The organism is Zooshikella harenae, from assembly GCF_018837975.1.
In the GTDB taxonomy this organism is placed as follows: Bacteria; Pseudomonadota; Gammaproteobacteria; order Pseudomonadales; family Zooshikellaceae; genus Zooshikella; species Zooshikella harenae.
This window is the reverse complement of the sequence record NZ_JAGSOY010000025.1, coordinates 1-57,671: the sequence shown is the minus strand read 5'-3', so window position 1 is coordinate 57,671 and position 57,671 is coordinate 1. Positions and strand designations below refer to the sequence as shown.

The 57,671-nt window shown below is 39.2% G+C and carries 53 protein-coding genes, 3 tRNA genes and 1 pseudogene (1 of these 57 running past the window's edge); 20 read left to right on the top strand and 37 right to left on the bottom strand.

Annotated features, from left to right (window positions below):
- Together KCG35_RS12220 and hppD are read right to left on the bottom strand one after the other, a co-directional pair.
- Positions 1–317: the start of a homogentisate 1,2-dioxygenase gene (locus KCG35_RS12220; protein ID WP_215819979.1), read on the bottom strand. 814 nt of this gene lie to the left of the window's left edge; the window shows 317 of its 1,131 coding nt (coding positions 1–317); it begins with the start codon at positions 315–317; its stop codon lies off the left edge, out of view.
- Entirely contained in the window at positions 310–1,398 is a 1,089-nt protein-coding gene (gene hppD, locus KCG35_RS12215; RefSeq protein WP_215819978.1) for a 4-hydroxyphenylpyruvate dioxygenase, read from the bottom strand. Before hppD ends, KCG35_RS12220 begins: the two co-directional genes overlap by 8 nt.
- 602 nt (positions 1,399–2,000) lie before the next feature.
- Between hppD and KCG35_RS12210 the strand changes: the two genes are divergently transcribed.
- The 5 genes from KCG35_RS12210 to KCG35_RS12190 all read left to right on the top strand — a co-directional run bounded on the left by KCG35_RS12210 (position 2,001) and on the right by KCG35_RS12190 (position 6,518).
- A complete protein-coding gene (locus KCG35_RS12210) occupies positions 2,001–2,693 on the top strand; it encodes an alpha/beta fold hydrolase (RefSeq protein ID WP_215819977.1) in 693 nt (230 codons plus the stop codon).
- Positions 2,694–2,771: 78 nt separating this feature from the next.
- Positions 2,772–3,197 carry a GFA family protein gene (locus KCG35_RS12205; RefSeq protein WP_215819976.1) on the top strand — a complete coding sequence of 142 codons (426 nt, stop codon included), beginning with the start codon at positions 2,772–2,774 and terminating at the stop codon, positions 3,195–3,197.
- Positions 3,198–3,304: 107 nt separating this feature from the next.
- Positions 3,305–4,243: an AraC family transcriptional regulator gene (locus KCG35_RS12200; RefSeq protein WP_215819975.1), complete on the top strand. Its 939-nt coding sequence runs from the start codon at positions 3,305–3,307 to the stop codon at positions 4,241–4,243.
- Positions 4,244–4,697: 454 nt separating this feature from the next.
- On the top strand, positions 4,698–6,134 hold the full coding sequence (locus tag KCG35_RS12195) for a MurL-like N-terminal domain-containing (RefSeq protein WP_215819974.1): 1,437 nt from the start codon (positions 4,698–4,700) through the stop codon (positions 6,132–6,134).
- A gap of 132 nt (positions 6,135–6,266) precedes the next feature.
- A complete protein-coding gene (locus tag KCG35_RS12190; RefSeq protein ID WP_230409166.1) occupies positions 6,267–6,518 on the top strand; it encodes a DUF6868 family protein in 252 nt (83 codons plus the stop codon).
- A gap of 71 nt (positions 6,519–6,589) precedes the next feature.
- Here KCG35_RS12190 and KCG35_RS12185 read toward each other — a convergent pair whose 3' ends face one another.
- The 10 genes and pseudogenes from KCG35_RS12185 to phhA all read right to left on the bottom strand — a co-directional run bounded on the left by KCG35_RS12185 (position 6,590) and on the right by phhA (position 19,171).
- A complete protein-coding gene (locus tag KCG35_RS12185) occupies positions 6,590–7,477 on the bottom strand; it encodes a siderophore-interacting protein (RefSeq protein WP_215819973.1) in 888 nt (295 codons plus the stop codon).
- Between the two features lie 225 nt (positions 7,478–7,702).
- Positions 7,703–8,731 carry a lipin/Ned1/Smp2 family protein gene (locus KCG35_RS12180; protein ID WP_215819972.1) on the bottom strand — a complete coding sequence of 343 codons (1,029 nt, stop codon included), beginning with the start codon at positions 8,729–8,731 and terminating at the stop codon, positions 7,703–7,705.
- Positions 8,732–8,828: 97 nt separating this feature from the next.
- On the bottom strand, positions 8,829–11,558 hold the full coding sequence (locus tag KCG35_RS12175) for a glycosyl hydrolase (RefSeq protein ID WP_215819971.1): 2,730 nt from the start codon (positions 11,556–11,558) through the stop codon (positions 8,829–8,831).
- Between the two features lie 69 nt (positions 11,559–11,627).
- Positions 11,628–11,981: pseudogene (locus tag KCG35_RS12170) on the bottom strand (glycoside hydrolase family 16 protein); the annotation flags it as partial.
- 150 nt (positions 11,982–12,131) lie between these two features.
- Positions 12,132–13,520 (bottom strand): RICIN domain-containing protein, encoded by a 1,389-nt coding sequence (locus KCG35_RS12165; protein ID WP_215819969.1) that lies wholly within the window; start codon positions 13,518–13,520, stop codon positions 12,132–12,134.
- Positions 13,521–14,184: 664 nt separating this feature from the next.
- Positions 14,185–15,042, bottom strand: a complete 858-nt coding sequence (locus tag KCG35_RS12160) for a DMT family transporter (RefSeq protein WP_215819968.1) — start codon at positions 15,040–15,042, stop codon at positions 14,185–14,187.
- Positions 15,042–15,767 (bottom strand): hypothetical protein, encoded by a 726-nt coding sequence (locus KCG35_RS12155; protein ID WP_215819967.1) that lies wholly within the window; start codon positions 15,765–15,767, stop codon positions 15,042–15,044. Before KCG35_RS12155 ends, KCG35_RS12160 begins: the two co-directional genes overlap by 1 nt.
- Positions 15,768–16,038: 271 nt before the next feature.
- Complete coding sequence (tyrR, locus tag KCG35_RS12150; RefSeq protein ID WP_215819966.1) at positions 16,039–17,595, bottom strand: transcriptional regulator TyrR; 1,557 nt, start codon at positions 17,593–17,595, stop codon at positions 16,039–16,041.
- Between the two features lie 283 nt (positions 17,596–17,878).
- Positions 17,879–18,217 (bottom strand): 4a-hydroxytetrahydrobiopterin dehydratase, encoded by a 339-nt coding sequence (locus KCG35_RS12145; RefSeq protein ID WP_215819965.1) that lies wholly within the window; start codon positions 18,215–18,217, stop codon positions 17,879–17,881.
- A gap of 150 nt (positions 18,218–18,367) precedes the next feature.
- Complete coding sequence (gene phhA, locus KCG35_RS12140; protein ID WP_215819964.1) at positions 18,368–19,171, bottom strand: phenylalanine 4-monooxygenase; 804 nt, start codon at positions 19,169–19,171, stop codon at positions 18,368–18,370.
- Positions 19,172–19,797: 626 nt separating this feature from the next.
- Here phhA and KCG35_RS12135 point away from each other — a divergent pair.
- Positions 19,798–21,318: an aldehyde dehydrogenase family protein gene (locus tag KCG35_RS12135; RefSeq protein WP_215819999.1), complete on the top strand. Its 1,521-nt coding sequence runs from the start codon at positions 19,798–19,800 to the stop codon at positions 21,316–21,318.
- A 90-nt stretch (positions 21,319–21,408) separates the two neighbouring features.
- Here the strand turns inward: KCG35_RS12135 and KCG35_RS12130 are convergent, their stop codons facing one another.
- Positions 21,409–23,136 carry a M14 family metallopeptidase gene (locus tag KCG35_RS12130; protein ID WP_215819963.1) on the bottom strand — a complete coding sequence of 576 codons (1,728 nt, stop codon included), beginning with the start codon at positions 23,134–23,136 and terminating at the stop codon, positions 21,409–21,411.
- 161 nt (positions 23,137–23,297) lie between these two features.
- Positions 23,298–23,807 (bottom strand): hypothetical protein, encoded by a 510-nt coding sequence (locus KCG35_RS12125; protein WP_215819962.1) that lies wholly within the window; start codon positions 23,805–23,807, stop codon positions 23,298–23,300.
- Between the two features lie 291 nt (positions 23,808–24,098).
- Here KCG35_RS12125 and KCG35_RS12120 point away from each other — a divergent pair, with 291 nt between their 5' ends.
- Positions 24,099–24,536, top strand: a complete 438-nt coding sequence (locus KCG35_RS12120) for a hypothetical protein (RefSeq protein WP_215819961.1) — start codon at positions 24,099–24,101, stop codon at positions 24,534–24,536.
- 67 nt (positions 24,537–24,603) lie between these two features.
- On the opposite strand, the gene KCG35_RS12115 is transcribed toward KCG35_RS12120, so the two are convergent.
- From KCG35_RS12115 to KCG35_RS12105, 3 genes are all read right to left on the bottom strand, one after another.
- A complete protein-coding gene (locus KCG35_RS12115; RefSeq protein ID WP_215819960.1) occupies positions 24,604–25,005 on the bottom strand; it encodes a carboxymuconolactone decarboxylase family protein in 402 nt (133 codons plus the stop codon).
- A gap of 557 nt (positions 25,006–25,562) precedes the next feature.
- Entirely contained in the window at positions 25,563–26,015 is a 453-nt protein-coding gene (locus KCG35_RS12110) for a MarR family winged helix-turn-helix transcriptional regulator (RefSeq protein ID WP_215819959.1), read from the bottom strand.
- A 56-nt stretch (positions 26,016–26,071) separates the two neighbouring features.
- On the bottom strand, positions 26,072–26,689 hold the full coding sequence (locus tag KCG35_RS12105; RefSeq protein WP_215819958.1) for a cysteine hydrolase family protein: 618 nt from the start codon (positions 26,687–26,689) through the stop codon (positions 26,072–26,074).
- Positions 26,690–26,832: 143 nt separating this feature from the next.
- Between KCG35_RS12105 and KCG35_RS26835 the strand changes: the two genes are divergently transcribed.
- Positions 26,833–26,961 carry a DUF134 domain-containing protein gene (locus KCG35_RS26835; protein ID WP_215819998.1) on the top strand — a complete coding sequence of 43 codons (129 nt, stop codon included), beginning with the start codon at positions 26,833–26,835 and terminating at the stop codon, positions 26,959–26,961.
- Between the two features lie 373 nt (positions 26,962–27,334).
- On the opposite strand, the gene arsB is transcribed toward KCG35_RS26835, so the two are convergent.
- From arsB to KCG35_RS12080, 4 genes are all read right to left on the bottom strand, one after another.
- Entirely contained in the window at positions 27,335–28,369 is a 1,035-nt protein-coding gene (gene arsB / locus KCG35_RS12095) for an ACR3 family arsenite efflux transporter (RefSeq protein ID WP_215819957.1), read from the bottom strand.
- A gap of 3 nt (positions 28,370–28,372) precedes the next feature.
- Positions 28,373–28,846, bottom strand: coding sequence for an arsenate reductase ArsC (locus KCG35_RS12090; RefSeq protein WP_215819956.1), 474 nt, complete (start codon positions 28,844–28,846; stop codon positions 28,373–28,375).
- Positions 28,847–28,874: 28 nt separating this feature from the next.
- On the bottom strand, positions 28,875–29,207 hold the full coding sequence (locus KCG35_RS12085) for a metalloregulator ArsR/SmtB family transcription factor (protein WP_230409164.1): 333 nt from the start codon (positions 29,205–29,207) through the stop codon (positions 28,875–28,877).
- Between the two features lie 121 nt (positions 29,208–29,328).
- Positions 29,329–31,116, bottom strand: a complete 1,788-nt coding sequence (locus KCG35_RS12080) for a sensor domain-containing protein (RefSeq protein WP_215819955.1) — start codon at positions 31,114–31,116, stop codon at positions 29,329–29,331.
- Between the two features lie 223 nt (positions 31,117–31,339).
- Between KCG35_RS12080 and KCG35_RS12075 the strand changes: the two genes are divergently transcribed.
- The 3 genes from KCG35_RS12075 to KCG35_RS12065 are packed head-to-tail and all read left to right on the top strand — an operon-like array spanning position 31,340 to position 36,041.
- A complete protein-coding gene (locus tag KCG35_RS12075) occupies positions 31,340–32,569 on the top strand; it encodes an MksB family condensin complex protein (protein WP_215819954.1) in 1,230 nt (409 codons plus the stop codon).
- Positions 32,562–33,212, top strand: a complete 651-nt coding sequence (locus KCG35_RS12070) for a chromosome partition protein MukE (RefSeq protein ID WP_215819953.1) — start codon at positions 32,562–32,564, stop codon at positions 33,210–33,212. The genes KCG35_RS12075 and KCG35_RS12070 overlap by 8 nt, the downstream gene beginning before the upstream one ends.
- A gap of 6 nt (positions 33,213–33,218) precedes the next feature.
- Positions 33,219–36,041 (top strand): Mks condensin complex protein MksF, encoded by a 2,823-nt coding sequence (locus KCG35_RS12065; RefSeq protein WP_215819952.1) that lies wholly within the window; start codon positions 33,219–33,221, stop codon positions 36,039–36,041.
- 768 nt (positions 36,042–36,809) lie between these two features.
- Here KCG35_RS12065 and KCG35_RS12060 read toward each other — a convergent pair.
- The 10 genes from KCG35_RS12060 to KCG35_RS12015 form a co-directional block, all read right to left on the bottom strand.
- Positions 36,810–36,886 (bottom strand) — tRNA-Arg (locus KCG35_RS12060).
- A 164-nt stretch (positions 36,887–37,050) separates the two neighbouring features.
- Positions 37,051–37,127 (bottom strand) — tRNA-Arg (locus KCG35_RS12055).
- A 176-nt stretch (positions 37,128–37,303) separates the two neighbouring features.
- Positions 37,304–37,394 (bottom strand) — tRNA-Ser (locus KCG35_RS12050).
- 63 nt (positions 37,395–37,457) lie between these two features.
- On the bottom strand, positions 37,458–37,652 hold the full coding sequence (csrA, locus tag KCG35_RS12045; protein ID WP_027709340.1) for a carbon storage regulator CsrA: 195 nt from the start codon (positions 37,650–37,652) through the stop codon (positions 37,458–37,460).
- Between the two features lie 264 nt (positions 37,653–37,916).
- Positions 37,917–39,152, bottom strand: coding sequence for an aspartate kinase (locus KCG35_RS12040; protein WP_215819996.1), 1,236 nt, complete (start codon positions 39,150–39,152; stop codon positions 37,917–37,919).
- A gap of 217 nt (positions 39,153–39,369) precedes the next feature.
- Positions 39,370–41,973 (bottom strand): alanine--tRNA ligase, encoded by a 2,604-nt coding sequence (alaS, locus tag KCG35_RS12035; protein ID WP_215819951.1) that lies wholly within the window; start codon positions 41,971–41,973, stop codon positions 39,370–39,372.
- Between the two features lie 283 nt (positions 41,974–42,256).
- Complete coding sequence (locus KCG35_RS12030) at positions 42,257–43,141, bottom strand: NAD(P)-dependent oxidoreductase (RefSeq protein ID WP_215819950.1); 885 nt, start codon at positions 43,139–43,141, stop codon at positions 42,257–42,259.
- 411 nt (positions 43,142–43,552) lie between these two features.
- A complete protein-coding gene (locus tag KCG35_RS12025; RefSeq protein ID WP_215819949.1) occupies positions 43,553–43,960 on the bottom strand; it encodes a PilZ domain-containing protein in 408 nt (135 codons plus the stop codon).
- A gap of 139 nt (positions 43,961–44,099) precedes the next feature.
- Entirely contained in the window at positions 44,100–44,882 is a 783-nt protein-coding gene (locus KCG35_RS12020; protein ID WP_215819948.1) for a hypothetical protein, read from the bottom strand.
- A 332-nt stretch (positions 44,883–45,214) separates the two neighbouring features.
- Positions 45,215–46,108 carry a gluconeogenesis factor YvcK family protein gene (locus KCG35_RS12015; RefSeq protein WP_215819947.1) on the bottom strand — a complete coding sequence of 298 codons (894 nt, stop codon included), beginning with the start codon at positions 46,106–46,108 and terminating at the stop codon, positions 45,215–45,217.
- 274 nt (positions 46,109–46,382) lie between these two features.
- On the opposite strand from KCG35_RS12015, the gene KCG35_RS12010 reads away from it, so the two are divergent.
- The 5 genes from KCG35_RS12010 to KCG35_RS11990 all read left to right on the top strand — a co-directional run bounded on the left by KCG35_RS12010 (position 46,383) and on the right by KCG35_RS11990 (position 50,294).
- Entirely contained in the window at positions 46,383–46,763 is a 381-nt protein-coding gene (locus KCG35_RS12010) for an STAS domain-containing protein (protein WP_215819946.1), read from the top strand.
- A gap of 293 nt (positions 46,764–47,056) precedes the next feature.
- On the top strand, positions 47,057–47,212 hold the full coding sequence (locus tag KCG35_RS12005) for a hypothetical protein (RefSeq protein ID WP_215819945.1): 156 nt from the start codon (positions 47,057–47,059) through the stop codon (positions 47,210–47,212).
- A complete protein-coding gene (locus KCG35_RS12000; RefSeq protein ID WP_215819944.1) occupies positions 47,209–48,774 on the top strand; it encodes a SpoIIE family protein phosphatase in 1,566 nt (521 codons plus the stop codon). The genes KCG35_RS12005 and KCG35_RS12000 overlap by 4 nt, the downstream gene beginning before the upstream one ends.
- Before the next feature lie 140 nt (positions 48,775–48,914).
- The gene (locus KCG35_RS11995) at positions 48,915–49,652 is read left to right on the top strand and encodes a helix-turn-helix domain-containing protein (RefSeq protein WP_215819943.1); all 738 of its coding nucleotides are present in this window, start codon (positions 48,915–48,917) and stop codon (positions 49,650–49,652) included.
- Between the two features lie 81 nt (positions 49,653–49,733).
- Positions 49,734–50,294: an SLOG cluster 4 domain-containing protein gene (locus tag KCG35_RS11990; RefSeq protein ID WP_215819942.1), complete on the top strand. Its 561-nt coding sequence runs from the start codon at positions 49,734–49,736 to the stop codon at positions 50,292–50,294.
- A 142-nt stretch (positions 50,295–50,436) separates the two neighbouring features.
- Here the strand turns inward: KCG35_RS11990 and KCG35_RS11985 are convergent, their stop codons facing one another.
- The 3 genes from KCG35_RS11985 to KCG35_RS11975 are packed head-to-tail and all read right to left on the bottom strand — an operon-like array spanning position 50,437 to position 52,630.
- Positions 50,437–51,159: an SDR family NAD(P)-dependent oxidoreductase gene (locus tag KCG35_RS11985; protein WP_215819941.1), complete on the bottom strand. Its 723-nt coding sequence runs from the start codon at positions 51,157–51,159 to the stop codon at positions 50,437–50,439.
- Entirely contained in the window at positions 51,156–52,073 is a 918-nt protein-coding gene (gene pyrF, locus KCG35_RS11980; RefSeq protein ID WP_215819940.1) for an orotidine-5'-phosphate decarboxylase, read from the bottom strand. Before pyrF ends, KCG35_RS11985 begins: the two co-directional genes overlap by 4 nt.
- Positions 52,010–52,630 (bottom strand): GTP cyclohydrolase II, encoded by a 621-nt coding sequence (locus KCG35_RS11975; protein WP_215819939.1) that lies wholly within the window; start codon positions 52,628–52,630, stop codon positions 52,010–52,012. The genes pyrF and KCG35_RS11975 overlap by 64 nt, the downstream gene beginning before the upstream one ends.
- Before the next feature lie 453 nt (positions 52,631–53,083).
- On the opposite strand from KCG35_RS11975, the gene KCG35_RS11970 reads away from it, so the two are divergent.
- From KCG35_RS11970 to KCG35_RS11960, 3 genes are all read left to right on the top strand, one after another.
- Complete coding sequence (locus KCG35_RS11970) at positions 53,084–53,644, top strand: cache domain-containing protein (protein WP_215819938.1); 561 nt, start codon at positions 53,084–53,086, stop codon at positions 53,642–53,644.
- Positions 53,644–54,252, top strand: coding sequence for an ABC transporter substrate-binding protein (locus KCG35_RS11965; protein WP_215819937.1), 609 nt, complete (start codon positions 53,644–53,646; stop codon positions 54,250–54,252). The genes KCG35_RS11970 and KCG35_RS11965 overlap by 1 nt, the downstream gene beginning before the upstream one ends.
- 87 nt (positions 54,253–54,339) lie before the next feature.
- The gene (locus tag KCG35_RS11960) at positions 54,340–54,699 is read left to right on the top strand and encodes a hypothetical protein (protein WP_215819936.1); all 360 of its coding nucleotides are present in this window, start codon (positions 54,340–54,342) and stop codon (positions 54,697–54,699) included.
- A gap of 7 nt (positions 54,700–54,706) precedes the next feature.
- On the opposite strand, the gene KCG35_RS11955 is transcribed toward KCG35_RS11960, so the two are convergent.
- Both KCG35_RS11955 and KCG35_RS11950 read right to left on the bottom strand, forming a co-directional pair.
- Positions 54,707–55,522 (bottom strand): zinc metalloprotease, encoded by an 816-nt coding sequence (locus tag KCG35_RS11955; RefSeq protein ID WP_215819935.1) that lies wholly within the window; start codon positions 55,520–55,522, stop codon positions 54,707–54,709.
- Positions 55,523–55,679: 157 nt separating this feature from the next.
- Positions 55,680–56,378, bottom strand: coding sequence for a tRNA-uridine aminocarboxypropyltransferase (locus KCG35_RS11950; RefSeq protein WP_215819934.1), 699 nt, complete (start codon positions 56,376–56,378; stop codon positions 55,680–55,682).
- Positions 56,379–56,696: 318 nt separating this feature from the next.
- Between KCG35_RS11950 and KCG35_RS11945 the strand changes: the two genes are divergently transcribed.
- Positions 56,697–57,131, top strand: coding sequence for an OsmC family protein (locus KCG35_RS11945; RefSeq protein ID WP_215819933.1), 435 nt, complete (start codon positions 56,697–56,699; stop codon positions 57,129–57,131).
- A 53-nt stretch (positions 57,132–57,184) separates the two neighbouring features.
- On the opposite strand, the gene KCG35_RS11940 is transcribed toward KCG35_RS11945, so the two are convergent.
- Entirely contained in the window at positions 57,185–57,616 is a 432-nt protein-coding gene (locus KCG35_RS11940; protein ID WP_215819932.1) for a carboxymuconolactone decarboxylase family protein, read from the bottom strand.
- Positions 57,617–57,671: the final 55 nt, after the last annotated feature.

The following is a 57,671-nucleotide window of genomic DNA, read 5'->3' as shown; positions in this document are numbered from 1 at the left end:
TTACGCACTAAATGCTCCATTGGGTGCTCACACTTCCAAATACGATATTGGCAATGGGCATTATGCAACAAGACAGGTGTTTCCCATGGTGACACTGGTAACGCGTTCAGTTTATTACAATCAAAGGCTCGTGGACGTAACGGCCCTTCCCAATGACTCCAACCAGTAGGCGCATGACGATGATGCATATGTGAGGCTGGACCAAAAAAACCACTACGCCCCAGCTCTCGTTCATAAATGCCTTCCTCAGGGAAATCAGCATGTGCCTGGCGAGAGACGCGGCCTTGTTGGCGAGGGTAGCTAATCCATTTACGCATTAGCCAATACTCCTCTACGAATTTGATCTTCTTCTATAGACTCAAATAACGCCTTGAAATTTCCTTCACCAAATCCTTCATTTCCTTTACGTTGAATAATTTCAAAGAAAACTGGACCAATAACGGTATTAGTGAATATCTGTAATAAAATCCCGTCTCTCTCTGGAGCACCATCAATTAAAATTCGAAAATATCGTAAATCATCAATATTTTCTTCATGACCTTTAATTCGATCACTTATCTTTTCGTAATACGTATCAGGTGTAAACATAAATTCAACACCTCGTTCACGTAGTTTTTTAACCGTCTCATAAATATCATGCGTATAAAGTGCGATATGTTGTATTCCTTCGCCTTTATACTCACGAATAAACTCCTCAATTTGGGACTTTTCATCAGAAGACTCATTAATAGGAATTCTAATTTTTCCACAAGGCGCTGTCATCGCTTTACTGACAAGCCCCGTTAACTTACCTTCAATATCAAAATAGCGAATTTCTTTAAAGTTCCCAATTTTTTCGTAAAAGTCGGCCCATACTTTCATATTACCGCGCTTGACGTTATGAGTTAAATGATCAATTTCTGTCAACCCCATATCACATTCTTTTAATTTATTTTCCCAATTTTCGTAGAAAACAAAATCAATATCATAAATTGACTGATCACCATAACGATCAACAAAATAAAGTGTACTTTCACCAATGCCATAAACTGCAGGTATATTAAGCTCCATGGGCCCGACTCTACCTGTAAAAAGTTTAGCGCCATTGGCAACAGCATGTTTTACTGCATGAGCTGCATCTTTAACTCGAAATGCCATGCCACAAACACTAGGGCCATGGCAATGACTAAACTGCTCTGCCTGTGAATTGGGCTCAGCATTAACAATAAAATTAATATCACCTTGACGATATAACCAAACCTGCTTAGATCTATGCTTAGCTATTTCAACAAAACCAAGTTGAATAAATAAATTTTTTAAGGCATTAATACCAACAATGTCTGGTGCTGTATACTCAACAAACTCAAAGCCATCAGTACCTAGTGGATTCATCACTTTATCAGCTTCAGGCATATTCATTGCCCCCTCCTTAGTCACTTTCATTTCTATTATTAATTTACAATGTTTAAAATACGTCTTAACTTTTTTCTTTTTTTCACCTCAAAAGAGGTACTTTCTGACGGTTACATTTTTTATTTATACTCTGCTTTCTTCAATAACAGTCCATTTCACAAACACATAGCCAATATACTCTTTAACAGCTATATAACGTTATACCACTAACCCTCCCCTTATTTATTACCAAATAGTAGCTACACCAACGAAGGGCTGCCTCACTAAGATAAGAATTTTTTGCTGGAAGTTGCACTGCTAGGAAGGAATTAACCGCATGAGTTCTGTCTGACAAAGCTGTAAACATATTGATACAGATCAATTTATTTAAGTGGAAGCAGAAAAGCTCCCTATTCTACTGGAAACTTATCACTACAAACCTGGAACAACTATGTTACACCTAACTATATGACTAATTATTCACGATTATTTTCAATAAAGCGTACATAGTAGACGTCATTGAATGTTTATAAATACAACCCATGTAGCTATCAAGGTCCAGTGACATAAAAAAATACTTATTACAAAATAGTGCTTCAACGCAACCTACATCATCAAGGTAATACATCATGAGTAAAACGGTTTTCTTTCTACCGGGTACTATGTGCGATCAACGACTATGGTCAAAGGTCTGGCCTCGCCTTAAAGCCGATTACAACCCAATACATATCCCTCTTCCTGAGGCTCAAAATATTAATAACATGCTAAAAACAATAATTGAAAAGCTCCCCCTAAAAAACATAAATCTCGTTGGATTCTCGTTAGGAGGTTACATCGCATCAGCTTTAGCCATTAACTACCCTGAAAGGATGAGAAGACTCATGGTCATAGCAAACTCACCTGGTGCTCTTCCAAAATCTGAAATACTCATCAGAAATAAAAGTCTTAACTGGCTAAAAAATAACGACTATCAAGGAATTCCGCTTGCAAAAATAAAAAAATATTTACACGCTAAAAACCAAGACAACCAAAATATCATTAAAATAATAACTGCAATGGACTTAGCGCTAGGCAAAACAGTACTCATTAACCAGCTCAGCAATACAACCTTACGTGATGGCCTGTCAGAGCCATTAGGACAAATTGATTTACCTATCCTATTTTGTGCAGGCGAAGAAGATAACTTAGTCAATCGCACCACATTAAAAGCACTTACCACTAAAAACAAGAATCTACAGTTTTTTGAAGTTAAAAATTCAGGTCATATGCTACCTTTAGAACAGCCTGATAGATTAGTTGAAATAATTCATCACTGGATATAATATTTTCTAAACATTTATCCGTTATACCCATCATTATAAATACCCGTTTCATGGTACTAAGTGCACAAGGAGAAAGTGATGTCAACAACTGTGAGTTGTGATGGAAAGTGTTTATGTGGTGTAGTTAAAATTCATGCTACCAATGTACAGCCTCATGTCGGAGCTTGTCATTGTGGCATGTGCAGAAAATGGTCTGGAGGACCACTACTAGCAGTAGAGTGTGGTTCACAACTCACTATAGAGGGCAAAGAAAATATTACAGCATTTAGTTCATCGGACTGGGCAGAAAGAGGTTTTTGTAAACACTGTGGCACTCACATTTTCTACCACTTAAAAGGTACAGAAGACTACATTATTCCTGCAGGATTTTTTGATCAGCCTACTCACTTTAAATTCAACCACCAGATATTTATTGATAAGAAGCCTGACTATTACACGTTTGCCAATGAAACAGAAAACATGACTGAGGCTGAAGTGTACGCGAAATACATGCCTGCAGAATAATTATTTAAGGTCTTTTGTTTCCTTTGAACTGTGTATATAAAATATATCCATTGTTAAGGGTATATTTTATATAATTGAACTCCTATGATTAGCCAGTACTCATACCTATGGAACAAAAGACGATAACACAACATACCGCCCTCGAATATAAAAGGCGTGTATGTCTTGCCATGAACTATATCAGTCAAAATTTGGACCAAGAACTTTCCTTAGAAGAAATTGCCCAACAAGCTTCTTTTTCGATGTTTCACTTTCACCGTATATTTAAAGCCGTTGTGGGTGAAACGATAGCCGAATTTACCCGCCGAATCAGACTGGAAGTAGCAGCAAACCACCTGTTATACAAACCCAATGACAGTATTACAACCATCGCATTACACTACGCTTTCTCCAGTTCACAAAATTTTTCAAAGGCGTTTAGACAACACTTTAAGATGACCCCTTCTGCCTACCGCAAGCAAAAACGCAAGTTTGGAAACAACCCTAGCAATAAGGAAAACGTCCTATCACTGAAAGCAACGTATGCTATGACACCTTCACTGAGTGATTTACCCAAGATAAATAGGAGCATCGAAGTGAAAGCCGAAATCAAGACGCTACCTGAATACCATGTTGCTTACGTTAGAAAAATTGGACCTTATGGTCCTGATACGTGTGAAAAGGCTTTTAACGAATTATGTCAATGGGCTGCCCCCAAGGGACTTCTTAATACAGGCATAGTTTTAGGTGTGTACTGGGATAACCCAGAGGTCACCCCCCCAGAAAAGTGTCGTGTGGATGCATGCATAACCCTTCCACCTGGTGCTACACTTGAAGATCCCATTGCCACTCAGACGCTTCAGGGAGGACCATTTGCAGTATGCCACTTTGAAGTGAAGCCAGACCAATTCCAACAAGCCTGGGACAACGCCTTCACCTGGTTGGTTGACAATGGTTATGAGTGTGGCGAGCAACCCTGTTATGAAATCTATTATAACAATGCCTCAGACTACCCAGAAGGGAAATGGATATTTGATATATGCATTCCTTTACTCGTAAAACCTTAAACAATTAACCCGTTGTAAAACTAAACATTCTTAGCTATTGAGTCAGTTACAACCAAGGATGGAAGTAACTACTGACGAATAGCAAACGACTCATTCTCTATTTCCTCTAAAACATTCCAGTACCGCATAAAAGCTTCACTTCAGGATGTGCTAATAATCCTGTGGTAGTATTTGCATATTCATTTATCCGCAACAAATGTTTATCAATAGCATGATGAACCATCTCTCTGGATTAGCATAAACTTAACGTAGTTGTCCCCTAGAAATGATTGGCGAAGGCTATCTCAATAACAAACATATTCTCTTTAACATTATGTTTTTCAACACCCTTTTACTATGTATACTGTTTAGCAAGGGGCAAAAGGCCGTATAGATACAAAGTTACGGTAAAAACAAATAATGGGAAGTTGAGTCGAGCCCCAACTAACATACTGTTTAAATAAGGAACAGATTTATGCAGATGTCCACTACCCGGTTATCTGCCTTGAAAAGGCCTTTAAAAAAAGTTCGTAACCTCTTCAAAGATCCTTTACCTCGAAACAAAGAGCTAATATTCGAAGATTACGAGTTGAAGTTCCCTGACATTATTTTCACTTACCGGGTAGGTAATCAACACTACGATAGCTGGGTACGTTTCGACTTACCTATACATCAACTGTCAAACTTAAACCGAGAAAGTCATCATTCCTTATTTGTTAATCTTGGCTTAGCTTTTGCCGCTGGATACTTCATCTTAAGTGATTTTGCAACTGTCCGTTGCGCTTGTGCAGCACTCAATCCCCAAGAATGTGCATTACTTGAACAACGCATGATCGCAGCCCTAGCTGAATTTCGATTCCTACAAGGACTTGATCCATCTCGACCTGTCACCGTTCTGTCATCAGGGAACATTCCATTAGAGCCAATACCCTTCCCTCATGCAGAGGAAAAAGCATTAATGCTAAATGGTGGAGGTAAAGATTCCTGTGTATCAGCCGAACTGTTAAAGGGTATTGGTCTTCCATTTGCGTGGTTAAGTGCACATCCCAACCCAATTCGTTTAAGAGTGATTGACCGTTCAGGCAACCCAGAAAAATATGCTTTTGACTTTTGTTTAAGCGAGCAAGCAAAAACTGATGCTGTATATCCCTGGGGGGCAGAACCCTATTTACAAGTGATCACAGCAGCAAGTCTTATTATTAGTTATCTAACAGGCTTCAAATACCTTGTAACAGGTGCTGAGCATTCTGCTGATGATTCCAACCTCGTTTATAAAGGTGTTGAGGTAAATCACCAAAGTGGTAAGACATCAACATTTGAAAACTTTTTTAATACGTTTATTCAACACTCAGTATTACAAGAAGCTAAATTATTCAGTATCGCTCGCCCATTCACCGACTTTCGACTAGGAGAAATGTTCAGCCATTTCCCTCAGTATTTTGATGCTTTTTTTAGCTGTAATATGGGCATGGGAAAAAATAAGTGGTGTAATAATTGTCATAAATGTGCCTTTACTTACATGGCTTTATACCCTTTCTTTGAACAACAAACATTAATCAATATATTTGGCCAGGACCTGTTTAAACTTCCCACGATCCGTAAGTATATGGTAGAGCTGACTACAGCAACGATTAAACCATGGGAATGTGTAGGTACACTGGATGAGTGCAAGCTAGCATTACGTTATTGCTTGAAAAAATCCCCTCATATGGAATTTAACGAGTGGCCCAGACGCCGCGATTTAGAAAACGCTTGTCGTGATATACAAGAGCAAGTTGTTCATGAACTAGTGATGTCTACATTTTATACACCACATAATATACCAGGTCCTATCGAACAACCATTACGTGATCTTGCTTCGGCACTACGTAAAAAAAGCATTCAACGCTGGCCAGAAATTATTCAATCGTAACTTATTCCACCAGTCACACAATATGGTGCCTGGTGGTCAACCTACTCATACCTATACACCACTTATACTAATGGGTACTTATCAAATACACTTGTAGAGGTAAGCCATTCACATATTAAATAGGAGAATATTATGGATATGCCAAATATTGCCATAGTCACAAGTTTTTTAGGTTGGTGCTCAATCATCAATATAGGCATATTACTAATCTCCACGCTTTCAATTATTATAATGAAAGAGCGTATCACAGCACTTCATAATAAGCTTTTTGGTGTAAAACAAACTAATTTGTTATCAACTTATTTTCAGTACTTAGCCTGTTATAAGTTAGCAACGATTATTTTAAATATTGTTCCTTATATTGCCTTAAAAATAATTGTTTAAACACTCACTTATTAGCCTATAAAAATATAGTTAAATCAGCAATTTTTACGGCGTCCGTATGTTATCTGTGTTTAATACGATTCATCCATCACTTTATGCCGCTCTGCATGATACCCTTCTTCATCATAACCATAGCGCCAGTAAGGTACGGCATAAAGGCTTTTTTTGTTTAACCCATATTTTTCTTTTAAATAGTCACGAATAGCAATGACAGCCGCATTTTCTCCAGCAACCCAGGCAGATATCGAGGATGCATTAACAGGTTTTGGTACATGTTGAATCGCCTCTAACTGAAGCGAGGTTGTTCCAGCTGGTTGATGCTCACTATACAGCCAGTGAACCTTAAGGCCTTTAGCTGCAGTAGTTAATATTTGTTTTTCTGCTTGATTTTTTACTTCAATAAAAACATGTCCTTGTGCATGCTCTGGAAGCATTTCGAGTATCGCCGAAATAGCGGGTAATGCTGTCATATCACCACTAATAATGTGCCAATCTGCGGGAGTTAGTAAAGGATCAGGGCCTCCAGGACCTGCAATACCAATTTTATCTCCCACTCTTGCATTTAATGCCCAGCCTGATGCAGGACTCTTTTCACCATGCAGAACAAAGTCAATTGTTAGCTGATTTAGCTGAGGATCATAGTGTCGAACACTATAGGTACGGGTAATTGGTTTTTCTTCTTTTGGAGGCCAGATTACCCCTGAAGGACCTAACGTAGGTAATACAGGTTGTTGCTGATGGGGTAGAGGAAAAAACACTTTAATATGGGCTCCACCTCGCCCAACGGGAAAATTTTTTAACGAATCACCCGTTAACGTAATACGCTGCATATACGGCGAGATTCGCATCGTTTTAATAACAGATAATAACTGTGGTGAATTACGCTTTTTTTTCGCAGGCGCTACCTTTTCTACGGCTTTTTCACGAGGGTTTAAACTTCCCAATGCAGACAACCTCATTCACGATGGTTTACACAAGCTTTTCTCTAATGGTCCATGTGCAAAATAAATAGGGAAGAAACTGTTACCCTACTTTACGCATGGTCCACTTTAGATAGATGCTGACATAACCATACTAAAACAAATGAGAATTATTCGCAACTAAAGCTTTGCCACCCATATAGCATCAGCAAGCTTAACCCTACAAAGCCAAAGCCGCTAATCAGCTTGCTGATCATAAAACAACTACTTAAGCTGCTTACATTTTGCTTCTGGCATCGAAGCAACGACTGATGTGAAATGGTATACGTAATCATCACCCACCACTTGAGTACCATCATTGCCAGCATTCTCTCCCAAAATGTAAGTTTCTGCTTTTGGAATACCAGCCTCTTCATAAGCATCAATATCTGATTGCGCATTACCATAAGCACGCACAATTTTTAGGTTTCTCTCTTTTTGTAATCTCTTTAAATATTTGGTTTTAAATGCCTTATGTCCCTGTCCAGCTTTAGTCAGTTCACCATTTTCATTAGTGTGTAAATGCCAGTCTGGTTGTTGCATGGTATGCTGTAGCCAATCTCGGCTATCTTTTGCTAACCAATAAGGCCGAGCTGATAAGAAAATAAGTTGATAGCCTTTTTCTCGGTATGCTTGCAGGGTTTCTTTCGCATAATAAAACGGCGTAGCGGTTTTAATACCTATATAATCTCCCACTTGCTCTGCATCCGAAATGGTCAGTGTACCATCCAAATCAAATACAATGGCTTCATGCTTAGGTTGACGTACGCTAAGAAAGCCATCTACTGTCGTACCATCACCTTCCACAACCATTCTTATTACATAATCACCTGCTTTCTGACCGGGAATCTTAACATGAATTTTTCCATCATTATTTGTTGTATACTGACCTAAATATGTCCATTGTTCCATGCCTGTACCAAATAGATAAGCATGAATATCCTCATCTTCCAGATCTTTATGCCATACCCGATCATAATCAAATTTAGCTGTTATCGTTGTAGATTTACCAGGATTTGCAACCGCATCGTGAACCATATGAAAAGGTTTAAACCAGTGAGTTAAAATTTGGCTATATTGGTGACGAAATGCTTTAATGGGTGAACTTTTTAGTTTAGGTGCTAATGACGCGATATCATAAGCTGAACAACCATCATAAATCACTGGTGGTACTTGATCACTTTGCTGAGTTGCCATCAAGTTGGAAACATGAACCACCGAGGCAAATATCGCTAACTTCACTGTTAATTTCATAGCACTTTTATCTCAGACAACTTGACAGAGAAAATCCAAAAGCCTTCACCCCAATCCTATAACAGCTACTTAAACAAAATTGGGGTGAAGTAAACAATTAATCAATAACAATAATACCTTCATTATTGTCAGGTGTATGTCGACTAATCGTTATACGCTGCCAAGAGGTATCCTTTGCCAGTGGATTAGCGATAGTGAAAAAATAGCGAATTACATCATTGGGCTTTAAATCATTAATTCGCAAAATCCATTGTCCCTGTTGATTTTGCTGCATACGCACGTTTTGTTGTGGCTGCTGATTTATTTGATAATGGACATCAACCCATTTGGCTTTTTTTACAAAAAACCGTGCTGCAGACTGGCTGATTAGCTGAACACCATAGGGTTTATTGGTGGGCGGGATGGACGGTGTATCAGGTGTATCAGGTGTATCAGGTGTATCAGGTGTATCACCACCAGGATCACCTGATCCATCACATAATCCCATCACAGTTTGTTGCCGTATTTCATTATTTTGAAACGTGACCATATGCTGAGGTTTTACGGAAAATGTTATACCATCATTAAAAGAAACCTGCTTTTCTTTACACGTTGCGTTATAAGCCACATAACTTCGATTACCAGCACGTTGAAACACCGCAGCTGAAGGCCAACTACCTATAACGTTTGTATCAACCAGCCCTAAGTCGTTCAACGCCGATAACCAATGATAAGTATGTGCTTTGGTTTCACCACTTTCAACACGGTAGTGATCAGCTTTTGCATTAAATTTTGCTAAAAACGTATTAGCATCACGGAAAGCCTGAGCCATCCAAATAATATCCTCCCAATCATCAGCACTTCCACCATTACCTTCTTCACCACCATTAAATGTTAATAGTGTTTGGTAATTTCGCGCTAATGCATCAGGGTGGTGACCTAAATAAAGCGACCCACCATGAAAAGGTAAAAAATTTATGCCATGAATGGATTCTGGCTCTGCAGTCCACCACGTTGCATAAACACTGCCTGCCCCCCAAACAATAGCCGCAATATCAGGTTCGTATTTATTGGGGAAATTTTCTTGGTCAACATCAAACCAATATTGATGAATTGCTTCTTGTTCTGTCGTATAAATATAAATGCCTAAATCACGAATGGTTTTATTTTGAGTTGCTTCTCCCCACAAGATAAGCCCTGTTGCAAAGTTCATATCTTCAGACGAAGACTCTTGGTTATTTCCATGTGCAAAATTACCATGGCCTGATGCCCAGCTATGTCCTGCATAAGGATCAAAATTACGCATAAAGGGAAAGTCAGGATCTTTTCGGTCAGGATTCGCCGCATCACGAATCAGCATTTTTATTAAACCACCCCATGCTTGATCTTTCGCCCAGTCCTGATCATAACGTGCAATAGCGGCCGCAACTTGAATAAAATAGCCCCAGTGAAAATGGTGGTCATTCAGCTCTTTGTCTGAACCAAAGCTTGCTGGATATCCTACCAGGGTATGCCAATCTGCATGATAATGAAATAATGGCGTGTTATTATCACTTCCATCAAACCATTGCGCTAACTGAGCTTTAAGCATCGTGATAATTTCATTGCGTAAAGCAGTGTTTTTTAACTGCTCAGTAATTGGTAATAAATGGGCTAGCTTAGCCATATCCTTACCACCAAAATAAGTATCTGGCCGAAAACCAGACTGTTTTATTTTGGTAACTGCCGTCTGCAAATAATTCAACAATCGTTGTTTATCAATATTTTTTGCTAACGGTAAACCTGGCAATACGCCATGAAAGTATGATGTTGTCGTAAATTCATTTCCTGTTAAGGTTTTCATGACACCACGTGGAGATGTATAGGTACCTGATAAGAAATCATTTTCGCTGTGTTTCCACTGATGAGGATATAACGCCATAATTGTGTGCTCATCTGCTCCACGATTTTCTATGGCTTCAGTTATAAAATGATAAGTGGCCTTTAACGTTCCTTCTTCTTCATTAAACTTCCAACTAACTTGAGTATCTTTGACGACATTAAAAGCATAACGTGCATATTGGTTAAGTGTACTCTCATCCGCTTTAGGCAAAACTCCAACAGAAAAATAACCGTGAGTACCTGCCAAAGTGACTTTGGCTTCCTTACCTTGTAACACCCACTGAGTATCACTGGGTGCAAACAAGCCATAATGGTGTCCATTGAGGGTTAAACCAATTTTATCTCCCTGCCGATACCAAACATTTAAATTGTTATCATAATCATTCAGTGCAATACGTGCATCACCTCCTTTTGCCTGTGCAAATATATAAGGAATACCATGTCCTGCTGTCGTAATTAGCTGCTTATTTCCTTGTTGCCATAGCGCTGATACCGTCCAATCCGAATAATCATTGATTTTTGTTTCTTGTGCCTGCAACCCATTCACACTAATCAATAAATCACGCTTATCCCAGCCTTCTCCCTTATAATATAAATACTCATAGTGTTTACCTTTATTGGCAACCGTTGCCTGCGTTGGATAACTTACCCCTAAACCATCAGGCTCAGCAGCAATAGCCAATGGATGTGGGTACATACGCTCCGAAAAAGGCTGCTTACCTTGAAAATCCCACATCATAGAAGACCACCACCGATTAGTCGGCACTGGACGTGTTAAAGTATCTGCAATATAGCGCTGTCCTTTAGGCTTTGTTGCGCCAGAATAATCATTTGTGACCTTCCATTTACCTGGAGCAGGTTCAAGGACTGGTTTTGCGAATACATTATTACCTAACATCAGCACACTACAACTGATGAGTAAAGAAAGTAATCGTTTCTGAGTTGTTAGCCTATGAGGTTTCATCATTTTACATTCTCGCAATGATCAATATTAATCACCCTTAATATGGGAATTTACTTCCTAAAAGTATCCAAGCTATTTGCAGTCCACTTTTTGTTGGTATACTCGCACATAGTCCACGTCCATAGTAACAGGCTTGCTAAAAATACTATCATCAATACCGTTGGTGCCCCCCCAATCACCACCAAAAGCAATATTTAAAATCAAATGAAAGCGCTCATCAAAAGGCCAATATCCAATACCTTTACCATTATTTTCATAGGTACCGTATTTTTTATCATTAATATAAAAATCAATTTGTTGTTGAGTCCATTCAATTGCATAAATTTGTTCTTTTTCTTCAACCTGATCATGATGCGCATCAACAGAAAAATTATTTCCTCGCATGTGATTTCTTAACTCAGTGTGCACTGCTCCATGCACAATATTAGGTTGATAACCTACTCGACTTTGGCCATTTAGAAGCTAAGGCATTGCAGGTAAAGCAATACAGTTAGTGTTTATAACCTGAATTAACTCATGTCTAATGAAAACCATGATATGAATTAATTCTAACCTGTTGTTTCTAATAGCTTATTTTTAGCTGTCATGTGTATTGAATGATGGCCAAAGTCGAGAACCTACATACTCCATAATATCTATCTCACCACTGTTCGGCCAACCACCATTTTTCCTGTCTGTAGGTAACATCCAAATAGCAGGCCAAGTACCACGACCAGCTGGCAGCTTGGCTTTTACTTCAACACGTCCATAAGTCCAATCACCTTTTCCTCGTGTCACTAGTCGAGCTGATGTATAGTTATTAGCTTGGAAGGGTTCTTTGCGCAATTGAATAACAAGATGACTGCCATTTACATAGGCATTTTCTTTACGAGACGTATAATGTTGCAGCTCATTATTTCCCCAGCCACTCCCTCCGGTATCATATCCCCATTTATTAACATCTGGCTTACCCTGATAATTAAACTCATCCTGCCAAACCAGTTGACGACAATTATTAGGCGGCGTAGGCTGGTCCCCGTTTTTAACTTGTTCCAATTCCCATAATTGATTGGCCTGGGAAGATGCCGTCCATTGTTGTATATTTGCGCCATTATGAATAGCCCAATCGGTAACATCTAACACCTTACCGCTGGCTTTATTACGAATCAAAAAGTTATCTGATCCATCCTGTTGGATAAGAGAAAAAAGTTGTGCTGTATTTCCATTTTCATGCCACTGCTGAATATTCACCCCATCACCAACCTCGGCATTGGCTACATCGAGCATTAAACCACTGTGTACCGATTTTATTTTATAATAACCACCACCTTGATGTAGAAATTTCCATTGCTGATTTTTTCCACCTCCATATGTCCACTGCTGAATATTGGCAGCACCTTCCATTGAATGTTCTGATACATCCAACACTTTACTACTATGTTTCGAAGTTATTTTATATACACCTTCCATTGGAACATTCACAGCACCTTTTGGAATGATTTCCCAGCGTTGATTATTTCCCCCGTGCCAACCCCACTGGATTACATTTCCTCCATCACTACGACTCCATTGGTCTACATCTATCACTTTTCCCGTTAATTTACTCTCAATTTTATATGTTCCATCATCAAGTTCTTTTAAAATAAAATTCTGTGCTGCTGTATTATTATCCTTCCACTGCTGCACATTATTTCCATTGTCAACCCCTGCATTAGCTATATCCAACACTTGTTGACTCAAGGCATTGACCAATTTGTATTGCTGTTCACCTACTGGTAGAATTTTCCAGTATTGATTCATACCAGATGTAAATTTCCCCTGGCTCACATTGGCACCTTGAAACTCACCATGATCAGCTACTTCAAGTGCTTTACCTGAATGCTTATTGATAATTTGGTACAGTCCTTCAAAGTGTGTTGCAGAAAAGCTCATCCCTGAAAACAAACATATCCCACTGAGTAAAATCGAGTAGTTGAATAATTTCATAGCAATATAGCTCAGAATTTGGGTTTAATATTCAATTCCTTGTGAACAGTGTCCTACAATAAAACCTGTTCACAACATATTTAGTTCAATCTATTCAGCTTAATGAAGTTTCAAAAAAAAACTTATAAACACATAACAATGCATCATCAAACTGTTATATTTATAACAAACTGTGAACCATACATATTCAGGGTAACTGCATATGAAATTGTTTGTGCTGAATATAGATTGTACCCATACTGTGTATGAATTAATTTGTCCCTCCCTCAGTAGAAAACTTCCAGTATCTATTTCACAAAAAAATTCAAATATATACCCTTCACAAATCATTTTTAGGGTTTGTTGTCCGCGTTCTTGAACAGCAAGGATGGTGTAAATGCAGTTTATGCAAGAGCATTTAACTGCCACCCCAGTCACTTATTAATATAAGCTCCGGGGGCTTCATCGCTTGACGACCTCCCCTAAAAACCCTTAGTTATGGGTATCTTTCTGTTACACCTAAATCATTATTAAATGAACAGCTGTCGTATTTAAATATGCACTAATGGAAAACAAAGGCTGGATAACATACGTTGAGCTATTTGTCGTAAGCAAGTCTTCAGGTAAGATTACAGTGTATTAGGAAAGTACATGACCATTATCTCAGCAACAGTATACTTAACAATTATGAACGAATCACCCAGAAAACCCCTACCAATATAAATGGTGTAGCAATTAAGTGAATATAAGTTAACCCTTTACCTAATAGTGCAAATGATAATAATGCCGCCAATAATGGTGTACTTAAACGTACAATAGCAGCTGTGGATGGACCTGCGAGCTGGCATGCATATTTATAAGCCATGCCAGCAGAAATAGTTGAAAATAATACTAAAGCAAACAATAAACCTGCTTGCTGGGGAGTAGGTGCTTGTAGTTCAGGAAAGGGTAAACTCAAACTAAGTAAGAAAGTAAAGCCCAGTAAATAAGCCCAAAAGTTAACACTTGATGCATCAACCATTTTTGATGCACTCATTAACGAAAAAACAGCCATAGTAATGGCTGCTCCTAAAGCACATAACAAACCAACCATTACATGACTATTGCTATTAAAAACCGACAGTTCAGTCGCAGCAGAACCTACAATCACTAACGTTGAACCTATAAATGCTGCTATGGCTCCCAATAACTTATTAAGTGAAGGCTTAATTCCTTTAAAACGTTCAAATCCCATTATAAAGACAGGAGTAGTACTTACAATCAATGCTACATCAACCATATCTGCCAACAAAAAAGCAGTGGTCGCCAAAGTATAATAACAACAAAGTGCAGCACCACAACCAATGGCTCGTTTTGTTAAAGTCAGCGTATGCGACGTTAAATATAAAATAATGCCTGTAATGAGCAACGACAATAGGAAGCGATAAAACAGGATATCATCTAACGTCAAATTATTAAGATAATTAATCCATACGCCTGTTGCTCCCCACATCAGACTTGAAAACAGTGAAAAAATAGCGCCTAGCGTTATTTCATTACGCATTAACTTGCCATTTTTTGTTGATGTCGATTATTAATATTAATTACTTGAGATTCTTTATATAACTCATCCCAATATAGTACATGCGCATCAATTTCATTCGTCATAAAACACATAAGTGTCACATAGCGTTTTTTACCCTCAAGCTCTTGCTCAAGCGGGGTAAAGGTATCACGAAAATGTTCCAACTCAAGATGTTCATGAATATCCCACCAAGGAGATTTTTCAATACCATAAAAGGTCTTTAGTGCTTTCTTAACATAAGTATTTCGAATTGATGCAAATAATTCTCTGGCAGATAAAGCAGCAACAGATTCAACAAAGTTAGTATCACTTGTGCCAAATACATTTAAGAAATGTGATTTATATTTTCGAGTGGCATGGCTCTCAGGATCACGAGGATGGGTCGAATCACCTAATTGTTCAATAAAACGTTGATACATTAGTGTATGGTTTTCTTTCATTTCAACCAATACATGGTGGGCCAGTGCTTGAACAGTATGAGAAACATAAGGGTGTGAGGCATCACCACTCTTAAGAATACACAAACCAAACCACTCATGAAATATATTACGCCAGTATTCATACTGCATAAAAATATAACGTAAATCAGCAATGGCTATCACACCACCCGCCAAGTCTCTAAAAAATTGACTATCAGCTAAAGCCTTATTAGAGTAAGTGACAATTGCATCAGCCATATCATCTACTATACATGTATTTTTCATAACTATCCCTGTTATTTGTATTAAACACTCTTTGCTATGGATATAACCACCAGCCTATACAATAAGTCATTAAGAGCTATTGTATAGGGAAAAAGCAAAATGACTGTCTATAGTGCACTCCACTTTTGCAGAAAATATTAGCATGAACCTAATCAAGGATATATGATACTTTAGTATATGTATTTAGCGAATTATTTTAATCATTGCTTAACATTGTCATTATTTTATCAATTAAAACAATATCACCTTCAGCGCTATTCATGAATAGCGATTACCGACTATGTTTTGTAATTCCATAATCACGTAATTTTCTGGCAATAGCCGTGTGTGACACACCTAGCTTTTTTGCCAACTGACGTGAGCTTGGGTATGCAGGATACAAATGCGAGAGTAATTGCTTTTCAAATTTTTTGACGGACTCATCCAATGTTCCTTCAAAGGAAGTACTTAAGTAACCAACTCGGTCAGCATACGAAGGTAGTTGCATATGCTCTGGGCGAATTTCACCTTTTTCCAAAACAGTAATGGCACGTAAAATAGCATGTTCTAGCTGTCTAATGTTACCTGGCCAAGGGTATTGTTGCATTAAATTAACAGACGCTTTTGATAGTTTAGGTGGCACTTTACTTTGCTGATTGGCATAACGCCGGATAAACATCTCTGCAAGAGGAAGAATATCCTTTTTTCGTTCTCTCAATGGTGGTAAATGCAGAATTAGCACATTTAACCGATAAAATAAATCTTCTCTAAATTTACCATCCTGACACAATAAAGGTAGATTTTTTTGTGTACTACAAATGACCCTCACATTAACTTTAACTTCTTTATCATCCCCTACACGTCTAAATGTACCATCCTGTAAAAATCGCAAAAACTTTATCTGCAGATGAGAAGACATTTCACCTATTTCATCGAGAAAAATAGTTCCTCCATCAGCTTGTTCCAAAATCCCATGTTTAATAATAGGCTGTTCTTCACTTACAATTCGCTCTCCGTAGCCAAATAGCTCAGTTTCAGCAACATTATCAGGTAATGACGCACAATTTAAAACTAAAAAGGGTTTTTCAGCTCTCACACTAAAGCTATGACATGCACGCGCAAGCAACTCCTTACCTGTGCCTGTTTCACCTAAAATCTGCAGCGGAGCATCCATTCCTGCAAATTTCTTAGCTTGTTTTATAACGCGCTTCATTTCCGTATCAACGGCTAATATCTCAGAAAACAGTGAGGACTCTACCTGTTGCAAAGCGTGAATTTGCTTACCTAACCGATCTGCTGACTTCAAACAAATGACAGCTCCCACCAAGGTTTGATCTTGCTGTTGATTAGGTACATGTACTGGCAAAATATCAGCCAAATACGCCTCTCCCTGTACTTTTATGGGAGTACTCATCGGCCAATGTTCAGTTTGTTGAACCCATCGATTTAAATTAAACCCTTGTAACCACTGATTGATTGGCATTTGACGAACTTCCTCTAAGTTTCCTCCTAATACCCGTAATCCCGATTCATTAACAATAATAACACCTCCTTTGGTGTCAACAGAAAAGACCGGGTCAGGTAATGTTTGTAGCAACGTTGATAGTTCGTAATGTTCCCGTTCACTTGGCATAAATTGTATAGTCCGTACATCTGTTACACCCTTAATATGCCGTATTTCAGGTAATAACTTTTGCAGCTCGGCAAATGCCAAATCAGGCAGGTTTAAATAGATAATTCCTACTAAATCAACTTCAATGCCACGTAAACTGATTTCGTGTAGCGCCAAAATATTTAACACTTCTTGCGCAATACCCAAACGATCTTCGCACAATATTTCCAGACGCATTTCCCTTACCACTTTATGTTATTATTGATTATTCATTGCCTGTGTTATCATATTACACGTGCCTTACAAAGACCATTTTTAAAGCTGAAGACAATGAAATGGTTAACAAGTACATAAGAAAAATACTATATACCTAGTAGCATAAAGCTTGAGGGTATCGAAAGATAGATAAACAGGGAGGAAGTGTGAGGCTTATAAAGGCATATCGACTGTGAATAATCCACACAGTGGGCTATTCACAGAAAACTGTTAAGTAGAAGCTGCACGTTAAGTGTATCACATATTAAGACAGTATCTCATCCGTCTTTGCTGCCATGATAAAATCATTTTTATGTAAACCTTTAATCTTATGAGTCCACCAGGTAACAGTTACTTGCCCCCACTCTGTCAATATACTTGGATGGTGGAATACCTCTTCAGCAATCTCCCCTACACGGTTAGTAAATGCCAACGCTTCTTTGAAGTTTTTAAACGTGAAAACTCGCTCTAACTGCATAATGTCATCACGTATCTCTATATTCCAATCTGGAATTTCAGCTAACAAGCTTGGTAACTCTTCCTCGGTTACCTTTGGTGCTCCTACTTGGCAAGCTTCACACTTTAAAGATGACAAATCACTCATAAAGCAATTACCCTTATTTTTTGATTAATATTTACTCATTACGAATTTTGTGTTTCAGTGATATCAGTTACACTGACTACAGATTACGTATAAATAATGACTTCTTGTGTTTATGTTTACAGTTCCACTACCCTATGATCTAGTAAAACCTTAACAGGCTTGCTGAGGAACTTTCGGTGGATACTTAGCAGGCAGCAGTCCCATTGCTTTCGCTTTAGTTACATAAGACATGATATCTAAATGACAAATATCGTAAAGCTGCTCTACACATTCTAAATAAAAGTAAATTGGTTGCATAATATCTATGCGATAGGGTGTTCTTAATACTTCTAATATATCAAATGGCTTACGTTCTGGTTTCTCACTGTCTATAGCATACTGTGTTTCTCCTGGAGAGGATAAGACACCACCGCCATAAATACGCCACTCATTTTGCAAGTGTAATAAACCAAATTCAACAGTAAACCAATATAAACGCGCTAGATAAACTCTATCTTGTTTACTGGCTTTATACCCTAATTGGCCATAAAGATGTGTAAATTGTGCAAATGCAGGGTTCGTTAACAGTGGGCAGTGCCCAAAAATTTCATGGAATATATCAGGCTCTTGCAAGTAATCTAACTCATCCCACGTTCTAATAAAGGTAGCTACCGGAAACTGCTTATTTGCAAGTAAGCTAAAAAACCTGTCGAATGAAATCAATGCAGGTACACGAGCAACTCGCCAGCCTGTTTCCTGCATTAAAACATCATTAATTTCTGCTAATTGAGGAATACGATCAGTTGGTAGTTGCAATTTCACCAAGCCCGCTAAATATTCATCGCAGGCTTTTCCCTGAATGCAGCTCAACTGGCGGTTAATTAACTGAGACCAAATTGCATTTTCATCATCACTATAAACAATAAAACCATCTGGTCCTGGCGATTTTGCTGTATAGTTGCTCGTTTTTGTCATTATAATGCCTCATCGATCTGGCTATACTGGCGTGTAAAAAAAATGCTATTGGTTAACTTATACACAACCATAGCCGCAGGTGAAATTAGTTCACGTGTTTCCTTCCTAAAGTTGATCGTAAACTATACGTTACAAATACAGATTAATTTATTGTTTTTAAAGCTTTTTTAAATTAACCATACATTTCTTACCACTTTTATATATAAAAACACCTATGGCTTTTATCCCTCGACAGTTTGAAAACCTGACTTGATATGCATTAGACTGCATTCCGCCGCAAAGCATTAGACAATAGTGGTATGAGGGGGGTATTTTTCCAACTAAAATCTTATAACCCTAAAAATCTTGAGCTTTCTTCAGATCGCAAAGATTTAATGATGGAAAATAACAAAGAATCATAAAATAATAAATGTATGCGCAATAAGACTGACATATTCTTGAAATAATAAAAATAAAGCTTTTCATTAGATAAGTTTTTTATGTGAAGTATAAAGCCTACAAACAAAGAAACTTAGCTTACTCAAAAAGGGCACATAAATAAACATATTACCTAAGTGAAAAGCATGACTGTCAGAATGGCAAAAACAACTTACAATAACAAAGCAAATGAAAACCAGGGAGCAATAATGATATACACGCCTCCAGGCCAAGATGGCGCCAAGCTTTTTTTTAAATCCCGATATGCTAATTTTATTAATGGAGAATGGGTACCCCCCAAGAAAGGCAATTTTTTTGAAAATAAGACACCTGTAACGGGGGAAACCTATTGTGAAATCCCCCGCTCAACAAAACACGATATTGACGCCGCACTTGATGCCGCTCATCAAGCAGCACCTGAATGGGGTTCAAAACCTGTAGCCTTTCGTGCACAGATTTTACTACAAATTGCTGACCGTATAGAACAGTTTGCTGAAAAACTTGCTATTGCTGAAACCTGGGATAATGGTAAACCTATCCGCGAAACAATAAACGCAGATATACCGCTTGTTATTGATCACTTTCGTTATTTTGCAGGGTGCATTCGTGCCGAGGATAGTTCCTTAGCTGAAATAGATGCAACCACAACATCTTATCATTTTCACGAGCCATTAGGGGTCGTTGGGCAAATTATTCCTTGGAATTTTCCCTTATTAATGGCTGCCTGGAAACTCGCACCCGCATTAGCGGCAGGCAACTGTGTAGTCCTTAAACCTGCCGAACAAACTCCTGTTTCAATTTTACTCTTAATGGAAATCCTGGAAGACATTATCCCACCCGGTGTTGTCAATGTCGTTAATGGCTTTGGTCATGAAGCTGGTAAAGCCCTTGCTTCCAGCCCCCGTATTGCAAAATTGGCCTTTACTGGATCAACTGAAGTGGGATGCGAAGTATATCAATCTGCAGCTAAGAATATTATCCCTTGTACTGTTGAGTTAGGTGGGAAATCACCCAATATTTATTTTCCTGATATTATGCAACAAGAGCCTTCTTATTTGGATAAATGCGTTGAAGGACTTTTATTAGCATTTTTTAATCAAGGTGAAGTCTGCACCTGCCCTTCTCGAGCGTTAGTTCATGAATCTATTTATGACTCATTTATGGAACATGTACTAAACCGTGCAAAAACCATAAAGCAAGGTAATCCCTTAGATACGGAAACAATGGTTGGTGCTCAAGTATCGTTAGACCAGTTAAATAAAATTATGGGTTATCTTGAAATAGGTCGTAAAGAAGGTGCTCATATTCTCTTTGGCGGTCAACGCGCCCAAGTGCCTGATACCTTAAAAACAGGCTATTATGTACAACCAACAATCCTCCAGGGAGAAAATTCAATGCGTGTATTCCAGGAGGAAATATTTGGCCCTACTATTGGTGTCACTACTTTTAAAACAGAAGAAGAAGCCACCCGTATTGCCAATGATGTACCCTACGGCTTAGGAGCTGGTGTTTGGACACGTGATATTAATCGAGCACAACAAATGGCTCGAAAAATACAAGCAGGAAGAGTTTGGGTAAACTGCTATCACATGTATCCTGCACATGCTGCTTTTGGTGGTTATAAAAAATCAGGTGTTGGCCGAGAAACCCATAAAATGACGCTCAAGAGTTACCAACAAGTAAAAAATATTTTAGTAAGTTACAGCACAGAACCTCTTCACCTTTTTTAATCCCATTAATTGATCAGTAGTACCCAATATAATTACAAAAAGGGCACGGTTTAATGTGCCCTTGTTTAGTTTAAGCGATGTAACGTATTTTTACTGAATAGAGAAAAACACAGCAGAAACAGGTCCCCACCGTCCATCACTGTCCATTGCCCGGACAAAAGCAATATGTTTACCAGACGACAAGTTTCGGGTATCTATAATACCTTTTATGGCTTGCTGCTCCAAATCAAAGTCACCAGAAACTGACTGCATAGGTTGACGCTCAGCACCTTCCTGCCACGGAGGCACATCAAGGAAGTATTCTGCGGCAGTAATAGTCTGTACAGGTTCAACACCATTACGATGACTAAAACGACTATCATCAGCGATCGCCGATAATGACAACCATGTACCAGCAGGTACTGGGTTTTCAGATGCTTCGTTATCAATATTGACACTATACACTTCTGGTCCAGTAGGAAGTTGATAAGGTGCACGTACAACTTTTGCCGCATAACGTAGTGCTTTCAAATTATCGGGTAAGATTTTTTGTTCGAAATAATGGCATGACTCAAAAAACTCTGTACCCAATTCAAAGGTAAACGCTGCAACCCCAAGCTCACCATAACTAATGCCATCACTTGTGCCATCGGTTTCGTAGAGCCCTAACGACCTTTCAGGTGAGTAACCATTAAAGTAGGCAAATTTACGTCCTAGAGTTTGCAATTGGGTATGATTAGGCGCTGGATCACCATTTGTTCCCCAAGGCCAAAGTACAAGACGTCCATGACTATGAATATCAAGATGGATACCACTTGTATCTAATGGGGCTGGATCATTACGCTCTGCTCCTCGACGGTCAGGATACAAGCTCCTTACATAATTTTGCAGGGCCTGAACCTCTGGCTCTGAACCTGGAGCCGAACCTCGATACACTTGCGAGCATACATCACCACTGGAACCATCTGTCGTAGTTCCCCAACCAAAGGTAAAGTTACGGTTTAAATCAATACCTTGTTTAAGTGGGTTATAACAACCATTAAAATCATTAACATTTTTACGCCATAAGACGCCTTTTTCAGCTTGTTTTCGTCCATCAGGATTGGTTTGAAGTAATAAATGCACTTCATGGTGATCGAGTATCCAAGTTGCATCAGCATCATTGCCATAACCTGTCAGTAAGTTTTTGGCAAAAGCCAGTGCCAATGGCGCTGTAGCATATTCCCGCGCATGAATTGCACTATTAATAAATAATTTAGGCTTATCTTCTATATCATTATTACGGGTGAGCTTTAACACCATTAAGTCATACCCTCCCCGCTGCTGCGTTTTACGCCAGGAATCACCGATATCAATCCACTCAGCCAACCGTGGATGCTCATCAGCCAGTGTTTTAGCTTCCTTAAATGTTGCTTCAACTGTCGGGTAGCAGCTGTAACCTGGTATATGATCTGCACTCTCACGAATGGTTGCCGCAGGCACTAAATTTAAACCACTATCTTTTGCATTTACAGCTTCCAACTTAAATCCTAAGCCAATAAGCTTATTCAACTGCTGGCTATCACCAGGCACCACTAAGTAACCCTGCTCATAGTCAGAAGACAGTGTCTCCATACTTTTAACGACCTGCCGCGCAATCTGATCAGAAGGAAAGTACGCTTTGTAAACCTGTGATTTTTGCTTAAGAGGAGCTAAAGAGGGTTGAGGAAAATCCGTATGAGCAAAAGCATCTCCTCCCACCCACATGGTTGTCGCAGATAACACTGCAATAGCTACAGAATTTTTTAACGAAAAATGCGAAAGAAAAGAATGTCCTTTAGCCATTTCCTTGTTACTCATCTTCACTCCATAAATTTTTTAATCACCTCAAAAACGAAAGATATCCCCCTCGCTTTGGGTGTTGTTATATTTTATTTATCATCGTATTACATCCATAACCAAGTAGCTGCTCTACCTGAAAAGCATAAGCCACTTGATTGTGAATCTATTATGACAGCTAATCACTCACCTGCATGCCACCAATCCAAGCATAAAACATTTAAGCCATCAGAACCAAAAAACAAAAAATCAGTCTGCCCCCGCCAAAAAAATACATCATACACAGTTACTTGATCATCCTGGCAGTGGCTATTTAGCTCACTAAAAAACAAATGGCCTTTGGTAACTTCCCAGTTTGGCTCACCCAACAACTTTCTTATTTCAGGCACTGTCGAGTATTTCTGCTTCAATTTATAATGCAGCGCCTGCATGATTCGATGTTTTTCTCCCATCCACTCATCAACCAAAGGATCCCACTCTCCCCCTTGAAAGTGCCCTGGAATCTGCTGCAGCTCCCTGTATCGTTTACTCAAAGAGTCTAAAGAACGTTGATTATACGTCTCTTGTATTTGTGCAAAGTCTTGCTTTTTATTCGCAGGTTGCTGAGCACAACCACTTGTTATCATGAAAGAAACGAGCAGTAGTATCGTAACCACCACGTGTTGTCTAATAGTTTTTAATTGGCTCATCATCAATTATTCATCACCTGTTCATATAATCGATGTAGATGTCATTGTTAACAGGCGTTAGCATAACCAGTTAAGCTAGGAAATTCATCCAGAATGCCAACTTTTTTATGACTCATACAATGCCTCAAAATAGGTCGTTGAGGCATTTTCAGAAAATGACCGAAACTTCAACAAAAAAATTGAGCTAATTCTGGAATATCCTTTAGAGGTGAACTAAGGTTTCGATTGGAGTTTCATTATAAAGTAGAGCAACCTGAAACTTTATACTTTTCACTTCTTTTTAAGGGAATAAAAATGGCTCAAAATAAAATAACAAAACTTTATATAACAACTATCACATCTACAGCCCAAGATTCACAATCAGCCGCAACGCCTGATGTATATATTCAGTATGCAAATCAACCAGGTGTCGACCAAACCCCCGCTACCCACACTTTTAAAAATGCGATTGGCCCCTTCACTAATGGAGGTATTCAATCTGTAGCCTTAGACCTAACAAGCCTTAGTGATGATGTTTACACTGTTCAAGAAATTGTTTTTACCACTGATAGTAATGATTGGTGGCTGGAAAGATCTGTGTTTATACATGCCCTTTATGACAATGGTTACGTTGCTACAATCACTGATATCACAAACTGGCCTGGTTTAGGCTTAAGCAATCAAAATAGCGATGGTGGAGTCTACTCTCAACCTGTGTTCCCTTACGCAGCAGGTGAAGTACCACAAAATTAATAAATAATACCGTTTAGCAAGGCTAAAAGCCTTGCTAAACAGGGTTTAACTTAAAAATAGCGACTATCTACTTTTCACATTGCTTCTTTTCAAATACTTCCTTAGCCGCCTTAATTCCATTAAGCGCTGCTGGAAAACCTGCATAAACACTCATTTGGATAATAATTTCTACAATTTCTTCTTTAGTCAAACCAACATTTAACCCTGCCTGAATATGAACCTTCAACTGAGGTTCTGCATTCCCCATTGCGGTCAGTGCTGCAATTGTCGAAATTTCTCTGGATCGAAGGTCAAGACCTGGGCGATTGTAAATATCACCAAATGGATATTCTATCGTATAGCGAGCCAGATCTGGAGCTATTTGCTTAAGCCCCTCAATCACTTTTTCCCCTGCCTCACCATCAATTTTCTTTAAATTAGCAAGGCCACGTTCAAAACGACTTTGATTATCATTTATTGCAGATTTCATGTATTTCTCCAAGCATTAATTATTTATAAAAATTCACTACAACTCAGCACTCACTTCAGGGCAATCGCATATAACTTTACCTTTATAAAAGCCATTTTAAGCACCTTTGTCCAATGTTTGCATAACGCCCTTCGAACACGCAGTGAATCCTTTCCTGGAGGCCGCTGTTTGACAAGATAGTTTTACCGCACCCTTGCGGCAAACAGTTCGATGTGCATTTTCAGCCTTTATTTCCCACTGGCATACATCGAAATACTACAGATGTTCATTTAATCATGATTGAGGTATAGCAAAATTTAGGTTTGCAGTGCTTGAATGGGTTTGTGAAACAGGTGCTGGGAGCAGCAGAGACCAAGGAGGGTTTTCTGCTGCGGGAGGAACAAATTAATTCATGCACTGCATTGGCACAATCTGTAGTACTCACCACAAACTATTTTTATATGCAATTGCCCTGACACTTACTTAAAGTAAATGCCAACTAAAAATCACAAAAATAACAAGCAACGCTATAAACATGAAACACCCTTTTCGTTATTTAATAACCTCACTGCATATTATTAGCGAGTATTACTATCAGTACTTCTCATTTCATTATTAATAAGCCTATAATAACCAGGCAATATGCTTTTTAATTTTGAGCAGCCTTTTTTGGTAATTTCGATTTTTTTAGCACGTCGATCCTCGATACAGTCTTTGACTTCGACTAATCCTTCTTTCTCAAGTGCTTTTAGCGTATTGGTGATAACCACCTTTGATACATCCAGCCGTGAAACAATATCTTTCATTGTAAACTGACCTAAATCTGGTTCTCGATCAAGCACAATTAAAATTAAAAATCGAGTTTGTGAAAGGCCCTGCTCAGCGAAATAAGCATCCAGCTTTCTGATAAGCAAACTGGCTTGACGTAACATAGTCAGTGCAGCTTCAGTCTTTTCTAAGTCCATTTCCGGAAACTGTTTAGCATACTGTTTCAATATTTTTTGTGTAGGTAATTCTTTCAAAAAAAACATTTAATTAGACCAATCATGACTTATTTTAGGCGCAAAAAAACTAAATACACGCAATACTACAATATGCTTAATAATTCAGGTGTAATACATCCTTCACCAAAATGATGAAGAACATGTTTTTCAAAGTAGTCCGCTTGTTGCTGCTCAAATGCACCACATGCATCTGTCACAACGATACAGTTGTAACCACTATCATGTGCATCTCGCAAGGTAGATTCCACACAAACATGTGTTGCAAACCCCATAAGAACGAGATTAGAAATACCGTTATGTCTTAGAAATGGATCAAGGGTGGAATGCTTCAAAACACTTGCCCCAGCACGTCCCTTCACAATAAATTCTCCTGCTTCGGGACAAAATGGCGGTACAAACCTTGAGCCTGATTCTTGCCATGTTCCAACTTTAGGTATCGCCCCAGCTAGCCCAAGTTTGCCAGTACCACCTGCAAACACAAGATACTCAGGGTCATGGCTTAGATCTAAACCTGCATGAACAATCATCCATTCCTTTTCTCTCGCCTTTGTAATAATTTGTGCTGCATTACTAACTGACAGATCAAAAAGCTCTCGGTCTTTAACAAACCGGTTCTTGAGTGGCGCATTCTCACCGATCCACTCATGCTGGAATTCGATAAAAACAAACGCTGTCTTTGACTTTAAAAATTTAGTTAACATACTAACTAAATTAATCTTCTTACGCTGTGCTGTCAAGAGTGCAATTAGTATTACTGTGTTGTTCTACCAACTTTTGTTTTCAGAACATTAAATATATAGCCTAACTTTGTGAGCAAAAATCAACAAAACCAGGTTATCTAAATATAGCGTATGAGTTTGAAGCGCTTAGGCTGGTAGATTTTATTGGTATGCAGCAGCAGGAAGCGGCTAACCAAATGGGTGTCTCTCGCCAAACATTGGCCAATATCGTCAAAACAGCTCGATTTAATTAAACAATTCCAGGCCACAGGCGTCACAACCATTTGTATTCATAATATTGGACAACAAATGCTAAATTGTTTATTAAATAGTGGATTTCTAGTTCATCGTATAAGTAAAACAGCAAAAATATTCACACGGTCTTTGCAGAGTTACAAAACACACCACAGTTTCTTACCACTGCACAGCAGGGAAAACCGTCTAAAAACTATGAATTAAAGCTTGTTCAAGAACAATGTAACTGTCACCAAAAGCGATTTTGTTGTGATAAAAAAAAGCCATTAAATCATTACAACAACTGTAGGGTATATGCGATCGCTATTATACTAGTCATAATCTACTTTTAAGTGTCAGTAGATTAGCAGGAATACCCTCAAGGGTATAACGTTACGAAACTGCTTCACTCTGGCTAAACCAATGGCGTGTTCTGTTAGCAAATGCAACTAAAGAAAGCATAACAGGCACCTCAACTAAAACACCGACTACGGTTGCCAGTGCTGCTCCAGACTGCAAACCAAATAGAGAAATCGCTACAGCAACCGCTAACTCAAAGAAATTAGAGGTACCGATCATACAAGCTGGTGCAGCAATATTATGAGGAAGCTTTATTACTTTTGCTACACCATAAGCAATCGCAAAAATACCATAGGATTGCAATAACAAAGGTATCGAGATTAACACAATGGCAAGCGGTTTAGCGGTGATTGTTTCAGCCTGAAAACCAAAAAGTAAGACTACTGTTGCAAGAAGACCTGCTATTGACACAGGTTTAAGCCCATGAACAAATTGGTTCAATCGGTGATGATCTTCCTTTGCATCCAGTACTTTACGCGTCAGTATGCCTGCAATAAGCGGCATCACTACGTAGAGAATCACAGACAATAACAGTGTTGCCCAGGGTACGGTCACATCACTCACCCCCAGTAAAAACGCAGCAATAGGGGCAAAGGCAAAGATCATGATAAGGTCATTAACAGAGACCTGCACTAACGTGTAATTAGCATCACCTTTGGTCAGTTGACTCCAAACAAAAACCATTGCGGTACAAGGTGCCACCCCCAATAAAATCATTCCCGCAATATATTCAGTTGCAGTCTCGGGACTCACCCAGTTAGCAAATAGTAAACGGAAAAAAAGCCACCCTAGTGCAGCCATCGTAAAGGGCTTGATGAGCCAATTAATCACTAACGTTAGTAATAATCCCTTTGGTTTTTTACCAATATCTTTGATAGACGAAAAGTCCACCTGAATCATCATGGGATAAATCATTACCCAAATAAACACCGCAACAGGTATATTCACATGAGCCACTTCCAGTGCAGCAAACCATTGAAACACGCTAGGCACCAAATTACCTAACAGCACGCCAGCCAATATACACAGACCGACCCAAAGTGAGAGAAAACGTTCGAAAAAGCCCATGATTTAAACCTCTTCTGCTATAGCGTGTAATGCTTCTTGTAACGCTGACGGGGAAAGAGCCTCCAAGTCTAATGCCAACATTTTTTGCACCCGTTGCTCAATGGTATTCATTACAGAAAAAAAAGCGTCGCTTTGTGTTTTCTCATCGCCTTTCAGCTTGGATGGATCAGGTAAGCCCCAATGAACTTTAACTGTTTTGTCAAACCAGGTTGGACATACTTCATTAGCAGCACTATCACACACAGTAATGACCACCTCAGGCTTTTTCGTCTCATAGACTTCCCAGGATTGGCTCTGAAGTCCTTCAATACTGATTCCCCGAGCGTGTAAATATTTGAGGGTTAATGGATGAACATGTCCAACGGGTTGGCTGCCCGCGCTATAAGCTAACATTCGGCCTTGGGCCAAGTGATTGGTAATCGCCTCACATAAAATACTGCGACAACGATTATGTGTACAAATAAAGAGCAATTGCATACCCAAATAACCTTTAAAAGTGTATAGCTTAACAAACAGGTCTATTTTTCATCGTTTTAAGTAGATGCTGATAATTACTTAAGGTATCTACTTGTGCATCACAAGCCTGTGCCAGTATAGAAGTAGCCCAATCAGGTAAAGCAGGATGCATAGAATAAAACACCCATTGTCCACGTCGCTCATCGATTAATATGTTGCAATTGCGCAGTTGGGCCAAATGCCTTGAAATCTTGGGTTGACTCCCTCCCATTGCAGCCACCAACTCACAAACACAAAGCTCACGTTGCTGATGAATTAACAACGTGATGTTCATCCTCGTTTCATCAGAGAGACACTTAAAAAATTGAACCAGGCTAATCAAGTTCGTAACTCCTCACCTCTGACAAAATAAATATATACGCATATCCATATATACAAATTCAAAAGCACCCTGTCAAGATTTATAGAATGAACTGTAGATATTAATAAGTGGGATTATTGCACTAAGTATGCTGTAAAAAGGGCTGATGATACTGATGAAGTGTAGAAAGTGAACTTTCGATAAAGGCTTGATGTTTAATTTTGCTGAATTTTGTCAACAACTCATCTGCTGCCATAGGAGGTGAAAATAAATATCCCTGACAATAATCACAACCCAAGGATTTGAGAAAAGCCAGTGCACGTTCATTCTCAACCCCTTCAGCAATAACATTTAATCCCAAGTTATGCGCTAATCCAACAATCGCCCGAGCAATACTGGCTGCATCCACATCATTAGGTAAATCTTCAATAAAAGAGCGGTCAATTTTAACCGTATCAATAGGAAGTTTTTTGAGGTAACTTAACGATGAATAACCTGTTCCAAAGTCATCCATACTGATAGAAACACCCAACTGTTTTAAGTGCCCTAACTCTTTAATGGCAAATTTAATATCGCCCATTAACATGCTTTCTGTTATTTCTAAATCAAGCAGTTGAGGCGCTAAACCTGTTGCATTAAGTACTTTTTTTACTGTGTTGACAATATTACCACTCAGTAACTGCCGTACAGATAAGTTAACCGAAATACTAGTATAAGGAGGCAAGTTCCGTTGTTGGTACCATTGTTGGCGTTGGGCACAGGCACTATAAAGGGCCCATTCACCCACAGGCAAAATAAGTCCCGTTTCTTCAAGCAGGGGAATAAATGTATTAGGCCCTATAATCCCTTCATGTGGATGCTGCCAACGAATTAAGGCTTCTAAACCAATAATATCCCCCGTCTGAACATCAACTTGCGGCTGGTAATGTAGCAGTAACTGATGCTCGTGTAAGGCACGGTATAAACTGGTTTCGAGATGAATACGATACTCAGCCAACGCACTCATGTTTGAATCATAAAATTGATAGTGGTTTTTACCTTCGTCTTTAACACGATACATGGCTATATCGGCTTGTTTTATCATGGTTTCTGTATCAGCGTGTATGCTGTCCATGACAGTAATACCAATACTGGCGGACACAAACAACTGTCGGCCTTGTAATTCAAAGGGTTGAGCTAAACCCGATATAATTTTGTCAGCAACAAGCGCAGCATCATTTTGGTCATAAATATTTTCTAAAATAATTGCAAACTCATCACCTCCCAATCGAGCAACCGCATCTCCTCGTCTCACACATTGCTTCAGCCTAGTTGCAACCTGTTGTAATAACTCATCACCAATACTGTGCCCTAATGTATCATTGATATTTTTAAAACGATCTAAATCGATCAATAGCAAAGCAAGCTTGCGCTGCCAGTGTTGTCCACGCACCACTGCCTTATGTAAGCATTCTTGGAAAGAGGAGCGATTAGCGAGCCGGGTTAAACAATCGTATTGAGAAAGGTCGTGAAGTAACTCCGCAGACTGCTTCTGTTCCGTTAAATCCTTTAACATCACAAGAAAAAACGTCTGTTGCTGGGCAAATTGCAATGAGATAATTCGCTTACCTCCTTCATTATCAGCCACAGTTAATTCAAATTGCGAAGGGGATTGGTGTGCATGATGCAGTACAAATGTAGAAAACGCTTCCTCTGTTTGTGGTAGTTTCCGCCAGTATTGCTGAATTAACTGACAGTTTTCACGCCAGCCCAAGATTTTTTTAGCGCGATGGTTTGAGAACAGAATTTCACCTTTAACATCAATAACCAAGACACCCTCATCAGTGGCTGTCAACAAATAAGGTAAAAAAGGCTTCACATAATTTAAATCATAGGTTTTAGCTAACGTGGTATAAGTAGTATCCGTTGTAGAATAAAGGGATTTAGTCATACAACTTCCTGTCGAGCAGAAGTGCTTATCTGAAAAAGCAGATTAACCTTCATTTCTCCAAAGGTTATCACTCTTACTGAAGTATAGTGAAAGACTTCAGTTTGTATAATTTTTCATCGAAGTGACTCACTTACCTATACTGTCATCGCACTATTTTTGCTAAATTATGTCCTCTTGATTCACCTGTAGGGGCAAGTTTCTAGTGCTTTATGTCAAGAATTTTTTGAAATATTTACTGAGACATATTGATTTGGTCATCACCTTACATCAGCGTTTTGGTTCGATGAGTTTCAATACACACGAATTTATGGATGTAGCGCGAAGTATCGCTACAGATGACTGGGAACAGCATGACAATCTACAACCCTTACTGACTGAACTATTGCAACGCGAAGTCTTATTACCCGTTCCCAGAGCTGAGCATTTACTTGATCTCAACCCTTATATACTGGACATGATTGAGTTACTCACAGACCAGGAGCAACTTGCGTTAGCGGCAACATTGAAAGCAGAAATTCATGAAATCACACGGCTTACCCGTAATCTTGGCCACAGCTTTTCCTTTCAAGATACCCAACTGGTGCAACGTTATATCAGTCAGTTAGATCGTCGTTTTCGTGGTGTTCACCGTCAGCTACAGCGTAATGAACAAGCTATTATGCGTATCATTGAAACCACAAAAAATGCCTCAACGGAAAACCAGTCTCTAAAAGGCCGCTACGCTCAAGCCCTGGATGCCTGGGAACACTATATTCAACCCAGCACAGAAATGTTAGATACCCAAGGCGACTATGAACAAGCTTTAAAACAAACAGAAACACTACTGTTACAATACATGGACGATGTTCAGCTAATGATGGGGTGCCAACACTTACGCCAATTACAAAAACTACATTATCGTTTACTGGATCTTCGTTCAGGTTTGCGATTCAGCATTGCCCGTTGCCAACGCCTACTAGAACCCATTTATCGTCGTCAACGCCGTAATTCTATATTAGCGCGTGGCGCTTCAATGGCGATTGCAGAAATACGCCAACATAAGTTTAAATATGCCACAACCCCTAACCAGGTTGCGCTTATTGGCCGAAATCGTCCCTCGATAATGGAAAGCGACCATAGCATTTTCGCTTATTTGTCACAGTTAACAACATTTGAAGCACCTGCTGTTGATATACCCGAAATACCACATGACAATAGTCAAACCCAAATACCTATTACCTTTAAACAAATACAAGAAAAAGCCATTACCGATGCCCCTATCGATGACTGTATGACTTGGTTGTTAACTCATTTCCCTGAGTTAGATACACGACTGGCACTGGAGTACCTTATACGCTTAACCAATGAGTCAGAACAATTCAGCATAAATCTTGGTCAACAAAACCAATACGAAACCAAAACTCACCATATTCTTATGCAATGCCGCAGTTTGGAACACAGCTCTCATGAATGATATTACACCTGCCCCACTTGTAATTGATGATCAGCTCTGTAAACAATTACCCAATGCTAAGCTGATATACACAAAACTAAGAGAAGGTGTACACATAGCTGTCGATGCCCTTGAGCATTATGCGTTATATAAAGAATTAGAAAAACACGCAGCAAGCTATGAAGTCTTATTTAACCTATTAGGTTATGAATTAGTGTATAACACAGAAGGCTTCTTTTATTTTCGCTATCCAGATAGTGTCACCTCTAATAGTATGTCAACGTCCAGAAAAATCGCCTTAATGATTTTTACGCTGGTCGACTATTTACAAGATAATAACTTTGATCCTTCATCAATGATTCAAGAGCAACAAATTGAATTAAGTTTATTTGAAAAGACCCAAGAAAGCTTTAAAGACCTATATACCCAAGCCGATATGGCATCACCACAAGACCTCACCAACTTACTGGAATGGATGAGTAAACGAGGGTTTTGCCAAATTATTAATGATACTCACGTTAAATTCTGCAAACCCATTGAGCGTTTTCTTGCCGCCACAGAAGCGATTGCCAACCAGCAAATGATAGACAAACACCCTGAGCCTTCAGTGGAAACAACTGAACAACTCTCTGATAACAAAATGACCGCGAGCGAAGAGGACTAAGTTAATATGCAGTATGGTATGCAAAAGCTGGTCATGATTAATTCTGGAACCTATGCGTTCGGTGAAATTCCTCTTTATGAGAGTGTTTCATTTTTTGGCTCAAATAACCGTGGTAAATCGACAGCCATTAATGCCCTACAATTTTTCTTTCTGCCTTCCATGGTGGGAAGTCGCTTTGAAAAGTATAGTAAAGAAGCAACCCGAAAGTTTTATTTTCCTCATGAAGCCAGTTTTATTCTAAGTGAAATATCAACGATTCATGGTAATTATGTATTAGGTATTGCCGGCAAAGGTCCTGCCAGTGGTTTTCGTTACCAACATTTTATTTATCCAGGTCAGCTTGATACGAGTACTTATTTTTCAGAGCAACGCGCCCTGACCTTTAGTGATGTCAAAAAACGTCTTGGCCAGTCTGGTTTAAAAGTCATAACGCTGGATCCCCAAGAAGTAGAAAGTTTAATTAGTGGTGGACAAAGCAAGTGTGGTTTCTCATTAGACTTAGTGCCTGTGGGTGGAAGTCGCCGTTATCAGGTTTTCAAAAGTCTCTTTGTTAGCTTAATTACACAGTCTGAAATCAATGCCTCAATGATAAAACAATCTATTTTGGACGTGTTCTCTCATAAATTATCCTCTACTGATATGAACCATACTTCTCTTAATTTTCAGCAGAAAAAAGAAGAAGTATTTGCCGAATATTATCGACTTAAAAAAGAATACGATGCCTTAAAAGCCTCTTCAGAACAAATTGAAGCGCTCAGCACTAAATGCTATCAACGAGATAAAGCCACTGCTGTTGTATTTGGACTTGAAGGCGCAATAAACAGTGAATATACCCTCTGGAAATCAGCCGTAGACGAAGACATAAGTCGTCTTGAATTACAACTGGCTGATGCCCAAAAACAGTCGAATCACTTTAAAATACAAGAGGATCAAGCACGTAAAGCGCATGATAACTTTTTACGTCAAGAAGCAATATTAGAAGAAAATATTCGACGTCATCAGCGAGAAGCTGAACAATTCAATAACCTGGAGCTCTATAACCCAGAGCAGCTAAACACAGAAATTGATACACTAAAAACACGTCAAATAAAGCTTAATAACCAACTTGGTGTTGCCTCTTTAGGAGGAACAGAAGCCAGTTTGCGTCGACAGATGCTGGCTCAGGAAAAAATGGTCCGCAAACTGGAGCAAACGCTGGCCGCCAATGAAACCTTTTATAATTATATAACGTCTACACTTCCTCCTGAAAAAGCTTTACATCTCGTTAAAATCATTAGTGATGATCTACTTCGACTGCCGATTAATGATGATGATTCAGCCATTAAAATTATTTCTGATGAAGCTATTCAAGCACTATTAACTGACATTATTAGCGATATTAACGAGAAAGGGATCTATCAAGCTCATGGGATAGAGATAGACTTCAACCAGTTAACTGCTCCTCACCAGCAATTAACAATTGATAAACAAGCTCTCGAAGCGGAGTTACAAGAAGAACTGATAAAGCTTGAAGAACTCGATCAACGTTTAAATGCTTTACTCGATGAGTCTGATATTCGCAGCGAGTTAAAAGAAACTAATCGTCAAATACAACAAAAAGAACGCGAATTAGAGGCATTTAATCGCTATCAAGCCAGTTTACCTGAGTTTGACACCTGGCAATCCAGCCTTGTGGAAATCAAAACCTCCATAAAAAATACAGCGGAAGAAATCAATACGTTTCGTCTTCAGCAAGAGAACCTGGCCGCGAATCATCGTGAGACCGTAGAAACTCACAGTAAATTACTCACAGAACGTAAACAAGTAGACGAATTATATGGTCTGTTACAGCCTCCCTCTATTGGCTGGCCAAACAATGGTCAAATTGATGTTGATTATTCTTCAATGCCCCTCCTTGATAAAATAAAAACATATCAACGTCACTGGCGCCAGGCTCAAGAAACAACAACTCAAATGGAGCTGATCTATAGGGATATTCGCGATAAAGGCTATCGTGCGGCAGAGCAGTGCCCTGATTTAATGACATCCTGCCACTATATTTTAGAAGCTTGGGAAGCACTCCCTGAAACAGAAACAATGTTAAGCCAGTACAAGAAAAGCGCTATTTTACAATTGAGTAGTGTGCTTAATGATTTTCTCAGTGACTACCTCCGTTTAGAGCGAGAAATAACCCAGTTTAATAAATCGATTGCCCAGCGTACGGTATCCAATTTAAAACAATTTCGGATTCTGCTTCAGCCGGTAGAAGAAGTATTTAATGCGATTAAATATATCGTCGAAACAGGTCACCTGATTGAAGAGGGACAAAATCACTTACTTAATTTTGATCCCGTAGAAATTGATGAAGAACGGGCAATGAACTCAGCAGAAATCATTGCTACACGCATCCATACCTCATTAAGTTTAGGTGATTTGTTTACTGTGGCGTTTGAAGTAGAGGACCAACAAGGTGAGATTAAACGCTATGACAAAATCGACGATGCTGGCTCAACGGGTACTCGCAGTACACTGAAGCTCTTAACATTGATGTACCTTATTCGCCACATGATGAGTGAAAACCTCCAAGCACAACAACAACGTTTATTGTTTACCATTGATGAAATTGCAAGTGTTGATGCCGCCAATGCACGCGAGTTACTTGATAGTGCTCGTGCACTTGGATTTACCCCACTACTGACATCTGTCTATGTTGTTGACTTGGCCCATTATGGTATTGATGTTGTAAAAGCACACAGTGGCGTTAAACGTCAACAAGCATTAGTGGTTAGACCTGAAAATTGGATCGCGTTAATACCAAAAACCCACGAAAGTGATCTCGCACCCTCTTAAGTATGCTCAAAAAGAACATACATTGAGTTATGTACTTTTGATTTAACTTCCTCCCTGGTTGCTGGCACGTTCAATCGCCGCTAGCACCAGCCCTCAGATTTTTATCAAATAAACCTAAAAAACCAATAAGTACTGTTTTACCTCTAACATAAAACAAATGTTTGAATCAACTTTCTATTCACAGCTTGACAGAGCAATATGAAGCCTGTGAATAAATCTGTTGAAAGTCATTATTTTTTGCGACAAAAAAATAATAAATATTGACATTTTAAATAAAATTTTTTTAAAAATAAGTTGTTTTAACCTCGTACAAAATTTTTCTTCCATATACTATTTTTAAAGGCTTTTCCATGAAGCACTAAAGTTCACAACCTAACAAACTTGATTGTTAAAATCACTGACAATTGTTACTCACTGATCAACAAAAGGTTACCCACAAAAACTGTGGATAACTTTGTGAATAATACCTGATTAAACAGCTCGAATGCAGATAGTTATAGCACTTACTACAAATTGAGCGTTTTTTAATCAAAACTATAATATGAACAACAAATATCAACTAACTCAATAAGTTAGGTCACCACTTTTAATTTTGACACTTTAAAAATGGTTAACAAGAAGGACGGTACAAGTAGTGTAGTTTTTAGAACTTATTGCTGTTCTGAGGGGACTTGTTCACACCAAAAGCATGGCTATTAATAGAGACAAGTGTCGTAAAAAAATACAACACATAAAAAAAGCCACCCATTATTGGGTGGCTTTTTGATATGGCGCGTCCGGGAGGATTCGAACCTCCGACCGCCTGGTTCGTAGCCAGGTACTCTATCCAGCTGAGCTACGGACGCGTACTTGAGTGTCTAAACTATAATGATTTTGAACCTTTTAGTCAACTTAAACTGTTTATTTTCAGTTAGTTAACTCACTTATTAACAGCCAACTAAAAATAAAGTCCAGAACCATCAAAAGCATTCACAAAAAAACCTGCTTATTTTAGCAGGTTTTTTTAATATGGCGCGTCCGGGAGGATTCGAACCTCCGACCGCCTGGTTCGTAGCCAGGTACTCTATCCAGCTGAGCTACGGACGCCCGTCTGCTTTCGGGTTGCGTAATATAGTGATTTACTTTGATTAGGTCAATCTATTTTTGCTTAAGCTTTAGAAGATAATACTTAAACTAAATTTACCTAACTGGCCGGTAATTGGTTACCTTAATTTTTACTAAGCTAACCTCTATAACACTATAATAATTACTTCAACCGAATCTGGCGGAGAGAGAGGGATTCGAACCCTCGATACGCGATTAACGTATACTCCCTTAGCAGGGGAGCGCCTTCAGCCACTCGGCCATCTCTCCGGAAGACGCGCGAAATAGTAACAGATTCGCGCGAAATTCCAAGTACTTTTTTAAAAAAAGTACTTAAGTATTTACGCTGTTTAATTTTTCTTCTTTTTCCTTTTGAATCCGTTGATAGATCTCTTCACGGTGAACCGCAACTTCTTTAGGTGCATTTACGCCAATCCGCACCTGATTACCTTTAACGCCCAGGACTGTCACTGTAACGTCATCACCAACCATTAAAGTTTCACCTACTCGGCGAGTTAAAATCAGCATTACTATCTCCTTAAATAGAGAGATCCAGCAACAAATCCATCAAGTCTAGATATGCTAATATAAAGCCAGTGCATATCCGATAGTGTTGTCCGTGATCCCTAAAAAACGCCTAACAACCCATTATCAAAAAGTTAAGCAAATTTGCAGTTAAATCGCTAACCACAACGCATAAAAAGCTTAAAAATAGTTACTTTTGATTATCGTAATAGTGTAACTACTGGGTAAACTGATTCTATGCGTATTTTCACTAAACACTTACAGCCTTCATTCCTCATCACCGGGCACTTGATCCAGTTCAAAAGTTGAATGCAAAGCTCGTACCGCCAGCTCAAGGTACTTTTCAGCAATTACCACTGAGACCTTTATTTCTGAGGTTGAAATCACTTGTATATTAATGCCCTCTTTAGCCAAAGCTTCGAACATTGTGGAAGCAACCCCTGCGTGAGAACGCATTCCAACGCCAACAATAGAAACTTTGGCAATTTTATTGTCACCTTCAACTTCTCGAGCATCTAACTCGGCAGCGGTTTTTTCCAAAATTTCCAATGCTTGTTGATAATCGTTTCGATGAACAGTAAAGGTAAAATCTGTTGTCTTATCGTCAGAGACATTCTGAATAATCATATCTACTTCTATATTGGCAGCAGAAATGGGCCCCAGAATTTGATACGCAACACCTGGTGTATCAGAAACACCTTTTACTGTTAATTTCGCTTCATCTCGATTAAAAGCAATACCGGAAATTAATGGTTGCTCCATTGAGTCGTTTTCCTCGTAAGTGATTAGTGTGCCAGGGCCTTCTTGAAAACTGTGCAGTACTCGGAGGGGAACATTATATTTCCCAGCAAACTCTACAGATCGAATCTGTAGCACCTTTGAGCCCAGACTGGCCATCTCCAGCATTTCTTCAAAGGTAATTTTAGGGAGGCGCCGAGCATTATCCACAACACGGGGATCAGTAGTGTAAACACCATCAACATCAGTATAGATTTGACATTCATCCGCTTTCAGTGCTGCAGCCAAAGCAACAGCGGTAGTATCAGAGCCACCTCGGCCTAATGTAGTAATAGCTCCTTGAGCATCAATGCCCTGAAAACCTGCAACCACAATGACCCGTCCAGCATTCAGGTCTGTTTGAACATTCTCAACATCAATATGTTCAATACGCGCTTTGTTATGAGCATTATTGGTCTTAATAGCTACCTGCCCGCCCGTATAAGAACATGCTGGACAACCACGCTCATTAAGTGCCATAGCAAGCAAAGAGATGGTGACCATCTCCCCTGTTGAGAGCAGCACATCTAGCTCCCGAGCGGTAGGTTTAACTTGCATTTGCTTGGCCATATCAATTAGCCGATTGGTTTCACCACTCATGGCTGAAACCACTACGACTACATCATCGCCCTTATCCCTGAACTTCTTTATTTTGTCCGCTACTGCTTGGATGCGCTCCAAGGAGCCAACTGAAGTCCCACCAAACTTCTGTACTATTAGTGCCATATTCCACTTGCTGCCACTGATGCTATGATACAGCTGCTCCACATTCATCATACGAACGATCCGTATGCAATCGATATGTGATTCGTTAGATCCCAATATGAGCTAACTAGGCTGCGTTACAAAAAAGAGCAATAATTAAACATTATTTGCTTGCGCTTGCAAACTGATGAGTCAGTATTTTTACTAACTCATCTAAGTAATCCCATAAAGTGAAGGATTATGCGTTCTCTTCAAGCCAAGTAGCGACTGAAGCAACTGCAGAAGAGAGCTTTGCAGGCTCAGAACCACCACCTTGCGCAAAGTCCGGACGACCACCTGCTTTACCACCGACCAGACCAGCAACATAGCACAAAATATCACCAGCTTTTACTTGGTTGATGAGGTCTTTAGTTACTCCTGCCGCTAAAGCCACTTTTTCTTCATTGATCTTAGTACCTAAGACCACAACACCTGACCCCATTTTATTTTTCAATTGATCAATGGTGTCACGCATCGCTTTAGCATCAATTCCAGGGACTTCAGCCGCTAATAGTTTCAGTCCAGCCACTGTTTTGACCTGGCTTAGCAAGTCACTACCAGCCACCCTCGCCAATTTTTGCTGTAACTGTTCAACTTGTTTTTCCAGAGACCGGTTACGTTCTAAAACCGCATTCAGCTTATCCAACAGCGTTTCACGAGAAGCTTTCAAAAGCCCTGAAGCGTGACCAATTATTTGCTCACTCTGTTCAATCCAGTTTAGCGCCTGTAAACCAGTAATGGCTTCAATACGACGAACACCCGCAGCAATACCTGTTTCCTGTACAATAATAAGAGCACCAATATCACCTGTCTGTGCGACGTGTGTACCACCACATAATTCAACGGAAAATTGAGATTGCCCCATGGCAAGTACACGAACCTGTTCGCCATATTTTTCACCAAACAATGCCATTGCACCCATTTTTTTGGCACTATCAATATCAGTGACTGTTGTTTGCACTAGCGTGTTAACCCGAATCTGCTCATTAACCATACGCTGTATTTCAGCCAACTGCTCTGCACTCACTGCTTCAGTATGAGAGAAATCAAACCGTAAACGCTCATGATCTACCAATGAGCCTTTTTGAGTGACATGCTCACCGAGCACTTTACGAAGTGCCGCATGTAATAAATGAGTAGCAGAGTGGTTTTGTGCTGTCGCAATACGTTTATCTTGGTCAACCAAAGCATTTACTTTTTGGCCTACCGTAAAGGAACCTTCCAGGACCTGACCTAAATGAATATGGTTTTCGCCTTGCTTTTTCGTATCGTTAACCTGGAACTTGCCATTTTGCCACTGCAAAATTCCGGTATCACCCACCTGACCACCAGACTCTGCATAAAAAGGCGTTTCTTCCAGAACAATAATGCCCTGCTCACCTATTTTTATTGCTTCAACGGGTTCACCATTAACAAATAAGCCGGTAATTTCAGCCTGGTCATTGACACGTTCATAGCCGGTAAACGCAGTAGCACCTTTAATATCCAGAACGTTATTATAGTCAACGGTAAACTTACCGCTTTTCCTTGCTATTTCCCGTTGCTTTTCCATTTCCTGCTCGTAACCTGCCAAGTCCAATGACAGGTTTCGTTCACGGGCAATATCATTGGTTAAATCAACAGGAAAACCGTAGGTATCGTAAAGGGTAAAAATAGTGTGACCCGAAATTTCATTACCCGACAGATTAGCAATAGCATCTTCTAGTACACGCATACCGTTATCTAAGGTACGCGCAAACTGCTCTTCTTCTTTTAATAAAGTACGCTCAATAGCTGCTTGGTCTTTAACAAGCTCAGGGTAAGCTTCGCCCATAACTTCAGCAAGTGCAGCCACTAATTTATAAAAGAAAGGTTCTGTCGCACCCAATTTATTACCATGACGAATCGCACGACGGATGATACGACGTAAGGTGTATCCGCGTCCTTCTTTTGAAGGAATAACGCCATCTGCAATAATAAACGAACAAGATCGTATATGGTCAGCAATAACCCGTAATGAGGTATTATCCAGCGCCACACCACCTAAAATATCAGACGCCTTTTGCAGTATGTGCTGAAATAAATCAATATCATAATTATTGTGCACATTTTGTAAGACGGCAGCGATACGCTCTAGACCCATCCCCGTATCCACTGAAGGTTTTGGCAGTGGTTCTAACTCACCATTGGCCTGGCGATTAAACTGCATGAATACCAGATTCCAAATTTCGATATAACGATCACCATCATCATTAGGGCCACCAGGAGGATCACCTGCAACCTCAGGACCATGATCATAAAAAATCTCAGAACAAGGGCCACAGGGACCTGTGTCCCCCATTGACCAGAAATTATCTTTTTCTCCTAAACGGGAAAAACGTGTCTGATCAATACCAATCTCATTAAACCAAATGTCTTCCGCTTCTTTATCATCTTTATAAACCGTTACCCACAGCTTTTCTGCAGGGAGCTTAAGTTCTTCGGTGAGAAACACCCAGGCAAATTTAATTGCATCTCGCTTAAAGTAATCACCAAAACTAAAGTTACCCAGCATTTCAAAAAAAGTATGGTGCCGAGCGGTATAACCTACATTTTCCAAGTCATTGTGTTTACCTCCGGCGCGCACACAACGCTGAGACGAGGTCGCTCGTGTATAAGTTCGTTTTTCTCTGCCCAGGAATACATCTTTAAATTGATTCATACCCGCATTAGTAAACAGCAGTGTTGGATCATCTGCAGGTATCAATGAACTGCTAGGCACAATTTCGTGGCCATGGCGTTGAAAGAAACTTAAAAAGGCGGTACGTATTTCTGAACTCTTCATAGATGCATTCCATCAGGGCTAATTTGCAACCTGTATTGGTCTTTACGAGTCATTTCTTAGCTTAGAGACAGCTTAGTGACTTCATTTCAGACAGTGTGCTTTCTCTGTTAACAACGCCGAAAGCCGTTCTGATCACCACGTCTTTAATTCGGCCTGCCAAATCTATGGTACAGAGCAACACAATTTGCGCACAAAAGGGCGGATTATATAACGATTTGGGCGAATGTTTCACCCAGGATAGCTGTTTAATTTTGTATCAGTAAACGCATTTAAAAAATCGTTGCTAATCAGTCTTAACCAGTGACCTGGCTTCTAATAATGCCAGCAGGCTTGACGTATCCCAACGATTTCCCCCTATTTGCTGAACAGCCGCATAAAATTGATCAACTAAAGCCGTAACTGGTAAATGTGCACCATTTTTTCGGGCTTCATCAAGTACAATCGATAAATCTTTACGCATCCAGTCAACAGCAAAACCATGATTATAGTCTCCTGCTAGCATCGTCTTATGTCGGTTATCCATTTGCCAAGACTGTGCAGCACCTTTACTAATCACACCAACGACAGCCTCAGGATCTAAGCTACTGGCTTTAGCAAAATGTAACCCTTCAGCTAACCCTTGCACTAAACCTGCTATACAAATTTGATTAACCATTTTTGTTTTTTGGCCTGCGCCTACTGGCCCCATATGACGTACAGCTCGCGCATAACAACTGATAACTGATTCTGTACGCGCAAAAACCGTTGCCTCCCCTCCAACCATTACCGTCAGTAAGCCTTTTTCAGCACCTTGTTGACCTCCTGATACAGGCGCATCCATGAAACTAACATGTTGTTTAGCCGCTACTTCAGCAATTTCTTCAGACACTTGCGCAGAAACTGTTGTATGATCAATCAATACCGTATTTGATGACATTCCAGCTAAAATACCTTCATGCCCAAAAACTACGCTCCGTAAATCATCATCATTACCGACACACACAAAGACTATTTCTGCATTACTAGCAGCACCTGCTGGTGTATTTGCACTTTCCCCACCATACATTTCACACCATGACACTGCTTTTTGTGGTGTTCTATTATAAACACATACTTGGTGCCCCGCTTTTTGCAAATGCCCCGCCATGGGGTATCCCATTACCCCCAGTCCAATAAAAGCAATACGCATAAATAATGCTCCCTATTTATTTTGTAATTCCAACACGCTTCAATACGAGTATTTGGGCATTCAACTGTATCGACTCAACCAGAATACGACAAGAGAAAGACAAAAAGCGCTGCATAATACATCTACCGTGTTTCAAATCACGCCATCATTTGTGTATTTAGGGCACATTTTAACAGCAGCAAGCTGCTCTCCAGAAGTAACCATAATATGAGTGAAACTCATGAGGCTAACAGCGAAATAGGCTAAAATGAGTATGTTAAAGCTGTCTTTAATATCTAAAGCCAGTTTTTCAATGGCGATTTACTTAATAAGCACCAGACAGGAAAATCATGCTTCCTGGAAGGGAGGGGGTTTGGTCATAGCAACTAAGTGTTTAATAGAATATACAAGGATTCGATAAACTTATTATACTTAGTGCCCAAACAACGCTTTCCGCTTACGGTCCACACTATGCTTACCAGGATGGCTAATCCCCCGAAAAGCACGCATCCACATCATTAGATCAGACTCCTCAGAAGGCAATAACCGAAATCCAGCTAAACAGTATTCTTCATTTTCTTCATCAAGTTTAACCCACATAACTTGAGCCACTAATAAATACCGATGCATATGATCAACAACCGAAATGCACACATCAACAATTGCCCCCTCCTGAATATGAGCAGGTAACAGCGCTTTAAAGCCTGTAACAGAAACATCTCTAATTTGGGCCGAAACAGTTACCCCTGACTCACCACGTCTTGCACAACCAGAAGATAACTGAATCAGCGCCCGTTCAATACGCTCAACACGGGGGCTATGCCGCTTATTTTCACGCATATGACTAATCCATGACAGTTTGTCTACTCTAAGCATAGCCAATGTATTGACAGCTGCTAGGTAACCTGTCTGGATTGTCATCAAGCTGGTCAGTGGATATAGGCCTGTCTTACAAGGGTAAACAGACCTAGCACACTATTTAGTGTATTGGATAAGCACGGCGACGTAAGCCAATCAAAGCAAGCAAAGCCAGTGCAACCGCAGAAAATGTTCCAGGCTCAGCTACTGGTGTAGGATCTGGCTCAGGGTCCGGTTCGGGAAAGACCTCATCAGCAGTACCCTCAACGCCTACAGTAAAACCATTCCAATACTCATTACTGAGGCTCCGCCAGCTCACGGTGTCAAATGCTCCTGTGAATCTGATAGTGCCATGAGGTTCTCCAGTACCAAGCAGTTGGTATTCGTAAACATCCCCACCTAAATCAACAACATTTTTATATGAAGTACCACATCCCCAATACCCACACGCATTACCATCAGAAGCATTACCAAAGCTTAAAATTTCAAAGTCCTGATCAAATGCATAACCATTACCATTTAAACTGACATAAGAGAAAACAGGATTGGCTATCGCGTCTGAAAAGGAAAGTGTCTGCATACCTGCATATCTTAATGCAACAATGTCAGTGTCTGTAGGGATATTATCAACTACATCACTGGTATAAGGTGAGGTTGTGGGGTCACGAGGTGTCCAGTAATCTGTACCACCACTGGGTTGAAAAAAAGCAATACCTTGAGGATTCATATACGTTACATCAATAGTAGCTGTTTCTGTTGTAATCACCCCCGTAGCGACAAAGCCATCTGCCGTTGTCTCACCGTCTATCCAATCAGTCCACTGAATTGGGACAGCTAACGCCTGCCAACTCAATAAAGAAAAGGATATACCTACTAGTGTTTTTTTAATTTGGCTATTAGCCATTTCTCTCCCCTCATAGCTAGAATTAAATCAACACTATAAAGGCAAAAAATATGCGCACTTCATTTATTTCAAACAATTCATATAGTTATTTTTTTATATAACATTTATTCATTATTTTATGTAATAAAAACTGACCCATTTTTATTTAACAACTACTTTATTATCCCAAATAGCCATAATTTTATATAGTTTTATCAGTATCTATCAATAAACAGAACGCACTAAAAAACCTACATTATAGGTATCTTTAAATTCTCGTTTCATTGTTTCTATCGCCAATCATTTTAGCCGTAAAAAAATACCTAGTTTACTCACACAGCTACTGATGTAGACTAATACTGCTGTAAAACAGACATAATTGCTTGCTGCAGACTTATTTTGTCATGATAATAAGGATGCTTGGCATCCCCTAAGTGGGCAACATGGAGTTTAGGATAAGAGCGTGGTACAGGAATTCTCTCTGCGGGCCAGATTACTCTATCGACATAAATCCCTGTTAACTGAGATAACCAATCTAACTGATCAGTTAAACTGAGTTTTCCGCAACTGCTCTTTTCTGGTTGCATATTAGCCACAAAAATAATGGGTACTGCTCTTTGCAAAATGGCATCAACAATATCAGATATCAACAATGGTGGTAAAATACTCGTCATAAAACTGCCTGGCCCTAAAATAATATAATTAGCTTTGTTAATCGCCAGTACAGCTTCATGAGTCGCCTGAACCTTTGGCTCTAAACATAATGATGAAGGCCTTATTTCTGCTGCATCAATTTGGGTCTCCCCACGAACATACTGTCCATTGATCTCAGCGACAAGATGTGTTGGTTGTTCAGACATTGGGATTAATTGTGCGTCAACACGTAAAAATGCGCTTATTAAGTGCACAACATCCATAGGTCGCACACTTAACTGATCCAATGCCAATAAAATAAGATTACCAAGATTGTGGCCTTGTAAAGTGCCATCATATTCAAAACGATATTCAAAAAGTGTTCGTGCTAAATTGGGTTGATCAGCCGCCAACTGATTAAGGCAATTACGTAAATCCCCCCAAGCAATACAACCACTTTCTTCTCGTAATCGTCCCGTCGATCCCCCATCATCTGTTGTAGTAACTATCCCTGCTAGGTTTGCACCTAAAAAGGCTAATGCAGACATTAATTTACCTAAACCATGACCACCACCAATGGCCACTAAGTTAACTTCGTTGGTTAAAAATCCCATAGGCATATCTTTATAAATAATGAGCAATAAAAAATTAACAGCGATGAAGTATCAGGTTGTTCTATGTTGATATAGATATAAGGGCATCTCTAAAAATAGTGATCTCTTTGTGAGAGCAAGGAAGCACTGCACGGAGGACCGTAATGTATAAGGAATACATGAGGATCCGAGTACAACGCTGACACAGCTTTCACAGAAAAAGTGCATTTTTAGAGGTACCCATAAGTAAAAGGATGATTCCTATTAACTTTAAATGCTTGATTGAGGCAAGCCTATGTTTATTGAAGGTGATTACCCTTCTTCACTTTGTATTACATACAAGTTTAATGAGCAAGATGTGATTGCTTTCAAGTCTGACCTTGATATCAAGACAGTACAAGCCGTTCACCCGCTCATTGAACGAGTTATTGAAATGGCGAACAGCAATGTGCTAGTTGATATGAGTGCAGTCAACTTTATAGACTCGTCTGGAATCACTGCACTCTTATACTTATATAAAAGGCTATCAAAAGCTAATCGAACCCTGTCATTGATTGGTGTAAAAGAACAACCGCTCCATCTCCTGCATCTCTTTGGCGTTAACCAGGTACTTACATTCTATGACTCTTTAGATACCTGCATTCAAGCACTATCATCACACCATAACCAAGTCTAACATATTATAACTTTCTGAAATTAACACCAGAACCTGCTATAACACTACACACAGTGAAGGATTTTTAGTGGGGCTAGCCTGGTCTGTTAAAACTAACAATAGTAACAACATCCCCCTTGTGCTCAAGAGGTATAAAATTGATTCGCAAAGAGTATAGTAAAATGCATATACACTATGTCACTGATGAAAAATTACCCTATATACAAACTAACGTTTAACCAAGCCAAGCAGAAACTCCCGGCTCGGCTTATACTAAATCAAGTACACTAGGTAATATTCAAAGGACTTTCTCTATGGTTAAGCAACGGAAAATGCTACCGCCTGTAGTGAGAGCATGTGGCCTATTAGTCATATCGACACACTTTTGCTATCAAGAAGTACAGCATTTTAGTGCTTACCGTCCTTGTATCTCTGTTAATACCTCGACTTCAGCAAAAGGTGTGCTATGAGTGTTTGTCTTTTAGAGGAAAGCACAAAAGCTAATTTAGATAGTATTCGAAAGCTTCGGCATACACTCTCAAAAACATTGCCATTAACCAAACTTCCAGCTGAAACACAAAACAATATCCTGTTGGTATGTAGCGAAATTACCACCAACATAATCAAACATGCAGACCCTCCCGCTTCCACAGTTAGCATCGAGTTACTTAAAACAGAAAATCACTGGTACTTTTCTGTTTATGATAATGGAGGTGTTTTTCTTGACTTTGCCACCATTATGTCAAATAAAAAAGAATCAATTAGTATTACAAGCGAAAGCAATCTAAATGAATCAGGTATGGGCCTTGCCCTTATCAGCCAATTATTTCCTGAACACCATTATGAATGTCGGGAACAACGAAAAGATAACCGCAACTGCTTTCAGATTCGTTGTGAACTTGTTGAGGTCAATTTACCCAAAGTCGCAGCGATTGATGATGATCGAACCACTGTATCTATTTTACAACGCTACCTACAAGAAGAGTTTCAGGTTCAAACTTACACTGATCCTATTGAAGCGGTTAAAGAAGTTAGCCGACACCCTGTTGATGTCGTTATTTCTGACATGATGATGCCAGGTTTAAATGGACTTGAAGTGAGAAAACGTTTTGCGGCTAACCCTAATACCAGCAATATGCCATTTATTTTTTTAACTGGTAATGAGCAAACAGAAGCAGATGCTGTCGATTTAGGGATTGATGACTTTCTTGTTAAACCCGTAAAAAAAGACAAAATCCTCGCAGTTATTCACCGTGTTTTAAATAGAGCCAAACAAATTCAATCAACACTAGGCGACCGGTTAGACAATGCCATAACCAAAGCACTTCGTGTCCAACTTCCGAGTCAACTATGGCGTTTCAATACAGCCACCTACATTCAATCGGCTTCTTCTGGCGGTGGTGACTTTATCTATAACAGCCCAGACAACAAGTTACTATTACTTGGCGATATTATGGGACATGGAGAACAGGCCAAATTCTTTTCGCATGCTTACGCAGGTTTTATTCATGGTTTTATCCATGCTACACATAATGTGTCGCCCTCACCAGATGAACTACTGAATGCATTATCAGAAGCCGCCGAAACAAACGATGTATTACAAACCACACTCGTAACCTGTATTTGCCTAGCATTTAATGAATATGAAGATACGCTGTTATGTGCCAGTGCAGCCCACCCTCCTCCTTTCGTTGTTAGTCAAGAAAGTGGTTGCAAATCCATTAAAGTTGAAGGCCCCTTACCGGGTTTAATCCCTGGCCAACATTACGAACCAGTCAATATTCAGCTTTACCCTGGTGAACGACTAGTGATTTATACTGACGGCTTACTAGAATCAGCCAACACCCCTCATGGCCGCAAACAACTGGAAAAACACGTTAAGAATGCACTAGTGGATACTTTAGATATACCCCTTCAACAGGCATTAGATAAAGTCATTGAAACCTTTTACACCTATGCAGCATCCCCATTACCTGATGATGTAACTGTCATCATGCTGGAGTTGAACAAGACTGATAACCACCATGAGTAATCCTTTTTAGTGGTTTCGTCGTTACTTGCTTATATATCCCACAGCGAAGAGTATAATTAAACATAATAGATTGTGCTCACCCATTTCACTCTCTAAGATATACTGCAAATGACATTTTCATAAAGCCGTTTTAATATCATATGTCAGAAATTACACAGCTCATCAAGTCCCTTAAACATCAGTTAAGAGCCCATGGCATCACTTATGCTCAGGTTGCAACACGGTTAGATATTTCTGAGGCTTCTGTTAAACGATTGTTTGCCACTGAACAGTTTTCACTGCAACGATTACACACTATTTGCAGTATGATGAACATATCAATTGCCCAACTGGTACAACAGAGCCAACAAGAAAAATTTCCATCAGCATTGACCATCCATCAAGAAAAAGCCCTCACGGCTGATAATAAATTACTCCTCATTGCTATTTTGGTATTAAATCATTGGCAATTTCCAGAAATTATCGCTTATTACGAATTAGCGGAAACAGAACTCATTCAGTTGCTTGCTCAATTGGACCGTTTGAAAATCATTGATCTACTGCCCAATAATCGTATCAAACTACGTGTCGATAGTAATTTTCATTGGCTTGAAGATGGCCCTATTCAACAGTTTTTTCAGCAACATGTACCAAGCTCATTTTTTCGCAGTCGCTTTCGAGGCAAAGATGAACTATTACTCTGTGTTAATGGCATGCTCAGTTCTGAATCCATTGGCATACTACAAAAACAACTTAGAGAGCTAGGGCGAAAATTCAATGAGCTGCATTATGATGACACACGACTATCCTTAGAGGAAAGACATGGTACATGTATGGTATTAGCAATACGCCCCTGGTCACTGCCCATGTTTGAGGAGTTGAAACGAAGTAATACTTAAAATGACGTCTAACTTGAACACTCATTGTATGTGTACACTAATAAGTACCTAGTGAGCACAATATCTGCGAGGGAACGCAAAATGATCATTGGAGTTTTCGGTTCAGCTGCAGGAACTTCTCCAGGCCTAGAGCAACAAGCAATGCTTCTTGGTCAATTCATCGCTCAAGCAGGTGCAACACTTATTACAGGGGCCTGCCAAGGACTACCTTATGCAGCAGTAAAAGGTGCTAAAACGCATCATGGCGACACGATTGGGTGTACCGCTGTCACCCATGAGCAACTTCATGAATCAATGATGGGTACTTCAGCAAATGACTTTGACCAGCTTATTTTTATTCCTAATGATTTCCCCCATAAACAACTACACCAAGTTTGCTTAAAGTATCGCAATGTCGTAGCTGTAAGCCACTGTGATGCAGCGGTTTTTATCAGCGGACGGTGGGGGTCTCTCAATGAATTTACAATCGCTTATGATATAGGCAAACCGATTGGTGTACTCACTGGCAGTGGAGGTATGACCGAATTTTTGCCAACCTTACTTGAAGCATTTCAAAAACCCAGTAAAAGTCGTCTATTTTTTAATGAGCAACCCAAAGTGCTTATTCAACAACTTATTGAAAACCATCAAACCAATGAATAAGCCTTTCGCTATAAATTATACCCAAAACGAAGGGTTTTTAGGGAAGGCCGTCAAGTGATGAAGCCCCCGGAGCTTATATTAATAAGTGACTGGGGTGAAAAGCGCTGACAACAAACCCTAAAAATGATTCGTGAAGGGTATACTAAGTATATTGTCCTCCATTAACAGGTAAAATTGCACCTGTCATGTAGTCAGGTGCTTCAAGTGCTGCATAGCCCACTACTTTAGCAATTTCTTCAACCTGCCCTGCCCGCTTTATATGCGTAGACTGAATAGCATACTGCTGACGCTCTGCTGAAACATTTCGAGCCATTAGTGAGTCAAAAATACCTGGGTTTACCCCTAATACAGTGATTCCCCTGGAAGCAAATGACTTTGACAAACTCAGCACTAAACCATTTAACCCTGCCTTAGCAATGCCATAACCAATATCCCGACTACCTACCCAGGAGGCAGAAGATCCAACAACCACAATACGACATTTGCAGCCATAATACAGACATCGATTAATAAGTTCGCAGCAAAAAGATGTCACATACATTAAGTTAATATTAACTTGTTTCAACACCTCTTTTGTTGATAGTGATGATTGGCCCTGTAGTTGACTTCCCTGCTCTCCGAACCGACCGATACAACTGATAAAAGTAAGCTCATTAGAGAAGTCCAAAGGAAGATCTTGCCAAATCTGCTGAATTGATATGCCTGTAAAATCCAACTTCATATAATCAGATAACTGTGAATAACTTGCCTTATCCTGCCGATCAATACCAAATACATTAATGGAATTAGACTTTTCCTGTTGTTTTAAAATTGCACCCGCTAAAGTGCTATTAGCACCAAGTATCAACAATGTATGATTTGTCATAGCATGGTCTCTGCTAATTGTTCCCTGTAATCATTCAAACGTTTTAAAATTACTCGATTAAACTCATTACGTGATATATCCCTACTCATTAACGTTATCGAACGAGACAAAGGAAAAAGTGTTCGAGAGGTAACTTTGCCGAAAAAAGCTTGCTTTATTTTACACTGCCCTCCTTGAGCTCCCATTCCTGGCACTAAAAACATACTTTCTGGCAGATAATGTCTTATCCTTTCTGACTCTCTAGGTAACGTTGCGCCAACAACAAAACCAATAACCTGACTTAATTTTGACTCACTAGCAAAAATTTCCAGTAAGTTATTAATAATATACTCACTAAGTTTTATGTTATTTCCCATAAAATTTTGGACAGTATCACTACCTGGGTTTGATGACCTTAGCACTAAAAAAAGCCCTTTCCCGTATTGCTCAGCAAGTGTAATAAAAGGCATCAAAGCATCAATTCCCAACCAAGGCGAAACAGTGATAGCATCAACTAAAAAACTATCTGCTTTATTACTATTATCAAGATAAGCCTTAGCATAACACTGATTTGTTTCAGCTATATCTCCCCTTTTAGCATCTAAAATAATTATGTAATTTAATTGACGTGCATACGACAAACTATTACTTAACGCAACCATACCCAAAAGACCATATTGCTCAAAACATGCACTTTGAAACTTAACTGCAGCCACTTTTCCAACAGCAGCATTGAGTAACTCTCGACAATATACTTCCAATGTTGCCTCGATTCGGTGGGATTGATTAAAGCAGGTAGGAATATTATTCAAGCTTGGGTCAATACCTAAAACAATATTGCCACTTTTATCAATACTATCCACAATTTTTGTTAGGAATGATGATGTTGCCTGTAATGTAGGTGACCTTGGCGAATAACTTTGGACCAAAGACATGCTTGATGCTCCTTGCGTTTGCTGACCATAGGTATAACCTCTAAGACATCAATCCCATGAGCCTTTAAGTATGAACATTTCTGTGGGTTATTCGTAATAAGATTAACGCGATGTATATTTAAATCATGTAGAATTAACACTGCATAATAAAAGTTTCGATCATCTTCAGGCAATCCCAATAGTTCGTGTGCATGAAAAGTGTCGATATTTTTTTTCTTCATAAGTTTATACGCTTCTATTTTACTAACAAAGCCAACCCCTCGCCCTTCATGGTTAAAATGATATGTCATAAGACCAGGTTTTTCTAAAAGCAAATCCATAGTTTGTTGCAACTGAAAATTACAATCACAACGGTTGTCACCAAATATATCAGCACTAAAACAAGCTGAATTTATTCGAAAAAGAGGTACAGTATCTGTTTCAAAGATAAGAGGATTATATACTACGGCATGAAAAGTTAATTGACCATCCTGATTTGTAATATCATACCCGCCTAGTGATAACCCTTGATAAGTTCCAACAAGGTCTAACCCTAAGGCTTTACGTATTACTTTCATAAGACCTCCTTGCTTAAGCGAGTAATACTCAAACTAAAGTATAGCCAGATACGCTTTTAAAGATATCTTAGGATATTATATAAATTCAACTCAATACAACAACAAACAAACCAACGAAGCAAAAAAATTAAAAATGATTTATTTATTAACATAATAATTAAACCTAAAACAATTTATAATTACACACCATCACAGCAAGATATTCATACTTCATCAGTATAAATTCTCTCAAACTAACACAGCCATACCGTTGTAACGCAATAAACGCATATAATCTAATTATATTAAACAATCAATCATTCATAAAAATGTCCGTTACAACTTTATTGATCCGCCCTACACTTAAACCAAGCTTCCCAACAAACTGAATGTTATTGTATGAGTAGTAGTACAAAGATATCAATATTAATCGCGTTTATAATCATCATTTTTGGCATGAAAGATATTATATTCATGATTACAGAAAAAAACCGTTTTTTTGTACAACACATCAATAAAAGTAAAGTAGTATTACAAACAGCTGAAGGAATTCTTAAATACTATTACAGTCAACAAGACAAAATGGGAATTGAAAAAGCGCAAGAATCCGCCCTAAAAGTACTAAGGCAAATGCGCTATGAAGATGGCAACTATATTTGGGTTAATACGCTCGAATATCGATTTCTGATGCATCCTCTACTAGAGACCGTAGAAGGTCAAGATATGTCACAGCTAATAGATCCTGACGGTATCAAGCCAATCATTGTAGCAACGGATACTGCACTGGCTGGTGGAGGGACATTTAAGTATTCTTGGCCAAAGCCTGGCTATCCTGCTGATAAATTTTTTCCTAAAATATCATACGTTTTTCTTTTCAAACCCTGGAAATGGGTCATAGGTACTGGTTCCTATGTTGATTATATAGAGTCATCATTCATAAACTACATTCTTTATCGATTTTTTTTCACTTTATGCTGCATTATTATCGTAATCCTGATAAGTATCATCTCGATAAGAAAAATCACAATAAAATAGTGGTATTTACAAATATAACCGGTGTACTAGAGCGTCCATTATTTAAAAAATCTATTGTTCAACTAAAAGAGACAACCCCATCGATCAAAAATTTTTTAATTTTATTTAATGATGGAACAACATCAAGTGCAGCCATAAAGGAAGAATTTAAAGGTAAAACTACTACCACTTTAGGAGGGATCGATGTATCCGTTCAACAAATAGGTATCCTTAAAGAATGGAAAGAAACTGTCCTTGGTACCAAAAACCAAGGCTTTGATGCAATTATTATTGGACTTTATCACACGCTAAAAGATGACAATGAGCAAAGTGTGGATGCTGAACAGCTATTAATATGGACATCTGAGCACTCTCCTATTCCTCTGTTTGCATTTTGGGACTTTGCTGTTGGTGCAAATAAAACGATTGGAGGACTGGTGCTTTATGGCTATACCCAAGGGGAAACAGCCGCCAAGATGGCATTAAAAATATTAAAAGGTAAGTCTCCCAACATGATACGGCCCATAGTTGGCGAAAAGGGGCGTTATTTATATAGCAAACAACAACACAAAAAATGGAATATCCGCTTACCAAAAAACCTTCGTTCCAGAGCTGACTTTGTTGAATAACCTGATATATTACCTTTACTCTCAAGTTAACTATACTGATGTTATACCTTATAAAGACGGTAAAATTAATAACTAAGAGGTCATTCGATGACAACGCAGTTGCCATTGCCTGATGAAAAAAAAATAGTTATTTTAATACGTGTAGAACCAGGCTGTTTAGGTCCTGAAGGAAAAAATCATATTGAGCCTTTCTGTATTTATATGCAAAGACACGTAGCCTCAGTTCATAGTGATTTTGCTATATGGAAAATCAGACCTCGTCATGACAAACATCTTCCTGAACTTGAATACTTTCTTCTTAATAAGAGGTTAACCGCAGCACGTGTTGAAAAATATCTCCATGTTTTTAATTTAGATTTACCGCACTTTGAAGATGAAATACATGAACTGCTCGAACAGCAAATCGAGCAATTCCATTCATCACCAGCCAATACATCAGGTCATTAATTTTAACCTAATTTGCCAAGCGTATATGGTGGATCCATAGACCTCCACCAGGTCTATGAGCAACCCACATCTCATGATTACCAGATTTATGCACCCTGAACCCCATAGGCGCTCGACTGCCTAGATTATTTTTATTACAACCTTTCCCTGGAGGCGCGTTACACCCCCCCTCATCAGTTGAATTGTTCTCGCTACCTAGATAACTATTATAGGTGTCCAGATGAGCATATAGCTCGCTTAACTCATTATAGTCATGTGTATTAGGCCACTGGCTCTCAAGGTCTGTAGAATAGTCCATACAGGTTTTTTGACTGGACCCATCTTCAGAAGTGTGTCCTAAGCCAAGCAAGTGACCAACTTCCTGACACAATACATGGTTCATTTCGCCTGGAATAGTCCAGTATGATGCATAGCTATCATTCATTTTTGCTGTGCCACGATCAATATGACCATTAGCATCAATTCCAATGGTTGCCAGCCCTAACCAACCATTAAACCCATAATCTGCATTACAGACACGAACTTGTCCTGCTTGCATTTTACAACGTTTCCGGACACGATTACTGTCTTCTTTTTTTACAGAATCTAAGGGGATCGCTACTGACCATTTTGCTAATGTTTGATAATACGAGGTGCCCCATTCAGTAGTAGTACTGTCAATAACCTGTAATCTAAACACTGAATTATCATTATCCACTCTTGCCCAGTGATAGTTATTCCAGTTATGGTCTGCCACTGCCATAACTGGAAATACACTACACACTACAATATAATGACAAATTTTTTTAAATATATTTTGATTGATAAATACTTGCTTTATCATAAGCTTTTCCTTTAAACAATTACCCAATACACGAGGAAAAGCTTTTCAAAAATTATGCCTTAAATACCTATTAACAAAAACATAAGTGAATGTTTTGGGGAGAGGACATTGAATGATGCCCTCTCCTGAAGGTTATTAAGCTAAAAAAGTTTAGTATCTATATCGAGGCTGTTGATTTTGCAGTCAATAACCTCTCCATTTCGGGTGTTTGATCTTTAGGCGCATGATTATTTTTCCCCGAAATATAACAATAATTAAACACCTGAAAATAATCAGCTAATAACTGCGCACTTTGAGTTTCACCCATTGCGGCCAATAAATGAATAACCACCTCAGCTGTTGCTAGGTTTCCTTGATTTTGTGATCGGCGAAGCTGATACCTAGATAATTGCTGAGCATTAATACTGACAACGGGGAGTTGGTGAAGATAGTCACTTTTACGGTAAATTTTTCTGGCTTGTTGCCATGTGCCATCTAGTAATACAAACGCGGGGTTAGTAATTTCTGGCAATCTTGTCGCAGTCATAACCGGATTTCCCATCAGCATATCATCAGGAAAAACCAAAATCGGCGTATACTGCTCTGAATGTATTCGACTTAACAAGTCATCATTTGGCATGGTCCGATACCAATCATACATAGCCACATTGGGCAAAGTATCAACCAGTAGCTGTCCAGTATTGGTAGGCTTATATCGCTCATAGGGATGCATCAATAACCAAAAAGTAGCCTTAGAGTCAAGCGTTGGTGTAAAGGCACAAATACATGCTACGGTTGGTACACGACACTGAGAACAACGCTGTATATAAGCACCACGAGCACGAAAAGGACGAGATTGAATCACTGAATTAGTCACACAGTTTACTATCTTATTAACTATCGGATGGTTTGTTTATTTGCCAGGTTGTACACTGCTGTTAGCGGTATACCAGTATCACCAGCAGCCACAACTAATAAGTTTACCATTTTAATTGATCCTGGCTAATTAGTCACCACACGATTGTCATGCTTATCAGGTATAAAGCCACAAGGTATATTGACTGAACGCAAGCCTATGTAATGCTTACTGCATCCACCATTGAAGTTTTCGGCTTATCATCAAATAATGGCTCATAATTTTGTTTAATTTAAAAAGCTAACGCTGCAATTAGTTTTAATGAAATAAGGATCGAGAATGGCAACAAAACATGTCAATGTCACCGCCACTATGGGTGAGTCTTTTTTAATCGAGACAAAAGTGGGTAAACACGAACTTATACTTGACCAGCCAGAACAAGCCGGTGGTACGGATCAAGGTCCTAATCCTCTGGAGTACTTTTTTGTTTCATTGGCAGGTTGTGTTGCATCCATCGCCCGAATTAAAGCAAAACAGGATAAAGTCAACCTCCGTAGTATGACAGTTAACGTCAGTGGTGACCTTAACCCAGCAGGTTTGCTTGGCAAGCCTACAGATGATCGTACAGGGTTTGATACGATTAATATTGCGGTCACCATGGATGCTGACTTATCTCAGGAAGAAAAACAACAGTTTATTGATGATGTATGCGAACGTTGTCCTGTTCATGAAAATATTAAACACATGACAACTGTTTCACATACAACTGAGTAGTCCTGTTTGTCGAGAGTAAGTACTGCTACTTACTCTCTATTCCTACAATAGTACTATTGACGCATACTCACGGCAACTCTATTCAAACCATTCATTAATGCAATAGCAAATGTTAAATCAGATATTTCCTTATCTGAAAAATAGTCTTTAAGTGGCAAGTAATCCCTATCTTCTGCATGGGAATTTGCAATATCAGTTACAGACTCAGCCCAGGTCAATGCAGCCTTTTCACGCGCAGAAAATAAATGGCTTACTCGCCACCCTGCTAACGCATCAATTCTTTCACTGCTTTCACCTTGATCCCGTAATGACTTCGCATGCATATTTAAGCAAAAAGAACACCCATTGATTTGAGAAATACGTAAATAAACCAACTCAATAAGTACTAGCCCTAGCGAGCTGTCTTCAAGGCAATGTTTTATTTGCCTAAATCCTTCCAAGGCTTCACCAGAAAGCTCATAATAAGGCAGTCGAGGCTTAGTCATAAGGTAGACTCCTTTCACAATGAATACACAACATTAATTGTATAGTTTTTAACTA

What these genes read in the sequence shown, in the direction of transcription:
- KCG35_RS12115 (WP_215819960.1), bottom strand. Translation starts at nt 25,005, where the DNA reads ATGAAATCTGCAATAAATGATAATCAAAGTCGTTTTGAACGTGGCCTT.
- KCG35_RS12025 (WP_215819949.1), bottom strand. Translation starts at nt 43,960, where the DNA reads ATGCGTGAAAATAAGCGGCATAGCCCCCGTGTTGAGCGTATTGAACGG.
- KCG35_RS12105 (WP_215819958.1), bottom strand. Translation starts at nt 26,689, where the DNA reads ATGTTAACTAAATTTTTAAAGTCAAAGACAGCGTTTGTTTTTATCGAA.
- KCG35_RS12110 (WP_215819959.1), bottom strand. Translation starts at nt 26,015, where the DNA reads ATGTTTTTTTTGAAAGAATTACCTACACAAAAAATATTGAAACAGTAT.
- KCG35_RS12195 (WP_215819974.1), top strand. Translation starts at nt 4,698, where the DNA reads ATGCAGATGTCCACTACCCGGTTATCTGCCTTGAAAAGGCCTTTAAAA.
- KCG35_RS12120 (WP_215819961.1), top strand. Translation starts at nt 24,099, where the DNA reads ATGGCTCAAAATAAAATAACAAAACTTTATATAACAACTATCACATCT.
- KCG35_RS12040 (WP_215819996.1), bottom strand. Translation starts at nt 39,152, where the DNA reads ATGGCACTAATAGTACAGAAGTTTGGTGGGACTTCAGTTGGCTCCTTG.
- KCG35_RS12000 (WP_215819944.1), top strand. Translation starts at nt 47,209, where the DNA reads ATGAGTGTTTGTCTTTTAGAGGAAAGCACAAAAGCTAATTTAGATAGT.
- KCG35_RS12030 (WP_215819950.1), bottom strand. Translation starts at nt 43,141, where the DNA reads ATGCGTATTGCTTTTATTGGACTGGGGGTAATGGGATACCCCATGGCG.
- tyrR (WP_215819966.1), bottom strand. Translation starts at nt 17,595, where the DNA reads ATGCGTCTGGAAATATTGTGCGAAGATCGTTTGGGTATTGCGCAAGAA.
- phhA (WP_215819964.1), bottom strand. Translation starts at nt 19,171, where the DNA reads ATGACAAAAACGAGCAACTATACAGCAAAATCGCCAGGACCAGATGGT.
- KCG35_RS12020 (WP_215819948.1), bottom strand. Translation starts at nt 44,882, where the DNA reads ATGGCTAATAGCCAAATTAAAAAAACACTAGTAGGTATATCCTTTTCT.
- KCG35_RS11960 (WP_215819936.1), top strand. Translation starts at nt 54,340, where the DNA reads ATGACAACGCAGTTGCCATTGCCTGATGAAAAAAAAATAGTTATTTTA.
- KCG35_RS11990 (WP_215819942.1), top strand. Translation starts at nt 49,734, where the DNA reads ATGATCATTGGAGTTTTCGGTTCAGCTGCAGGAACTTCTCCAGGCCTA.
- KCG35_RS12180 (WP_215819972.1), bottom strand. Translation starts at nt 8,731, where the DNA reads ATGAAATTAACAGTGAAGTTAGCGATATTTGCCTCGGTGGTTCATGTT.
- csrA (WP_027709340.1), bottom strand. Translation starts at nt 37,652, where the DNA reads ATGCTGATTTTAACTCGCCGAGTAGGTGAAACTTTAATGGTTGGTGAT.
- KCG35_RS12185 (WP_215819973.1), bottom strand. Translation starts at nt 7,477, where the DNA reads ATGAGGTTGTCTGCATTGGGAAGTTTAAACCCTCGTGAAAAAGCCGTA.
- pyrF (WP_215819940.1), bottom strand. Translation starts at nt 52,073, where the DNA reads ATGTCTTTGGTCCAAAGTTATTCGCCAAGGTCACCTACATTACAGGCA.
- KCG35_RS11970 (WP_215819938.1), top strand. Translation starts at nt 53,084, where the DNA reads ATGATTACAGAAAAAAACCGTTTTTTTGTACAACACATCAATAAAAGT.
- arsB (WP_215819957.1), bottom strand. Translation starts at nt 28,369, where the DNA reads ATGGGCTTTTTCGAACGTTTTCTCTCACTTTGGGTCGGTCTGTGTATA.
- KCG35_RS12010 (WP_215819946.1), top strand. Translation starts at nt 46,383, where the DNA reads ATGTTTATTGAAGGTGATTACCCTTCTTCACTTTGTATTACATACAAG.
- KCG35_RS12070 (WP_215819953.1), top strand. Translation starts at nt 32,562, where the DNA reads ATGAATGATATTACACCTGCCCCACTTGTAATTGATGATCAGCTCTGT.
- KCG35_RS12175 (WP_215819971.1), bottom strand. Translation starts at nt 11,558, where the DNA reads ATGATGAAACCTCATAGGCTAACAACTCAGAAACGATTACTTTCTTTA.
- KCG35_RS12015 (WP_215819947.1), bottom strand. Translation starts at nt 46,108, where the DNA reads ATGGGATTTTTAACCAACGAAGTTAACTTAGTGGCCATTGGTGGTGGT.
- KCG35_RS12130 (WP_215819963.1), bottom strand. Translation starts at nt 23,136, where the DNA reads ATGAGTAACAAGGAAATGGCTAAAGGACATTCTTTTCTTTCGCATTTT.
- KCG35_RS12210 (WP_215819977.1), top strand. Translation starts at nt 2,001, where the DNA reads ATGAGTAAAACGGTTTTCTTTCTACCGGGTACTATGTGCGATCAACGA.
- KCG35_RS12125 (WP_215819962.1), bottom strand. Translation starts at nt 23,807, where the DNA reads ATGATGAGCCAATTAAAAACTATTAGACAACACGTGGTGGTTACGATA.
- KCG35_RS12080 (WP_215819955.1), bottom strand. Translation starts at nt 31,116, where the DNA reads ATGACTAAATCCCTTTATTCTACAACGGATACTACTTATACCACGTTA.
- KCG35_RS12200 (WP_215819975.1), top strand. Translation starts at nt 3,305, where the DNA reads ATGGAACAAAAGACGATAACACAACATACCGCCCTCGAATATAAAAGG.
- hppD (WP_215819978.1), bottom strand. Translation starts at nt 1,398, where the DNA reads ATGAATATGCCTGAAGCTGATAAAGTGATGAATCCACTAGGTACTGAT.
- KCG35_RS12090 (WP_215819956.1), bottom strand. Translation starts at nt 28,846, where the DNA reads ATGCAATTGCTCTTTATTTGTACACATAATCGTTGTCGCAGTATTTTA.
- KCG35_RS12155 (WP_215819967.1), bottom strand. Translation starts at nt 15,767, where the DNA reads ATGAAAAATACATGTATAGTAGATGATATGGCTGATGCAATTGTCACT.
- KCG35_RS11955 (WP_215819935.1), bottom strand. Translation starts at nt 55,522, where the DNA reads ATGATAAAGCAAGTATTTATCAATCAAAATATATTTAAAAAAATTTGT.
- KCG35_RS11975 (WP_215819939.1), bottom strand. Translation starts at nt 52,630, where the DNA reads ATGAAAGTAATACGTAAAGCCTTAGGGTTAGACCTTGTTGGAACTTAT.
- KCG35_RS11985 (WP_215819941.1), bottom strand. Translation starts at nt 51,159, where the DNA reads ATGACAAATCATACATTGTTGATACTTGGTGCTAATAGCACTTTAGCG.
- KCG35_RS12160 (WP_215819968.1), bottom strand. Translation starts at nt 15,042, where the DNA reads ATGCGTAATGAAATAACGCTAGGCGCTATTTTTTCACTGTTTTCAAGT.
- KCG35_RS11945 (WP_215819933.1), top strand. Translation starts at nt 56,697, where the DNA reads ATGGCAACAAAACATGTCAATGTCACCGCCACTATGGGTGAGTCTTTT.
- KCG35_RS12065 (WP_215819952.1), top strand. Translation starts at nt 33,219, where the DNA reads ATGCAGTATGGTATGCAAAAGCTGGTCATGATTAATTCTGGAACCTAT.
- KCG35_RS12135 (WP_215819999.1), top strand. Translation starts at nt 19,798, where the DNA reads ATGATATACACGCCTCCAGGCCAAGATGGCGCCAAGCTTTTTTTTAAA.
- KCG35_RS12190 (WP_230409166.1), top strand. Translation starts at nt 6,267, where the DNA reads ATGGATATGCCAAATATTGCCATAGTCACAAGTTTTTTAGGTTGGTGC.
- KCG35_RS12005 (WP_215819945.1), top strand. Translation starts at nt 47,057, where the DNA reads ATGGTTAAGCAACGGAAAATGCTACCGCCTGTAGTGAGAGCATGTGGC.
- KCG35_RS11995 (WP_215819943.1), top strand. Translation starts at nt 48,915, where the DNA reads ATGTCAGAAATTACACAGCTCATCAAGTCCCTTAAACATCAGTTAAGA.
- KCG35_RS12205 (WP_215819976.1), top strand. Translation starts at nt 2,772, where the DNA reads ATGTCAACAACTGTGAGTTGTGATGGAAAGTGTTTATGTGGTGTAGTT.
- KCG35_RS12145 (WP_215819965.1), bottom strand. Translation starts at nt 18,217, where the DNA reads ATGAGTGATTTGTCATCTTTAAAGTGTGAAGCTTGCCAAGTAGGAGCA.
- alaS (WP_215819951.1), bottom strand. Translation starts at nt 41,973, where the DNA reads ATGAAGAGTTCAGAAATACGTACCGCCTTTTTAAGTTTCTTTCAACGC.
- KCG35_RS11940 (WP_215819932.1), bottom strand. Translation starts at nt 57,616, where the DNA reads ATGACTAAGCCTCGACTGCCTTATTATGAGCTTTCTGGTGAAGCCTTG.
- KCG35_RS12165 (WP_215819969.1), bottom strand. Translation starts at nt 13,520, where the DNA reads ATGAAATTATTCAACTACTCGATTTTACTCAGTGGGATATGTTTGTTT.